The sequence below is a fragment of the Kitasatospora sp. NPDC018619 genome (assembly GCF_044391605.1).
Classification (GTDB): domain Bacteria; phylum Actinomycetota; class Actinomycetes; order Streptomycetales; family Streptomycetaceae; genus Kitasatospora.
Genome location: NZ_JBISAI010000027.1, coordinates 1 through 56,457 on the forward strand (window position 1 = coordinate 1; position 56,457 = coordinate 56,457).

Consider the following 56,457-nt stretch of genomic DNA (forward strand, 5'->3'; position numbering starts at 1 on the left):
ACCGGCACGAACCGGAAGTGGTGTTTCAGGGGATTGGCCGCCCCGGGACCGTCCGCGCAGATGCGTGTCCGGTGCTCCCTGCCAGGCAGCTCGAAGAACTGTACGCGCTTCTGCGGCCGGATGCAAACGTCGGGCAAAGACGGCCGGCCGGACCCCGCGCGAGAGGGGTCCGGCCGGTGGTGCCGTGCGGATCAGCTGTTGGTGGGGAAGCCCAGGTTGATGCCGCCGTGCGACGGGTCCAGCCAGCGCTGGGTCACGGCCTTGCCCCGGGTGAAGAACTGCACGCCGTCCGGGCCGTACGCGTGGGCATCGCCGAACAGCGAGGCCTTCCAGCCGCCGAAGGAGTAGTAGGCGACCGGGACCGGGATCGGCACGTTGATGCCGACCATGCCGACCTCCACCTCGAACTGGAAGCGCCGGGCCGCGCCGCCGTCGTTGGTGAAGAGCGCGGTGCCGTTGCCGTAGGGGTTGGCGTTGATCAGCGCCAGGCCCTCCTCGTACGAGTCGACCCGCACGACCGAGAGGATCGGGCCGAAGATCTCGTCGTTGTAGACGGACATCCCGGGCTTCACGTGGTCGAACAGCGTGGGGCCGAGCCAGAAGCCGTCCGCCGTCGGGGAGCCGTTCCTGTCCTCGGCGGTGACCGGGTGCTTGCGGCCGTCCACCGCGAGCTCGGCGCCGTCGGCGATCCCGGACTCCACGTAGGAGGTGACCTTGTCCCGGTGCTGGCCGGTGACCAGCGGGCCCATCTCGGAGTCGCCGTTGCAGCCCGGGCCGACCTTCAGGGTGGCGACCCGCTGCTTGATCTTCTCGACCAGCTCGTCGCCGATCGGGTCCACCGCGACCAGCACGGACACCGCCATGCAGCGCTCGCCGGCCGCGCCGAACCCGGCGTTGACGGCGGCGTCGGCGGCGAGGTCGAGGTCGGCGTCCGGCAGCACCAGCATGTGGTTCTTGGCGCCGCCCAGGGCCTGCACGCGCTTGCCGTAGCGCGTGCCGGTCTCGTACACGTAGCGGGCGATCGGGGTGGAGCCGACGAAGCTGACGGACTTGACGTCCGGGTGCTCCAGCAGGCGGTCGACGGCCACCTTGTCGCCGTGCACGACGTTGAAGACACCGTCCGGCAGGCCGGCCTCCTTCCACAGCTCGGCGAGGAAGTTGGCGGCGGACGGGTCCTTCTCCGAGGGCTTCACGACGACGGTGTTGCCGGCCGCGATGGCGATCGGGAAGAACCACATCGGCACCATGGCCGGGAAGTTGAACGGCGAGATGATCGCGACCGGGCCGAGCGGCTGGCGGATCGAGTAGACGTCGATGCCGGTGGAGGCCTGCTCGGTGAAGCCGCCCTTGATCAGCTGCGGGATGCCGCAGGCGTACTCCACGACCTCCAGGCCGCGGGCGATCTCGCCCAGCGCGTCGGAGTGCACCTTGCCGTGCTCCGCCACGATGATCGACGCCAGCTCGTCGCGGCGGGCGTTCAGCAGCTCCCGGAAGGCGAAGAGCACCGTCGTCCGCTTGGCGATCGAGGCGGTGCGCCACTCGGTGAACGCCGAGGCGGCGGCGGCCACGGCCTGGTCGACCTCGGCGATCCCGGCGAAGTCGACCTGACCGGCGACCTGGCCGGTGGCCGGGTCGAAGACCTCGCCACGACGGGGGGCCGCGCCGGCGGTGGCGACCGGCTTGCCGTCGATCCAGTGAATGATGTGCTTGCTCAAGGTCCGTCTGCCTCCGAAGTCCCGGGCGGCGTCCTGCCACCGGTCCGGTCTGGCGCCGCCCGCGGTGGGGCGGGCGACGGGAAACCCCGGGGCTACCGCGCTCGTCTCCCAGTCTGGTCGCCGCTCCGGCCCGGCTCAACGAACAGGCTGACGGGGATCGCGGATTCAGCCTTACAGGTTGTCCGGTCCCCCAGCCGGACGCATGGACCCCCGGTCAGGCCTCCTCGTCCTCCGGCTCCTCGAGGTACGGGTCGTGCAGCCCGTCCGCCGCCTCCTGGGTCTCCAGCAGGTCCAGCCGCAGGTCCTGCGCCCAGGCCAGCGCCCACCGCTTCCGCCCGGCCACCTCCCCGGCCGGAACACCCCGGGCGCGGAACCGTCCGTCCGGCGCCTCGGCGAGCGTCTCCAGCCGCTCGGCCAGCGCCGCGGGCTGGAAGTCCGGGTCCAGCTCCCCGGCCAGTGCCAGCAGCTCCCCCTCCCGGTAGGAGCGGGTGAGGGCGTGCACGTCGATCAGGTCGCGCGGCATGCCACGGTCCGCCAGCAGCGCGGTGGTCAGCGCGGCCGCGTCCTCCAGAGCGACGACCGGCAGCACCACCGGCGGCTCGTCCGGCCCGGGCGCACCGAGGTCGAGCCGGACCGGACGGTGGCCCAGCGGCTCCTTGCGCAGCTCCACCGCGTGCGAACGCCCGCCGAGCGCGCGCCGGACGGTGAGCTGCTCCAGCCGCGGGGTACCCGACCGCTCGACGGCCCCGCCGCCCGCCTGCCGGAAGGCCTCGCCCAGCGCGGCGGCAGCCTCCGGGAGGTCAGCCGCGCCGGTCACCAGGGTCAGCCCGTCCTGCGGGCAGGCCGCGACGCCGTGGGCCCGCAGCGCGTGCCCGCCGGCCAGGGCCAGGCCGTACCGGTCGCAGACGGGCGCGGCCACCGCGGCGAGGCGCAGCTGGGCCTGCCCGGGGCGGAGGGACGCGTCGACGGCGTGCGGGACGGTGGTCACGCCTCCAGTCTGACGCGACCGCCCGCTGCGCGCGCCACCATCGCCGGGCGCTCGGCGCACTTCGGGGCGCCCCTGCGCTCCCTGCACGCCCCGACGGCCCCGACGGCCCTGTGGACGACCGCCGACGACCGCCGACGACCGCCGACGACCGCGTGAACGGACGCCGTCCGCGCGCCCCCGGCTCACCAGCCGCTGAGCCTCGCCGCCGCCTCGTGCAGGGCGAGCTCCAGCAGCACCGGGTCGGTGAGCCGCCCCGAGCCGTCGGGCGGCACCAGCCACCGCACGCCCCGGCTGCTGCGCTCGGGGTGCGGTACGACGATCCAGGTGCCCGCCCCCGCGGTGCGCACGCCGGTGCCGACCCAGCGGGCGGCCGTGCCGACGGGCACCAGGTAGCTCACCTGCCCGCCGCCGAAGTCGGTCAGGACGGGGCCTCGGGCGCTCGGGTCCAGGACCTCCAGGGCCGGTCGCCCGAGCCGGCCCGGGACGGACAGGACGTCCCAGCCCCGGCCGGCCGGCAGCAGCACCAGGCCCAGCCCGGTGCGCTCCCACTGCTCCCGGAAGGATTCCGGGTCCGGTGCCACCCGGGCGAGCCAGTGCAGTCCGGTGCTCTCCATGTCGTGTCCCCGCTTCTTGCCGTTCGTACTGTTCGGAGACGGCGGGAAGAGCGAGACCCGCCGTCACCAAGGAGAGGCGGACGGCGGGTCCCGATTACACGACTAGGGCCACGTGACCACGGGTGTTCCCGCTTCAGCTGTCGAAGCCGAGCCCCATCCGGTCGAGGGTGCGCAGCCAGAGGTTGCGGTGGCCGCCGTTGCGGTCCGCCCGCTCCAGCGACCGGGTGGTGAGTTCGATCCCGGCCCAGCGCACCGGCTCGGGCGGGAACGGCAGCGGCTTGCTGCGCACCATGTCCAGCGAGGTGCGCTCGGTGCGCTCGCCGGCGAGCAGGTCGAGCATCACCTCGGCGCCGAAGCGGGTCGCGCCGACGCCGAGCCCGGTGTAGCCCACCGCGTAGGCGACCTTGCCCCGGTACCCGGTGTCGAAGAACGCCGAGAACCGGCTGCAGGTGTCGATCGCGCCGCCCCAGGCGTTGGTGAAGCGCAGCCCCTCCAGCTGCGGGAAGCAGCGGAAGAAGTGGTTGGCCAGGGTGCGGAAGGTCTCCGGCCGCTGGTCGTACTCGTGCCGGACGTGGCCGCCGAAGTGGTAGACCGCGTCGTAGCCGCCCCAGAGGATCCGGTTGTCGGCGGAGAGCCGGAAGTAGTGGAACTTGTTGGCGCTGTCGCCGAGGCCCTGCCGCCCGCGCCAGCCGATCGCGGCGAGCTGCTCGTCGCTGAGCGGCTCGGTCATCAGCGCGTAGTCGTACACCGGGACGATGTACGGACGGACGCGCTTGAGCAGCGACGGGAACACGTTGGTGCCGAGCGCGACCTTGCGGGCGAAGACCCGGCCGTACGGGGTGCGGACGGCCATGCCGCTGCCGTGCTCGCGCAGGTCGGTGGCCCGGGTGTGCTCGAAGATCCGCACGCCCTGGCCCAGGCAGGCGTCCTTGAGGCCCCAGGCGAGCTTGGCGGGGTGGACCATCGCCACGCCCTCCTTGTCCCAGAGGCCGCCGAGGAAGGTCGGCGAGTCCACCTCGGCGCGCAGCTGGTCGGCGTCCAGGACGGTGATGTCGAAGCCGTACCGGGCGACCGCCTCGGCGATCTCGTGCAGTTCCTCGACCTGGTGGGGCTGGGTGGCGACGTCGATCTCGCCGGTGCGCTCCCACTCGGCGTCGATGCCGTAGCGCTTGAGGGTGGCCTCGATGCCGTCGAGGTTGGCGGCACCGAGGCGCTCCAGCTGGGCCAGTTCGGACGGCCAGCGGTCCAGGCCGTTGCCGAAGCCGTGGGTCAGACTGGCCGCGCAGAACCCGCCGTTGCGCCCGGACGCGGCCCACCCGACCTCGTTGCCCTCGACCAGCACGACGTCCAGTGACGGGTCGCGCTCCTTGGCGATGAGGGCGGTCCACAGGCCGGAGTAGCCGCCGCCGACGACCAGCAGGTCGCAGGTGGTGTCGCCGACCAGGGCGGGCAGCGCCGCCGGCCGGCCGGGATCCTCCAGCCAGAAGGGGGTGGGCCTGGCGTCACTGAGCGCGCGGGCGGAGTCCATGCATTATCAGCCACTTTCCACGAATAGATGACGGTTTCTGTGCCACCGCGGCCGACCGTACGTCAGGCGGTGGCCTTCCGGCGGTTGCCCAGCCACTGGCCGACGACGGTCAGCACGACGGCGGCGAGGAACATCGCGGTGCCGATGACGTTCACCTGCACCGGGATGCCGCGCTGCGAGGCGCCCCAGACGAACATCGGGAAGGTGACCGTGGTCGGCCCCGAGTTGAACTGGGTGATGATGAAGTCGTCGAAGGAGAGCGCGAAGCTGAGCAGCGCGCCCGCCGCGATGCCGGGCGCCGCCAGCGGCAGGGTGACCCTCAGGAAGGTCTGGGTGGGGGTCGCGTAGAGGTCCTGGGCGGCCTGTTCGAGCCTCGGGTCCATGCTCATCACGCGCGCCTTGACCGCCGTCACCACGAAGCTGAGGCAGAACATGATGTGGGCGATGAGGATGGTGGTGAACCCGAACGGGATGCGCATGTTGAGGAAGAGCGTCCCGAGCGAGGCGGCCATGACCACCTCGGGCATGGCCATCGGCAGGAAGATCATCGCACTGGTGGCCGAGCGGCCGCGGAAGCGGTAGCGGGCGAGTGCGAAGGCGACCATGGTGCCGAGCACGGTGGCGCCGACGGTGGCGAGCACCGCGATCCGCAGGCTGAGCGAGAGCGACTGGCACATGTCGGCCACGCCGCAGGGGTTGGTCCAGGCGTCGGTGGAGAACTCGTTCCACTCGTAGTTGAACTTGCCCACCGGCTTGTTGAACGAGAAGGCCAGCACGACCAGGTTGGGCAGCACCAGGTAGGCGAGGGCCAGCAGGCCGGCCAGCACCACCAGGTGGGCGCGGATCCACTTGGACATCCGGGACATCAGACCAGATCCTCCGTCCCGGCCTTGCGCATGTAGACCGTCACCATGCCCAGGATCAGGGCCATCAGGATGAAGCTCAACGCGGCCGCCGTGGGGTAGTCGAGCACGTTCAGGAACTGCTTCTGGATGCCGTTGCCGACCATCTGCTCGCTCGGCGAGCCCAGCAGCTGGGCGTTGATGTAGTCGCCGGAGGCCGGGATGAAGGTCAGCAGGGTGCCCGCGACCACGCCCGGCAGCGAGATCGGGAAGGTCACCTTGCGGAAGGTGGTGAACGGCCGGGCGTAGAGGTCGCCGGCCGCCTCGTGCAGCCGCGGGTCGATCCGCTCCAGCGAGGTGTACAGCGGCAGGATCATGAACGGCAGGAAGTTGTAGGTCAGGCCGCAGACCACGGCCAGCGGCGTGGCCAGCACCCGGTCGCCGTCGGTGAGGCCGAGCAGGTTGGTGAGGTCCAGGACGTGCAGCGCGTTCAGCGCGCCGACCACCGGGCCGCCGTCGGACAGGATGGTCTTCCAGGCCAGCGTGCGGATCAGGAAGCTGGTGAAGAACGGCGCGATGACCAGGATCAGGATGACGTTGCGCCAGCGCTTGCTGGCCTTGAAGGCGATCGTGTACGCGAGCGGGTAGCCGACGGCCAGGCAGAGCACGGTGGCGACGGCCGCGTAGGAGAACGAGCGCAGGAAGTGCCACTTGTACTCGACCAGGGCGTCCCAGTAGGTCGAGAAGTGCCAGGTGACCTTGAAGCCCTCTTCGAGCGAGCCGGTCTGCAGCGAGGTCGAGCCCTGGTAGAGCATCGGGACGGCGAAGAAGACCACCAGCCAGGCGATGCCGGGCAGCAGCAGCCAGTACGGGGTGAGCCTGCGCCTGGGCTTCGCCGCCGGTTCCGCCAGCGGTATGACCTGGGGTGGCGCGGCCGGGGTGGTCGCGGTCATGCGGCCTCCTCCCCGGTGCCCGCGTCGATCGCCTGCGCGGCGTCCAGGGCGAAGGAGTGCGCCGGGTTCCAGTGCAGCCGGACGGCGGCGCCGGGGACGATCCGGGCGTCGCGCTCCATGTTCTGCTCGAAGACGGTGACCTCCTGGCCGCCCTCGGTGCGCACCACGTACTGGGTGGAGACGCCGATGAAGCTGGAGTCGAGCACCGTGCCGACCAGCTCGTTGCGGCCCTCGGCGACCGGCTCGGAGACGTGGGTGATGGTGATCTTCTCCGGGCGCACGCCCAGGTGGACGCGCTTGGCGTCGGTGGCGCAGCGCACCTTCGGCACCGTGAGGCGGGCGCCGGCCGCGCCGAGCAGCAGGTCGCCGCCCTCGCTCCCGGTGACCTCGGCGGGCAGCAGGTTGGACTGGCCGAGGAAGTTGGCCACGAAGGTGGTGGCGGGGTTCTCGTACAGCTCGGCGGGCGCGCCCAGCTGCTCGACCCGGCCGCCGTTCATCACCGCGATGGTGTCGGCCATGGTCATGGCCTCCTCCTGGTCGTGGGTGACGTGCACGAAGGTGATGCCGACCTCGGTCTGGATCCGCTTGAGCTCCAGCTGCATCTGACGGCGGAGCTTGAGGTCGAGCGCCCCGAGCGGCTCGTCCAGCAGCAGCACCTGCGGGTGGTTGATCAGCGCGCGGGCGACGGCGACGCGCTGCTGCTGGCCGCCGGAGAGCTGGTGCGGCTTGCGCCGGGCGTACTGGCCGAGTTCGACCAGCTCCAGCATCTCGTCGACCTGCTTCCTGACGTCCTTGCGGCCGCGCCGGCGCAGGCCGAAGGCCACGTTCTCGAAGATGTCCAGGTGCGGGAAGAGCGCGTAGCTCTGGAAGACGGTGTTCACCGGGCGCTTGTACGGGGGCAGGGCGGTGACGTCCTGGCCGCCGATCAGGACGGTGCCGCTGGTGGGCTCCTCCAGCCCGGCGATCATGCGCAGGGTGGTGGTCTTGCCGCAGCCGGAGGCGCCGAGCAGGGCGAAGAAGGAGCCCTGCGGGACGGTGAGGTCGAGCGGGTGGACGGCGGTGAAGGAGCCGTAGGTCTTGCCGATGCCGGTGAGCCGGACGTCGCCGCCGACGGCCGCGTCGCGCTGCTGGTCTGTCATGGGGTGGTGTCTTCCTGGGTCTGTCGGCCGGGAGGGGGTCAGGCGCCGATGAGCTTGGAGAACTTCTGCTCGAAGTCGCTCTCCTCGCTCTCGGAGAGCGTGCGGAACACGTGCGCCCTGCCCGCCATCTCGGGGGTGGGTACGACCAGCGGGTTGGCCGCGGTGTCCGGCGCGATGCCGGCGAGCTCGTCCTTCATCCCGGTGACGGCGGAGACGAAGCCGATGCCCGCGACCAGCTGCGCCGCGATCTTCGGCTGATAGTAGAAGTCGATCAGCTTCTCCGCGTTCGTCTTGTGCCGGGCCTTGGCCGGGACCAGCATGTTGTCGGTCGAGGCGATGTAGCCCTTCTCCGGGATGACGAACTCGATGTCCGGGTTGTCGGCGCGCAGTTGGATCAGGTCGCCGCCCCAGGCGACGCAGGCCGCGATGTCGCCGGCGGAGAGCTCCTGGCCGTAGTCGTTGCCGGTGAAGCGGCGGATCTGCTTGCCGTCGACGGCCTTCTGGAGGCGCGCGACCGCGGCGTCGTAGTCGTCGGCGGTGAACTTCTCGGTGCTCTTGCCCTGGTCCAGCAGCACCATCCCGATGCTGTCGCGCATCTCGGACAGGAAGGTCACCCGGCCCTTCAGGTCCGGGTCGTCCAGCAGCTGGGAGACGCTGGTGACGGCCTTCCCCCTGGTCGCCTTCCGGTTGTACGCGACGACGGTCTGGATGCCGGCCCACGGGTAGGTGTACAGCCGCCCCGGGTCCCAGTCGGGGGCGCGGAAGCGCGCCTCGACGTTGGTGATCGCGGTGGTCACGTTCGCCGGGTCGAGCTTCTGCGCCCAGCCGAGCCGGATCAGCCGGGCCGCCATCCAGTCGGTGAGCACCATCAGGTCGCGGCCGGTGTCCTGGCCGGAGGCCAGCTGCGGCTTGACCTTGCCGAAGAACTCGACGTTGTCGTTGACGTCCTCGGTGTACCTGACCCTGATGCCCGTGGCCTCGGTGAAGGCGTCGAGGGTGCCGTGCTTCTGCTTGTCCTTCTCGTCCGTGTCGACGTACAGCGGCCAGTTGGAGAAGGCCACCTCCTTCTGCGACTGCGAGAGGTCCTCGGCGGCGTTCGCGGTGGAGTCCCCGGTGGCCCGCGGGGCGGCCGGGATGCCGCAGGCGGCCAGGGTGCCCGCTCCGGCGCTCAGCGCGGCGGCGCGCAGCAGGGTGCGGCGGCCGAGCGCGGCCCGGCCGCTGGTCAGACTGCGTTCCCAGGCCCTGCGGACCGGTTCGGGCAGACCGTCGGTGAGCTCGTTGAACGCCATGGAACGGGCCTCCTGGGGGAGATGGGGTGTGGGGGCACCCGCGTGGGCCGGGGTTATCTGTCTCCGAAGACGGTGCGGTGCCAGTCCTTGCGGGCCACCGCGGTGGTGTCGAACATGACGTGCTTGACCTGGGTGTACTCGTCCAGCGAGTACTGGGACATGTCCTTGCCGTAGCCGGAGGCCTTGTAGCCGCCGTGCGGCATCTCGCTGATGATCGGGATGTGGTCGTTGACCCAGACGCAGCCGGCCGCGATCTCCCGGGTCGCCCGCAGCGAGCGGTGCACGTTGCCCGTCCAGGCCGAGGCGGCCAGGCCGTACGGGGTGTCGTTGGCCAGCCGCAGGCCCTCGTCGTCGCCGTCGAAGGGCAGCACCACCAGCACCGGCCCGAAGACCTCGCCCTGCACGACCTCGCTGTCCTGGGCCGCGCCGGTGATCAGGGTCGGCCGGTAGTACGCGCCCCGGGTGAGGTCGGTGCCGTCGTGGCCCTTCTCCGGGGCCGCGCCGCCGGTGACCACGGTGGCGTACCCGCGGGCGCGCTCCACGAAGCCGGCCACCCGGTCCCGGTGGGCGTACGAGACCAGCGGGCCGAGGTCGGTGCGCGGGTTCAGCGGGTCGCCGATCCGGACCGCCGCGTACAGCTCGGCCACCCCGGCCACGAAGGCGTCGTAGAGCGGGCGCTGGACGTAGGCGCGGGTCGCCGCGGTGCAGTCCTGGCCGCCGTTGATCAGCGAGGCGGCGACGGCTCCGTGCACCGCGGCGTCCAGGTCGGCGTCGTCGAAGACCACGAACGGGGCCTTGCCGCCGAGCTCCAGGTGGGTGCGCTTGACGCCCGCGGTGGCGATCTCGGCGACCCGCCGGCCGACGCCGGTGGAGCCGGTGAAGGAGACCATCGCGACGTCCGGGTGGCCGACCAGGTGCTCGCCCGCGGTGCGCCCGGCGCCGGTGACCACGTTGACCACGCCGTCCGGGATGCCCGCCTCGGTGCAGGCGCGGGCGAACATCACCGAGGTCAGCGGGGTCAGCTCGGCCGGCTTGAGCACGATCGTGTTGCCCGCGGCGATCGCCGGCAGGATCTTCCAGGCGGCCATCTGCAGCGGGTAGTTCCAGGGCGAGATCGAGCCGACCACGCCGACCGCCTCGCGCCGCACGTACGAGGTGTGGTCGCCGGAGTACTCGCCGGCCGCCTTGCCCTCCAGGTTGCGGGCGGCGCCGGCGAAGAACGCGGCGTTGTCGACGGTGCCGGGCACGTCGAACTCGGTGGCCAGCTTGACCGGCTTGCCGGTCTGCGCCGTCTCCACCCGGGCCAGGTCCCCGGCCGCCCCGGCCAGGACGGCGGCCAGCCGGGTGAGCGCCTCGGAGCGCGCGCCGGGGGTGGCCGAGGACCAGCCGGGCAGGGCGGCCCTGGCGGCGGCGACGGCGGTGTCCACGTCCGCGGGGGTGGCCAGCGCGACCTGCTCGACCACGCTTCCGTCGGCGGGGTTGACGACCTGGAAGGGCTCACCGCTCCCCCGGGTCTGGCGGCCCGCGACGTACTGCGCGCCCGGTCCGAAGTCGGTCAGGTCCATCTGGTTCCTCCAAGTGCCGTGGTGCGACCGCTGCGGGGTCAGGCGTCCGCGGTGGGGGTCTGCGGTCCCGCTGACCTTGCCTGCTGCGGGGTCGGGGTGACAAGGGTCACTTCGACAACCTCGGCCCGAAGGGCCTTACAGGGTGCAAGGGTCCGGTCAGGGCAACAGGTCGTCCGGGAGATGGATGATTTACCTGACACCCTGACGGTGTCGTCCCCCGCCCGCCCGCCCGGAGCCCCCGCTCCGGGCCCCGCCCCGGAGGCCCGCGATGCTCCCCACCGTCGCCCGAGTCCTCGACCTGGACGTGATGCGCCGCGGCCTGCCCCAGGTGGTGGCCGGCGCCGACCACCTGGAGCGGCCGGTCCGCTGGGTCCACGTCAGCGAGCTGCCCGACGTCGCCGGGATGCTCCGCGGCGGCGAGCTGGTGCTGACCACCGGCATCGCCCTGCCCGAGGACCGCGAGGGCCTGGCCCGCTACGTGCGCGAGCTGGACGAGGTCGGGGTGGCCGGCCTGGTCGTCGAGTTCGGCCGCCGCTACTTCGACTCGCTCCCCCGCGCCCTGGTCAACGCCGCCGAACAGCGCGGGCTGCCGCTGGTCACGCTCCGCCGCGAGCTGCGCTTCGTCGCCGTCACCGAGGCCGTGCACGCCCTGGTGGTCAACGCCCAGCTGGAGCAGCTGCGGGCCTCCGAGTCCGTCCACCAGGTCTTCAACGAGCTGGTGGTGGAGGGCGCCGAGCCGCCCGAGGTGATCCGCCAGGTGGCCCGGATGGCCGGCGCCCCGGTCGTCCTGGAGAACCTCGCCCACCAGGTGCTCGCCCACGACACCGCCGGACGCCCGGAGGCCGAGCTGCTGGAGGACTGGGAGCGCCGCTCGCGCGGGGTGCGCCCGGCCGGGCGCACCGGCCACGACCCGCGCAGCGGCTGGCTGGTCACCACCGTCGGCGCCCGCGGCCAGGACTGGGGCCGGCTGGTGCTGGTGCAGGAGCCCGGCCCGCTGCCCGAGGGCGAGGCCCACCCGCACACCATGCTGCTGGAGCGCGGCGCGTCCGCGCTGGCGCTCAACCGGCTGGTGGTGCGCGACCGCGAGAGCCTGGAGCGGCAGACCCACCGCACCCTGCTCTCCGGCATCCTCACCCATGCGCTGACCGTCTCCGAGGCGGCGCTGCGCGCCCAGGCCCTCGGCGTCCCGCTGGAGGGCCGCCGGCTGGTCGGCGTGGTGCTGCGCCAGCGGCGCGGGCCGATCCCGGCCGCGCTGGAGGCACAGGCCCGGCTGCGCGACTTCACCGAGCTGGCCGCCGGCGCCGTCCGGGCCTGCCGGCTGAGCGCCCTGGTCGGCGCGCTGGACGACGAGGCCGTCGGACTGCTGGTCGCGCTCGGCACCCAGCAGGACGAGCACGCCGCGCTGGACGCCCTCTCGGCCGCGCTGCGCCGGATGTCCGCCGAGGCCGGGCGGGAGGACGGCGACCCGGCGGGCCCGGTGGTCGCGGTCGGCTCCTCGGTCGGCTCGGTGCGCGACGCCCGGCGCACCCTGCTGGAGGCCGCCCAGGTCGCCGACGCCGCCCTGCACGACGCGCCCGGCGGCCGCAGCGCCTCCTACTACCGGCTGCCGGACGTCCGGCTGCGCGGCCTGCTCCACCTGCTGCGCGACGACGCCCGGCTGCAGACGTACGTGGAGCGGGAGTTGGGCCCGCTGCTGGCCCACGACGCCGAGCACGGCGGCCAGTTGGTGCAGATGCTGCGGATCTACCTGGAGCAGGGCCGGAACAAGTCGGCCGCGGCGGACGCCGCGCACCTGTCCCGGCCGTCCTTCTACGACCGGCTGCACAAGGTCGAGCGGGTCCTCGGTGTGGACCTCGACCAGGTGGAGTCCTGCCTCTCCCTGCACGTGGCGCTGCTCGCCCTGGACGCCGTGCGCAGGTAGCGCCGCTCAGACCCCGGTGATGCGCCCCCAGACCTTGTGCAGCTCGGGGCGCTCGGCCGAGGAGACGTCGCGCATGGTGTGCAGCCGGGCGCGCATCTCGTCGGTCGGGAACACCAGCGGGTTCTCGGCGAGTTCGGCCTTCTCCCGGTCGCCGCTGTCCGCCAGCACCTCGCGGGCGGCCGGCACCGGGCAGATGTACTGGACGAACGCGGCGAGCTCGGCGGCCACCTCGGGCTGGTAGTAGTAGTCGACCAGCCGTTCGGCGTTGCGCTTGTGGGCGGCCCGGTTGGGGATCATCAGGCTCTCCGCCCACAGCTCGCCGCCCTCCTCCGGCACCACGAACGCGATGTCCGGGTTCTCGGCGGTGAGCTGGACGGCGTCGCCCGAGTAGGCCTGGCAGGCGAGCGCCGCGCCGGAGGCGAGGTCGCTGGTGTAGTCGTTGCCGGTGAAGCGCCGGACGTGGCCGCTGTCGACCGCCTTCTGCACCAGGTCCATCGCCCGGTGCGCGTCGTCGTCGCTGAACCTCCCGATGTCCGCGCCCTGGGAGAGCATCAGCAGCCCGAGCGCCTCGTCCAGCCCGGCGAACAGCGTGACCCGGCCCTTGAGGTCGGGGGCCCAGAGGTCGGCGGTGGACCGGATCTCCCGGCCGAGCGCCCTGCGGTTGTAGGCGATGCCGGTGATCCCGGACTGCCAGGGCACGCTGCGCCGCCGCCCGGGGTCGAAGGCCGGGTCGGCGAGCTGCGGGTCCAGGTTCGCCGTGACGTTGGGCAGGTTGGCCCGGTCCATGGCCTGCACCCAGCCCAGCGAGACGTACCGTCCGGCCATCCAGTCGCTGATCACCATGAGGTCCCGGCCGGGTGCGGAGCCCTGGGTGAGCACCGGGCTGATCTTGCCGAAGAACTCGTCGTTGTCGTTGATGTCCTCGGTGTAGGTGACGGCGATCCCGGTCTTCTCGCCGAAGGCGTCCAGGGTCGGGCGCCCGCCCGCGTCGTCGGTGTCGATGTACTGCGTCCAGTTGGAGAAGACGAGCCGCCGGTCCTCCTCCGAGCGGTCCGGCGCCGAGCGGCGGTCCTCGGCCACGTAGGCGGACGGGATGCCGCAGCCGGTCAGCGCTCCGGCGCCGAGCAGCGCGGCCCCGCCGAGCAGGGAGCGCCGGCGCACGGCGGCGGAGTGGAGGGGGCGGCGGGTCAGGGTGGAGCTGCTGGGCATGAGCGGCCTTCCGGAGCGTGGGACGGCCCCGGGCACGCGGGTGCCCGGGGCCGTCCGGTAGGTACGTCAGACGGTGTGCGCGTCGGTGAGCGACAGCACCTCGTCCAGGACCGCGAGGCCGGCCTTGGCCTCCTCCTCGGTGACGGTGCACGGCGGGACGACGTGGAAGCGGTTCATGTTGACGAACGGCCAGAGCCCGCGCTGCTTGCAGGCGGCGGCCAGCTCGGCCATCGGCGCGTTGGCCGCGCCCGCGGCGTTGTACGGCACCAGCGGTTCGCGGGTCTGCCGGTCCTTCACCAGGTCGAGCGCCCAGAACACGCCCAGGCCGCGGACCTCGCCGATCGACGGGTGCCGCTCGGCCAGCTCGCGCAGGCCGGGGCCGAGCACGCTCTCGCCGATGTGCCGGGCGTTCTCGACGATGCCCTCCTGCGCCATCGTCTCGATGGTCGCCACCGCCGAGGCGCAGGCCAGCGGGTGGCCGGAGTAGGTGAGCCCGCCGGGGAACGGCCGCTCGGCGAAGGTGGCGGCGATCTCGGCGCTGATCGCCACGCCGCCCAGCGGCACGTAGCCCGAGTTGACGCCCTTGGCGAAGGTGAGCAGGTCGGGGGTGACGCCCCAGTGGTCGGCGGCGAACCACTCGCCGGTGCGGCCGAAGCCGGCCATCACCTCGTCCAAAATGAACACGATCCCGTAGCGGTCGCAGATCTCCCGCACCCCGGCCAGGTAGCCGGCCGGCGGGACCAGGATGCCGGCGGTGCCGACCACCGTCTCCAGGATGACCGCCGCGACGGTGCCGGGGCCCTCGAACGCGATCACCTGCTCCAGGTGCTCCAGCGCGCGCTCGCACTCCTGCGCCTCGTCCGCGGCGTGGAAGTTGGAGCGGTAGGGGTACGGCCCCCAGAAGTGCACCACGCCGGAGACGCCGGTCTCGTTGGGCCAGCGCCGCGGGTCGCCGGTGAGGGCGATCGCGTTGGCGGTGGCGCCGTGGTACGAGCGGTAGGTGGAGAGCACCTTCTGCCGGCCGGTGTGCAGCCGGGCCATCCGGATGGCGTTCTCGTTGGCCTCGGCGCCGCCGTTGGTGAAGAAGATCTTGTCCAGGTCGCCGGGGGTGCGCTCGGCGATCAGCCGGGCGGCCTCGCTGCGCGACTCGACCGCGAAGCCGGGCGCGAGGGTGCAGAGCTTCGCCGCCTGCTCCTGGATCGCGGCGACCACCTTCGGGTGCTGGTGCCCGATGTTGGTGTTGACCAGCTGCGAGGAGAAGTCGAGGTAGCGGTTGCCGTCGTAGTCCCAGAAGTACGAGCCCTCGGCGCCGGCCACCGCGAGGGGGTCGATCAGCGCCTGGGCGGACCACGAGTGGAAGACGTGCGCGCGGTCGGCGGCCTTGACCGCCTGGCCGGCGGCTGGGTCAGCGGTGGGGATGCTCATGCCGCCAAGGCTAGGGCGGGCGCTCCCGGATGGGCAGTTCCATCGTGTCAGCCGGTCGCGCCAACCGTCGACAGGGTGCAAAGGGGCCCCGGTCGGGAGACCGGGGCCCACCGCCTTGCGGGCGAGCGTCAGATCGCGGTCATGACGTGCTTCACCCGGGTGTAGTCCTCGAAGCCGTAGGAGGACAGGTCCTTGCCGTAGCCGGACTTCTTGAAACCGCCGTGCGGCATCTCGGCGACCAGCGGGATGTGGGTGTTGATCCAGACGCAGCCGAAGTCCAGGCGGCGCGACATCCGCATGGCCCGGGCGTGGTCCTTGGTCCACACCGAGGAGGCCAGCGCGTACTCCACGCCGTTGGCGTACTCGACCGCCTGCTCCTCGTCGGAGAACTTCTGCACGGTGATGACCGGGCCGAAGACCTCGTTCTGGATGATCTCGTCGTCCTGGTTCAGGCCGGAGACGACGGTCGGGGCGTAGAAGTAGCCGCGGTCGCCGACCCGGTGGCCGCCGGCCTCGACCTTGGCGTGGGCGGGCAGCCGCTCGATGAAGCCGGAGACCTGCTTCAGCTGGTTGGCGTTGTTCAGCGGGCCGTACAGCACGTCCTCGTCGTCCACGCCGCCGGTCTTGGTCTCGGCCGCGGCCTTGGCCAGCGCCTCGACGAAGGCGTCGTGGATCGACTCGTGCACCAGCACGCGGGTGGCGGCGGTACAGTCCTGGCCGGCGTTGAAGTAGCCCGCCATCGCGATGCCCTCGACGGCCTCGGCGATGTCGGCGTCCTCGAAGACCACGACCGGGGCCTTGCCGCCCAGCTCCAGGTGGACGCGCTTGACGTCCTTGGAGGCGGACTCGGCGACCGAGATGCCGGCCCGCACCGAACCGGTGATGGAGGCCATCGCCGGGGTGCGGTGCTCGACCATCAGCTTGCCGGTCTCGCGGTCGCCGCAGATCACGTTGAAGACGCCGGCCGGCAGCTCCAGCTCCTTGAGCACGCCGCCGATGATCTCGGCCAGCAGCACGGTGGAGGCCGGGGTGGTGTCGGAGGGCTTCAGCACGACGGTGTTGCCCGCGGCGATGGCCGGGGCGAACTTCCAGACGGCCATCATCATCGGGTAGTTCCACGGCGCGACCTGGGCGCAGACGCCGACCGGCTCACGGCGGATGATCGAGGTCAGCCCGTCCATGTACTCACCGGCGGCCTTGCCCTCCAGCAGGCGGGCGGCACCGGCGAAGAACCGGATCTGGTCCACCATCGGGCCGATCTCCTCGGAGAGGGTCATGGCACGGGGCTTGCCCGTGTTGCGCACCTCGGTGTCGACGATCTCGTCGGCCCGGGCCTCGACCGCGTCGGCGATCTTGAGCAGCAGCTTCTGCCGGGTGCTCGGGGTCGCGTCGCGCCAGATCGGGAACGCGGCCGCGGCGGAGGCCATGGCGGCGTCCACGTCAGCGGCACCGGACAGCGGCGACGTCGCGTACACCTCGCCGGTGGTCGGGTCGACGATGTCGAGCGTGCGGCCGTCGGCCGCGTCGACGAACTCACCGTTGATGTAGTTGCGCAGCGTGCGAAGGTCGCTCACGGATCACTCCTCGGTCTGGGCCTGCGGCGTTGCAGATTCCGGCGCAATGGTACGTCGGCGGATCCGGCGTACGAAGGGTTCCGGGTGGCCCGGCCCGGAGCGGCGCGGTCCACCTGGTGGCGGTACGTGCGCCGACCCCGCAGGTCGCGCGCGTACCGTGCCAGGGTAACCACAGGACTGCCGGTATCGACAGGCCGATTGCCGCTGGGCGATGAAATCCGCATGCGTTTTCCAAGATCACGACGAAATCAGCAGTTTCCACGCTTGCGAACACGGGGCCGATCAGGCACAGTGGCCGCGTGGCCAACCGCGACCGGAACGCCAGCGTTCCCCTCGACGCCGCCTCCAAGGCGATCATCGAGCAGCTCCAGGAGGACGGGCGCCGCCCGTACGCCGCCATCGGCAAGGCCGTCGGCCTGTCCGAGGCGGCCGTCCGGCAGCGCGTCCAGAAGCTGCTCGACCAGGGCGTGATGCAGATCGTCGCCGTCACGGACCCGCTCACCGTCGGCTTCACCCGCCAGGCGATGGTCGGCATCCGGGTCGAGGGTGACATCGAGCCCGTCGCCGACGCGTTGGCCGCCCTCGACGAGGTCGACTACGTGGTCTGCACCGCAGGCTCGTTCGACCTCCTGGCCGAACTGGTCTGCGAGGACGACGAGCATCTGCTCGAACTGATCAACAAGCGCATCCGCGCCCTTCCCGGCGTGCGGAGCACCGAGAGCTTCGTTTACCTGAAGCTCCGGAAACAGACCTACACCTGGGGCACCCGATGACAGCCGACCCGGCGCAGAAGGACCTTTCCAAGACCGCCTACGACCACCTGTGGATGCACTTCACCCGCATGTCGTCGTACGAGAACTCCCCCGTGCCGACGATCGTCAAGGGCGAGGGCACCTACGTCTGGGACGACAAGGGGCGCAAGTACCTCGACGGCCTCGCCGGCCTGTTCGTCGTCCAGGCCGGCCACGGCCGCGAGGAGCTCGCCGAGGCCGCCGCCAAGCAGGCCAAGGAGCTCGCCTTCTTCCCGGTGTGGAGCTACGCCCACCCGAAGGCCGTCGAGCTGGCCGAGCGCCTGGCCAACTACGCCCCGGGCGACCTGAACAAGGTCTTCTTCTCCACCGGTGGCGGCGAGGCCGTCGAGACCGCCTGGAAGCTCGCCAAGCAGTACTTCAAGCTGACCGGCAAGCCGACCAAGTACAAGGTCATCTCGCGCGCCGTCGCCTACCACGGCACCCCGCAGGGCGCCCTGTCCATCACCGGCCTGCCGGGCCTGAAGGCCCCGTTCGAGCCGCTGGTGCCGGGCACCCACAAGGCCCCGAACACCAACATCTACCGCGCCCCGGCCTTCCTCGAGGGCCCCGACGGCACGGTCGACCCCGAGGCCTACGGCCGCTGGTGCGCCGACGAGATCGAGGTGGCCATCCTCAACGAGGGTGCCGAGACCGTCGCCGCCGTCTTCGTCGAGCCGGTGCAGAACGCCGGCGGCTGCTTCCCGCCGCCGCCCGGGTACTTCCAGCGCCTGCGCGAGATCTGCGACCGCCACGACGTGCTGCTGGTCTCGGACGAGGTCATCTGCGCCTTCGGCCGCCTGGGCACCATGTTCGGCGCCGACAAGTTCGGCTACCAGCCCGACATGATCACCTGCGCCAAGGGCATGACCTCGGGCTACTCCCCGATCGGCGCCACGATCATCTCGGACCGCCTCGCCGAGCCGTTCTACAAGGGTGACAACACCTTCCTGCACGGCTACACCTTCGGCGGCCACCCGGTCTCCTCCGCGGTGGCGCTGGCCAACCTCGACATCTTCGAGCGCGAGGGCCTGAACCAGCACGTCCTCGACAACGAGGCCGCGTTCCTGGGCACCCTGGACAAGCTGCGCGACCTGCCGATCGTCGGCGACGTCCGCGGCAACGGGTACTTCTACGGCATCGAGCTCGTCAAGGACAAGGTCACCAAGGAGTCCTTCAACGACGAGGAGGTCGAGCGCGTCCTCTACGGCTTCCTGTCGAAGGCCCTCTTCGACAACGGCCTGTACTGCCGCGCCGACGACCGTGGCGACCCGGTCATCCAGCTGGCCCCGCCGCTGATCTCCGACCAGTCGACCTTCGACGAGATCGAGCAGATCCTGCGGACCAGCCTGACCGACGCGTGGGCGAAGATCTGATCCCCTGAGCCTTCCTCCCCACCCTCCGCCGAAGGGCGGCCCCGCTCCCCGCGGGGCCGCCCTTCGGCGTTCCCGGGCCGCCCGGAGGGGCCCGCAACATCACAGTCGTACGACCAAACATGCCTGAATGCGGGTGATATGCCCGTGATGGACCAGTGCGCCGCAACCGCGCCCAGCCCCGGTCGTTCTAATCTGACGACTGTCATATCCCTGCGGCCCCCAGGATGGATCCTCATGTCAGCGGCACCGCCTGACAACGACGTGCTGTGGGCCCGAGGGATCGTCAAGTCCCATGACGGCACCCCCGCCCTGCGCGGCATCTCGATCGGCGTCCGCGAGGGCGAGGTGCTCGCCGTGACCGGCGCGCGCGGCTCCGGCAAGAGCACCCTGCTCGGCTGCCTCTCCGCGCAGCTCCCGGTCGACGAGGGCGAGGTCTGGTTCAACAGCGCCCCCGTGCACACCCTCCCCCGGGCCGGCCGCGAACGGCTGCGCCGCGACCGCTTCGGCTTCGTCGGCTCCGAGCCCCACCTGGTGCCCGAACTGACCGCCCGGGAGAACGTCGCCCTGCCGCTGCTGCTCGCCGGGGCCGGCCACAAGGCCGCCTACACCGCCGCCGACGAGTGGCTCGAACGCCTCGACGTCGGCGACTGCGCCCGGCTGCGCCCCGAACGGCTGGTCCAGGCCCGGCGCCAGCGGGTCGCCGTGGCCCGCGCCCTGGCCCCGCTGCCGCCCGTCGTCTTCGCCGACGACCCCACTGCCCCGCTGCACCGCGAGGCCGCCGACCAGGTCATGCGGATACTGACCAGCGCCGCCCGGTCCCACCAGCTCACCCTCGTCCTGGCCACCCACGACCCCGAGCTCGTCCGGTTCGCGGACCGCGCCGTCGCCCTCGTCGACGGGCGGCTCACCGCCCCCGCCGCCCCCGTCCCCCGCGGCGTCACCGCCTCCGGGGCCGCCGGAGCACGGGCCGTCACGGCCACCCGCCGCTGAAGGGGGCGACGTGTTCTACCTCCGTCTGGCCCGGGGCTACCGGGTGTCCGACCTCGGCCGCTGGCTGCTCACCGCGCTGGCCGCCGCCGTCGTCGCCGCCTTCCTGCTGCGCTCCCTCGGCCGGGCGATGGGCGGGCCGACCGACGGCGACCCGCTGGCCCGCCTGCTCTGGTGCCTGCCCCCGCTCGCCGCCGTCGCCTGGTTCGCGGCCGTCGCCGCCCGCGCGGTGCCCGCCCGGCGGCCCGAGCGGATCGCCGGCCTCACCGCCGCCGGGGCCGGCGCCCAGCGGATCCGGGCGCTGATCGCCGGCGAGGTCGCGCTCGCCTGCACCCTCGGCAGCGTGCTCGCCCTGCTGGCCTTCCTGGTGCTGCGCAACGACATCGCCGGGCCCGCGCTCGCCGCCGACCTCGGCATGGGCGTGCCGCTGCCGCCCGCCGCACCGGTCGTCCTGCTCTCCCTCGTCCCGCTCACCGCCGGCACCGCCGCCGCCTGCGCGGTGCCCGTCGCCGAGACCCTGCCCGGCGGCCGCGTCCGCACCCCGACCGGCTTCCCCGTCTGGCGGATCGCCCTGGCGGTCGGGCTCGGCGTGGTCGGCGCCGCGCTCGAACTCATCGCCCTGCGGCCCGGCGCCGCCGCCGACGGCCGCCCGATCCACCTGCCCGCCGGACTCGGCAGCACCAGCACCGCCGCCCTCGGCGGCTGGGCGGCCAGCGCGCTCGGCCTCGCCCTGCTCACCGGCCCGCTGCTCGGCTGGGCCGGGCGACTGCTCGCCCTCGGCCGCCCCACCCCGCTGCGGCTGCTGGCCGGGCGCGGGCTCACCGCCCAGGCCCGCCGGCTCGGCACGCCGCTCGCCGTGCTCACCCTCGCCGTCGCGCTGGTGCTCACCACCGTCCGCTACTGGATCGGCACGCCCGACAGCGCCGACGCGCTGCCCGCCGTCGAGGCCTGCCTGGTGCTCGGCTGCGCCGGCGCCGCGGTGGCCGCCCGGCTCGCCGAGGTCCGCAGCGAGCGCCGCGAGGTCACCGACGCGCTGCTGCGCCTCGGCACCTCGCCCCGGCTGCTGTTCGGCGCGGTCGCGCTGCGCACCCTCGCGGTGGGCAGCACCCTGCTGCTGACCGGCGGGGCGACCGCCGCGCTGGCGGCCGCCGGGCTGCGCTAGCGGACAGGGCGTGCGCCCGGGGGCTGCCTAGCCGGCCGCGGCCAGCTGGCCGCAGGCGCCGTCGATCTCCTGGCCGCGGGTGTCGCGGACGGTCGTCGGCACGCCGTGCGACTGGAGGCGGCGGACGAACTCGCGCTCGTCCTCGGGGCGGGAGGCCGTCCACTTGGAACCCGGGGTCGGGTTCAGCGGGATCAGGTTGACGTGCACCCGGTGGTTCTTGATCAGTCGGCCGAGCAGGTCGGCCCGCCAGGCCTGGTCGTTGATGTCCTTGATCAGCGCGTACTCGATGGAGATCCGGCGGCCGGACTTCTCCGCGTAGTTCCAGGCGGCGTCCAGCACCTCGGCGACCTTCCACCGGGTGTTCACCGGGACCAGCTCGTCGCGCAGCTCGTCGTCGGGGGCGTGCAGCGACAGCGCGAGGCGGCAGCTGAGGCCCTCGTCCGCGAACCGGTTCATCGCCGGGACGAGGCCGACGGTGGAGACCGTGATGCCGCGCTGGGACAGGCCGAAGCCGTCCGGGGCCGGGTCGGTCAGCCGGCGGATCGCGGCCAGGACCCGGTTGTAGTTGGCCAGCGGCTCGCCCATGCCCATGAAGACCACGTTCGACAGCCGGGCCTCACCGCCGGGGATCTCCCCCGCCTTGAGCGCGCGCATCCCGGCCGCGATCTGCTCGACGATCTCGCCGGTGGACAGGTTGCGGGTCAGCCCGGCCTGGCCGGTGGCGCAGAACGGGCAGTTCATGCCGCAACCGGCCTGGGAGCTGATGCACATGGTGACCCGGTCCGGGTAGCGCATCAGCACGGACTCCACGAGCGTGCCGTCGAAGAGCTTCCAGAGCGTCTTGCGGGTCGCGTCGTCGTCGCAGGAGACGTGCCGGACCACCGACATCAGCTCGGGCAGCAGGCTCCCGGTCAGCTTCTCCCGGCTGGCGGCGGGGATGTCCGTCCAGCTCGCCGGGTCGTTCGACATCCGGCCGAAGTAGTGGTGGGAGAGCTGCTTGGCGCGGAACGGCTGCTCGCCCAGCTCGGCGACGGCCTCCTTGCGCTCGGCGGGGCTCAGGTCGGCGAGGTGTCGCGGGGGCTTGGCGCCGCGCGGCGCGACAAACGTGAGTTCTCCGGGCTTAGGCATGGTTGTTCCAGTGTCGCAGACGCGCGGGGGCCCCGGACGCCAGGCGTCCGGGGCCCCTCGTACGTCCCGTCCGCGCGGGTCAGCTGCCGACGAAGGCCGCCAGCAGCAGCCAGACCACCGGGGCGGTCGGCAGGAGCGAGTCCAGCCGGTCCATGATGCCGCCGTGGCCGGGCAGCAGCGTGCCCATGTCCTTGATCCCGAGGTCGCGCTTGATCATCGACTCGCCCAGGTCGCCCAGGGTCGCGGTGACCGCCGCGCAGCCGCCCAGGATCAGGCCCTGCCACCAGCTGCCGCCGTCGATGATCAGCTGCATCAGCAGCGCGCCCGCCAGCATCGACAGGGCGATGCCGCCGGCCAGGCCCTCGCGGGTCTTGCCCGGGCTGATCGTCGGGGCCAGCTTGGTCTTCCCGAACTTGTAGCCCACCGCGTAGGCGCCGGTGTCGCTGCAGATCGTCACGATCAGGAAGAGCACGATCCGCTGGGGGCCGTCGTCGGCCGCCAGCATCATCGCCACGAAGGTGGCCAGGAACGGCACGTAGAAGGCCGTGAACACGCCCGCCGTTATGTCCCGCAGGTAGTCCTCCGGCGGCTCGGCCATCCGCCAGACCATCACCGCCAGCCCGGTCAGCGCGAGCGAGGCCGCGGCCCACTGGATGCCGGACCAGTAGCCGGTGGCGACCATCGCGATGCCGCCCACCACCAGCGGGACCAGCGGCGCCTTGATCTGCTTGCGCTCGGCGAGCCGGCTGGTCAGCTCCCAGACGCCGACCGCGACCGCGGCCATCACGACGACCAGGAACAGTGCCTTCACCACGAACAGGGAGGCGACGATGACCGCACCGAGGCCGACGCCCACGCCTATGGCGGCCTGGAGGTTACGGCCGCCGCGCTGCTTGCGCGGCTGCGGCTGCGGAGCGGGCTGGGCGGCCACGGGTGTCTCCTGCCCTGGGTGGGACGACGGCACGAGGGGGGGCTGCCCGGCTGCCGGGTGGTTCGCCGGCGGCGCGGGGTGCACCGGTGCCCCCGGGTACGGCGCGCTGCCGTGGCCGGGGGCGGGGGCGGGGTCGCCGGGTATCGCGCGCAGCACGACCGTCTCCGTCACGCCCGGAGGCGCCGGCTCAGGCTGCTCGTCCCGGAAGAGCGGCCCCCCGCTCAGCCGGCCGGCCTCCCGGGCCTGCCCCTCGGCGGGGTCGGCCGGTGCGTCGGCGGCGGGCCGGCCGTGCGCGGACCGGCCGCGGGCGGCCGACCGACCGGGGTCGGGCGTGCCGGGAGGCGGGCCGGGCTCGGCCGGTACGGGAGGCATGACCTGAGTCTCCTCCGCGTCGCCGCCCCAGTACACCGGAGGCTGCTGCGACTGATCCGAACGGAGGCCCGGCGCGCCCTGGGGCACGCCGTGGCCGCCCGGGTGGCCGAGGTGGCCGCCCGGGTGGCCGGGGTGGCCGTGGGCCGGCGCCGGCTGCGCGCCGTACCCCGGCGCCGGGTGGGCCGGGGTACGGGCGGCCTGCGGGTGCGGCGCCGGGCGGTAGGGCTGGAACTGCTGGTCGGACGGGCCCCAGTAGCCGGGGGCGTCAGGGGCGTCGTTCATCAGACCTCGAGCAGCTCGGCTTCCTTGTGCTTCAACAGCTCGTCGATCTGGGCCACGTACTTGGCCGTGGTGTCGTCGAGCTCCTTCTCGGAACGGCGGCCGTCGTCCTCGCCGACCTCGCCGTCCTTCACCAGCTTGTCGATGGCGTCCTTGGCCTTGCGGCGCACCGAACGGATCGAGACCTTGGCGTCCTCGCCCTTGGTGCGGGCGACCTTGATGAACTCCCGGCGGCGCTCCTCGGTCAGCTCGGGCAGCACCACGCGGATGATCGACCCGTCGTTGGACGGGTTGACGCCCAGGTCGGAGTCGCGGATCGCCTGCTCGATGGCCTTCAGCGCGGTCTTGTCGAACGGCGAGACCACCGCCATCCGCGGCTCCGGCACCGAGAACGACGCCAGCTGGTTGATCGGGGTCTTGGCGCCGTAGTACTCCGCGACGATCTTGGCGAACATCGCCGGGTGCGCACGGCCGGTGCGGATGGCCGCGAAGTCGTCCTTGGCGTGCAGGACGGCCTTCTCCATCTTCTCCTCGGCCTCGAGGAGGGTCTCTTCGATCACTGTGGTCTCCCTGTCCGGTTCATCTGCTGTTGTCCCGACCGGTGTCGGCGCGCCGACCGGTCACGGTGCCGGCGCCGTCCGGTACGGCTGGTTGCTGCTCAGGCCCGGACAGAATCCTGGCTGATGAGTGTGCCGATCTTCTCACTCTTCACCGCACGTGCGATATTGCCCTCCGCCAGCAGTTCGAAGACCAGCATCGGGAGGTTGTTGTCCTTGCACAGCGTGATCGCGGTGAGGTCGGCGACCTTGAGGTCCCGCGCGATGACCTCGGAGTACTCCAGCGCGTCGAACTTGACCGCGTCCGGGTTGGTCCGGGGGTCGGAGTCGTAGACGCCGTCCACGCCGTTCTTGCCCATCAGCAGGACGTCCGCGTGGATCTCCAGCGCGCGCTGGACGGCCGTGGTGTCGGTGGAGAAGTACGGCATGCCCATACCGGCGCCGAAGATCACCACACGGCCCTTCTCCAGGTGCCGGACGGCCCGCAGCGGCAGGTACGGCTCGGCGACCTGGCCCATGGTGATGGCGGTCTGGACCCGGGTCTCGATGCCCTCCTTGACCAGGAAGTCCTGCAGCGCCAGGCAGTTCATGACGGTGCCGAGCATGCCCATGTAGTCGGAGCGGGCCCGGTCCATGCCGCGGACCTGGAGCTCGGCGCCCCGGAAGAAGTTGCCGCCGCCGATGACCACCGCGACCTCGGTACCGGCACGGACGACGGTGGCGATCTCCCGGGCGATCGCGTGCACGACGTCCGGGTCGACGCCGAGCCCGCCACCACCGGCGAAGGCTTCACCGGACAGCTTGAGCAGCACCCGGCGGCGCGAGCCTGCCTGCGGGTCCTGCGCGGTCTCCTGCGTCTCCTGCATGGACTTCTCCTTTTTGCACCTACTGGTCACAGACGCGGGTGTGCGGGTGCCCGGCCTGCGTGTACACGAGAGGAGGCCACTGCCGCGGGAACCGGTTCGGTGTCCTGCACGGCAATGGCCTCCTCGTCGTTCGTGGTGCCGACGCGAGCCCGCCCGTTGGCGGTGGGCGCGGGGTGAGCCCGTTCGGCGTTCCTCCCGCCCGGGTCAGCGGGCGGGGGCGGTTCCCAGCCTAAAGGGGGCCGGGACCAGGGGGAACGTGGCTCAGGCGCCGACGCGGAAGCGGGCGAAGCGCTTGAGGGAGACGCCGGCCTCCTCGAGGACCTTGGCGACGGTCTTCTTGTTGTCCTTCGCGAAGGCCTGCTCCAGGACGGAGTTCTCCTTCACGAAGCCGGTGACGCGACCCTCGACGATCTTCGGCAGGGCGGCCTCGGGCTTGCCCTCCTCGCGGGCGGTGGCCTCGGCGACGCGGCGCTCGTTCTCCAGGGCCTCGGCCGGGATCTCCTCGCGGGACAGGTACTTCGGCGCGAAGGCGGCGATGTGCTGCGCGACGTCCTTGGCGACCTCGGCGTTCTCCTTGTCCAGCTCGACCAGGACGCCGACGGCCGGCGGCAGGTCGGGGCTGGTCTTGTGCAGGTAGACCGCGACGAAGCCGTCACCGTCGAACTGGGCGAAGCGACGGAAGACGATCTTCTCGCCCAGGGTCGCGTTGGCCTCGTCCACGAACTGCTGGACGGTCTTGCCGGGCTCGATCTCGGAGGCCAGGGCGGCGTCCAGGTCGGCCGGGGCGCTCTTGGCGACGTGGGCGGCGATCGCGTCGGCGACCTTGACGAAGTTGTCACCCTTGGCGACGAAGTCGGTCTCGCAGTTCAGCTCGACCAGAACGCCGGACTTCTTGTCCTCGGCGATCAGCGCGGCGACGGCGCCGTTGGAGGCGTCACGGCCCTCGCGCTTGGCAACGCCCTTCTGGCCCTTGATGCGCAGGAGCTCGACGGCCTTCTCGACGTTGCCCTCAGCCTCGTCCAGAGCCTTCTTGCAGTCCATCATGCCGGCGCCGGTGAGCTCACGGAGCTTCTTGACGTCCGCGGCGGTGAAGTTCGCCATGGTGTGAATCTCTTCTCGCGTCTCGCGTGTCTGCGTGGAGTGGCGCCGGGGCCGGTGGTTCGGCCCCGGCGCGGGAGAGAGGGGCACCCGCCGGCTTCACGCCGGCGGCTGCCCCTCACCCTTGGTGCGTCAGGCCTGCTCGGCCGGAGCCTCGGCAGCGGGAGCCTCGGCAGCGGGGGCCTCGGCAGCGGCGGCCTCGGCGGCGGCGGGGGCCTCCTCGGCCTTCTTCTCGCCCTCGAGGAGGTCCTTCTCCCAGTCGGCCAGCGGCTGGTCGGCGCCCGGCTCGGCCTTGGCGTCGCCCTTGGCGACACCGGCGCGGGACTTCAGGCCCTCGGCCACGGCGTCGGCGATCACGCGGGTCAGCAGGGTGACGGAGCGGATGGCGTCGTCGTTGCCCGGGATCTTGTAGTCGACCTCGTCCGGGTCACAGTTGGTGTCGAGGATGGCGACGACCGGGATGTTGAGCTTCCGGGCCTCGCCGACCGCGATGTGCTCCTTCTTGGTGTCCACGATCCAGACGGCGCTGGGAACGCGCTGCATGTCGCGGATACCGCCGAGGGTCTTCTCCAGCTTGTCGTGCTCGCGCTGGAGGACCAGGAGCTCCTTCTTGGTGAGGCCGGAGCCGGCCACGTCCGAGAAGTCCAGCTCGCCGAGCTCCTTCAGGCGCTGGAGGCGCTTGTAGACGGTCGAGAAGTTGGTCAGCATGCCGCCGAGCCAGCGCTGGTTCACGTAGGGCATGCCCACGCGGGTGGCCTGCTCGGCGATGGCCTCCTGGGCCTGCTTCTTCGTGCCGACGAAGAGGACGCTGCCGCCGTGGGCAACGGTCTCCTTGATGAACTCGAAGGCGCGGTCGATGTAGTTCAGCGACTGCAGGAGGTCGATGATGTAGATGCCGTTGCGCTCGGTGATGATGAAGCGCTTCATCTTCGGGTTCCAGCGGCGGGTCTGGTGACCGAAGTGGACGCCGCTCTCCAGCAGCTCCCGCATCGTGACGACGGCCATTGCCGTACTCCTTGGTGTTACGGCCCGGCAGCGGCACTGCGTCGCAGCGATCGCCCACAGCCGGGTCAGTCTCGGTTGTCCGTGGCGGCCAGGTGACAGCCACGCCTGACGCCCCGAACGTGCCGAGCCGCTTGCGCCCTTCCGGCCAAGGGCCGGTCGGGCTCGGCGGACCGAGCGGCACTCGCACCTGGCGGGGCTGCGGACGAACCGCGTCCGACCGCCGGTGGCGGGGCGTGCGAAGTCGACCCGGCGGACCGGGTCGCGTGTGAAGTGTACGGGAAGCGCCGAGGCGCGAGCGACTCCGCGCGTGGCCAGGGGGCCGCCGGAGGCTCGGAAGGAGCCCGGGAACCGGCCGGGGCGGGCGGGTTCCCGCGGGGCGGGAGGCCGGGCCGGCGGCGGGCCGGGGTCGGCGCCGACGGCGGGCCGGGGTCGGCGCCGACGGCGGTGCGCTGGCGGGGTCGGGCGGCGGGGTCGGTCGGCGGGGTCGGGCCGGACGGGCACCTGCCCGGGGCGGTCGCCGCTATGCCGTTTGTACACCGGATGGCGGCATCCGTACACCCGTCCGGGGGATGGCGCTCGGGCATGGGGGCGGTTTGTCCACAGGAATCCGGATGTGGGTGGTGCGGGAGCCGCGCGGGGGCGAGCCTGCGGGCATGAGTGGTCGCGGGTGGTTCGGCGGGGTGGTCGGGGTGGGTGTGGCGGTCGGGGTGGCCGGGGTGGGCGTGGCGGTCGGGGTGGCCGGCCTGGGTCGGCGGGGGCGCGGGGTGCCGAGCACGGCGCTGTCGGCGGTGGTGGCGGCGGTGCTCGTGGTCGTGCTCGCGGTGCCGGGGGCTTCGGGTTCGGCTTCGGCGGCTTCGGGAGTTCCTGCTGCCTCGGTCAGCGGCGGAGCCGACGGGTGGGGTGCCGCGCGGGCCTGGCCGGTGGGCGGGGCCGGCGGGGTGCTGGGCCGGTTCGACCCACCGGCGAAGGCCTGGGCCGCCGGGCACCGCGGGGTGGACCTCGCCGCCGCCCCCGGGGTGGAGGTCCGGACCGCGGCGGCCGGAGTGGTCACCTTCTCCGGGCCGGTGGCCGGCCGGCCGGTGGTGACCGTCTCCCATCCCGGATCGGGCTCGCCCCCGCTCCGGACCACCTACCTGCCCGTCACCGGCACCCTCCCGGTCGGCACCCCGGTGGCCGCCGGACAGACGATCGGACTGATCGCACCGGACGGGCGGCACTGCGCCGGGCACGACTGCCTGCACTGGGGGCTGCTGCGCGGGAACCGCTACCTCGACCCGCTCGCCCTGTTCGGGGCGGGCACGGCACGGCTGCTGCCGCTGGGCGGCGGAGGCGGGTAGGGAACGGGCGGGGATCGAGCAGGCGGGGGGCGAGCGGGCAGCCTCAGTGGCGGACGAGTCCGTGCAGCACCAGTGCGACGGCGGCGTCGGCGATCTCCTCGGGGCTCTCGGTGGCGCAGCCGGTGCGGCCCCCGGCCGCAGCCTGCTCGGCCCTGCGGGTCGCCGCCTCCACGACGCCCTGGACCAGGGCCGCGGCCAGCCGGGGCTGCTCGTGGCCGAGGTCCTCCAGCGTGCGGCCGACCAGGCCGGCCAGCCTGCCGTGCGCCGCCCTGATCCGCTCGCGGGCGGCCTCGTCGAGTTCCAATGCCGAGATCGCCACCACCGCCCGGTGCCGGGGGTCGGCGGCCAGCGCCAGCTGGCCGCGGACGTAGGCCTCGATCCGCTCGACGGCGCTGTCGCAGCTCTCCATCCCGGCCTCGATCTCGGCGGCCCAGAGCGGGAGGTCCACCTCGCAGAGCGCCTCGACCACGGCGGCGCGGGAGCGGAAGTACTCGTAGACCGAGGAGCGCGCGAGCCCGGTGCGGGCCGCGAGCGCGGGGAAGGTCAGGGCCTCCATACCGCCCTCGCTGAGCAGGAAGCGGGCAGCGTCGAGGAGGGCTGCGCGCTGGAGCTGGCGATGCTCGGCCACCGTGGCCGCTCGGATCTTCGGCACCCTTCCACTGTACGGAGCCCTACCTCCGGCCGGTACGGCGCCGCGCACCGGGAGGGGCCGCGGGCCCGGCCGGCGGCGTTCGACGCCCTACCGGATGTCCGACAGTTTGGCGCGCAGCTGGAGGACGGACTTGGTGTGGATCTGGCTCACCCGGCTCTCCGTCACCCCCAGCACCTGGCCGATCTCGGCGAGGGTGAGCCCCTCGTAGTAGTAGAGCGTCACCACCGTCTTCTCCCGCTCGGGGAGGGTGTTGACGGCCTGGGCCAGCAGCCTGCGCAGCTCGCGGTCCTCGGCCACCTCGACCGGGTTGTCCGCGCCGTGGTCGACCAGGGTGTCCATCAGGCTCAGCCGGTCGCCGCCCTCCCCCACCGGGTGGAGCAGTTCGTCCAGCGCCACCACGTTGGCGAGCGACAGCTGGCTGAAGATCGCGTGCAGGTCCTCGATCGCGATGCCCATCTCGGCCGCGACCTCGGGCTCGTGCGGCGTCCGGCGCAGCCGGGCCTCCAGCGTCGCGTACGTCCGCTCGACCGCCTTCGCCTTCTGCCGCACCGAGCGCGGGATCCAGTCCAGGGCGCGCAGCTCGTCGATGATCGCGCCGCGGATGCGGCTGATCGCGTAGGTCTCGAACTTGATGGCGCGGTCGATGTCGAACTTCTCGATCGCGTCGATCAGCCCGAAGACGCCCGAGGAGACGAAGTCCGCCTGTTCGACGTTGGACGGCAGACCGACCCCGACCCGCCCCGCCACGTACTTGACCAGCGGTGAGTAGTGCAGGATCAGCTGCTCCCTCAGCCGCTGGTCGCCGGTCTCCTTGTAGGAGCGCCAGAGCTCCTCCAGTGCGGTACGCCCCCGGGCCGCACCCTCCCGGGCGTCCTGCCCCTGGCCGCCGTCCGCCGGCCCCTCCCGACGGGGCCGGGAGACCGCCGAGGCGAACGCCTGGGTCGCCTCGGCCGGCAGCGGCGCATCGCCGTGCGCCAAGGGCGCGCCCGCCCCGCCCGCGCCGGGGGGCACGCCGGCGGACTCGGCGGCGCCGGCGCCCTGGGCCGGCTCGGCCCCCCGGGCCGCATCCGCAGGCTGCGGCACCACCGTCGGCCGGCCGCCCTGGCGGGACAGGCCCCCCATCGTCCCCGCCGCCTTGGACGGGAAGTCGGGCACGGGGCGCCGCTCGGTCCGCGGCCCTCCCGAGGACCGGGCGCCGCCGGTCAATCTGTGTCCGGGAATGTGTGTGGGCATGCGTGGGTCTGCGCCGTTCTGCCGAGTCATGTGCTGATAGGGAAGGCATGTGGAGCGTAGCGTGACCGACTCACTGCGAAGCGCTACCGCCGCTCGGTCGTCCCCCGATCCGGTGGCGGTCGAACACCGGATCCAGGTGACGAACAGACGAGCCGGATCGGGAGGCCGGCCAGGCGCCCCGGCGCGCGTTCCGTGGACGAGAGGTGCTCGTGGCTCCGGCGCTCACCTCCTGCGCACCACGCGCCAGTGCGCGCCGTGCCGCTCCACGTAGCCGAGCGAGCCCAGCTCGTAGAGCCGTTGCAGGACTTCGTCGGGCGGCAGGCCGGACTGCCGGGCCAGTCGCTCGACCGGTGCGCCCTCCGCCGTCGCCGGCACGGCCTCCAGCACCCGGGCCACCGGGGGCTCCAGCAGGTCCCGCGGGAGCACCGGGCCGCTGCGCTGCGGCGCCAGGTCGTCCCCGATCGCCCCGATCAGCTCGGCGATCTCGGCCGCGTCGGTGACCAGGGTGGCGCCGCCGCTGCGGATCAGGGCGTGCACCCCGGCGGAGAGCTCCGAGGTCACCGGGCCGGCCACTCCCATGGTGTGGCGGTTCAGGTCCCGTGCCCGTCGGGCCGTGCTCAGGGCGCCGCTGCGCACCGCCGCCTCGACCACCACCGTCCCCCGGGTGAGCGCCGCGATGACCCGGTTGCGCAGGACGAAGCGGAAGCGGTTCGGGTGCTCCCCCGGCGGCAGTTCGCTGACCAGCAGCCCTTGGAGGCCGATGCGCCGGATCAGTTCGGCGTTGCCCTTGGGGTAGGCCACGTCGACACCGCAGGCGAGCACCGCGGCCGTCGTCCCACCGACCGCGAGCGCCCCGCGGTGCGCCGCCGCGTCGACCCCGTAGGCGGCTCCGGAGACCACCACCCAGCCGCGCTCGGCCAGTTGGGCCGCGAGCTCGCCCGCGACGTGGGCGCCGTAGGCCGTGCACGCACGGGAGCCCACCATCGCCACCGAGCGGAGCGCGAGCAGCCGCAGTGAGCCACTGCCCGTCACCCAGAGTCCGATCGGGCGCCCGTCTCCCAGGTCGTCGAGTTGGCTGGGCCATTCCGTGTCCCCCGGAATGATGAACCGTCCGCCGACGTCCCTGACCCGTTCGAGGTCCGTTCGCGGGTCCGGCCCCGGGAGCCGCGCCTGGTACCCGGCCAGCCGGGCGGCGTCCAGTGCGGGATGGTCGGGCACCGTACCGTCCCGGATCGCCCGCACCACGTCGACGGCGGGGATCTGGCCGAGCCACCGGCCGATCACCGCGTCCCCCGGCTCGCTGAGCCGGCCGAGCAGCACCCGGGCGAGGCGCTCGGGCTCGGCTGCCGTTCCCTCGGGCGCCGCGGCCCCGGCCGCACCGGGGATCCACACGTGCTCCGACAGCTGGTTCATGACTCACCCTTCTGCTTGCGCGGTTGCTCCCCGCCCGGCTCGGTACCCCCGGAGCGGCCGCCGCCCGGGCCGCGGCGCTGCGCCGGGATGCCGCCGAGCCGGCCGAAGACCCGCTCGGTCAGCGGCAGCCCGTGCTCCACCCCGGTGCGCAGGACCAGGGCGGTGCGCACGTCCCGCTGGTCCGGCCGGTCGCGCCCGGCGAGGTCGGCGACCGTCCAGGCCACCCTGAGCACCCGGTCCAGGCCCCGGGCGGTCAGCAGGCCGCGCTCCAACTGCCGCGCGGCGTCGTTGAGCGCGCCGCCCGCCAGCTGCCAGCGGGTGCGCAGTTCGTGGCCGGGGACCTCCGCGTTGGTCCGCCACGGGGTGTCCGCCAGCCGGGCGGCCGCCCGCTCCCGCGCGGCCAGCACCCGGGCCGCGACGGTCTCGGTCGTCTCCGCCGTGCTGTCCCGCTCCATGAGCTCGACCCTGGTCACCGGGGCCACCTGGACCTGGAGGTCGACCCGGTCCAGCAGCGGCCCGGAGAGCCGCCCCTGGTAGCGGCTGACCATCGCCGGGGTGCACTCGCAGCCCTCGCCCCGCCGCGAGAACCGCCCGCACGGGCAGGGATTGGCCGCCAGGCAGAGCAGGAACCGGGCCGGGAGCCGCATCGATCCGGCCGAGCGGGCGATCACCACCTCGCCCGACTCCAGCGGCTGGCGCAGGGCGTCGAGCACCCGGACCGGGAACTCCGGTGCCTCGTCCAGGAAGAGCACGCCCCGGTGGGCCAGCGAGACCGCCCCCGGCCTCGGCAGACCGCTGCCACCGCCGACGATGGCCGGCATCGTCGTGGAGTGGTGCGGGGCGCAGTAGGGCGCGGTGTCGATCAGCGGGCGGCCGGCCGGAAGCAGCCCCGCCACCGAGTGGACGGCGGTGACCTCCAGCGCCTCCTTCTGGGTCAGCGGCGGGAGCAGCGCGGGCAACCGCTCCGCCAGCATCGTCTTGCCCGCGCCCGGCGGGCCCTTCAGGTAGAGGTGGTGTCCTCCGGCGGCGGCGATCTCCAGGGCGCGCCGGGCCTCGTACTGGCCCGCCACGTCGGCCATGTCGAGCCGGGCCGCCTTGTCGTCGGGCAGGCCCCGCACGCCGGCGGTGGGCAGCATCAGGCCGGCCATCAGCGGATCCGGCCGGCCTCCGATCGGGTCGGGCGGCTCCTCCGGTTCCGGCGTGCCGGTCAGCACGGCGACGAGCTGGCGCAGGCTGCGGACGCCGATCACCGTCACCCCGGGGACGAGCGAGGCCTCGGGCGCCGTCTGCTCGGCGACCACGACCCGCTCGTACCCGGCGTCGGCGGCGGCCAGCACCGACGGCAGCACCCCTCGGACCGGCCGCACCCGGCCGTCCAGCCCCAGCTCGCCGATGATCAGCAGGTCGGCGATGGCGGAGGGGTCGAGCCGTTCGGCGGCGGCCAGCACGGCGCAGGCCACCGCGAGGTCGAAGCCGCTGCCGCTCTTGGGCACCGAGGCGGGGCTGAGGCCGACCGTCAGCTTGCGCTGCGGCCAGGCCTCCCCGCTGTTCACGACCGCGGCACGGACCCGGTCGCGGGCTTCGGTGAGCGCCTTGTCCGGCAGGCCGACCAGGGTGAACGCGGCCACCCCGGGCTCCAGATCGGCCTGGACCTCGACGATCACGCCGTCGACGCCGACCAGCGCGACGGAACAGGTGCGGGCGAAGGCCATCTCAGACCACCCCCCGCAGGTGGTCGACCAGGGCCGCACCCCGCGCCCGGTTGACCACCGCGACCAGGTCGATCCGCACCCCGCCCGGTGGGGCGGGCGGCCACTGCGGGTCGGTGGGCCCCGGATCGTAGCCGGGCCCCGCCAGCCGGGCGAAGTGCTCCGGCCAGCGCTCGGCCATCCACCGCTCGGCGAGGCGTTGCAGCCGGGCGGCCTTCGTCCGGTCGATGGCCTCGGCGGGCTGCTGGAAGCCCCGCTCGGAGCGGGTCTTCACCTCGCAGACCGCCACGGTGTCGCCGTCGAGGGCGACGATGTCCAGCTCGCCCTCGACGCAGCGCCAGTTGAGGTCCAGGATGCGGAGCCCGGCCTCCGCGAGGCGGCGGGCGGCGACCCGCTCCCCGTACCGGCCGAGCCCGTTCCTGGTGGTGCGGCCCGGGACGGCCTGCGGGGCCCTCCCGGCTGCGGCCGTGTCCGGTACGGCCTGGTCCTGCACGACGGTGTGCTGCATGGTGACCACCTCCGCCGAGGAGGCTGCACCAATGCGCGCGCCGGGGCCCGGGAATTCCCGTTCCCTGTGGATAACTCGGGTTTCCGGCCCGCTCCTGTCACCCGCAGGGGTGAGAAGACCCGCTGCCGCCGAATTCGGCTGGACACCGCGGGCCGGAGTCGTTCAACGTCAGTTCCCGAAGCCGGACTCGTCCGAGGGCAGCTCCAGATCGCTCTTCGCGAGTTCCTCGATGTTCACGTCCTTGAAGGTCAGCACCCGGACCTTCCGGACGAACCGGGCCGGCCGGTACATGTCCCAGACCCACGCATCCGCCATCGACACCTCGAAGAACACCTCTCCCTGGACCGAGTGCACCTGCAGCTCGTAGTCGTTGGTGAGGTAGAACCGTCGCTCGGTCTCGATCACGTACTTGAACAGGCCGACGACGTCCCGGTACTCCCGGTAGAGCTTGAGCTCCATCTCGGTCTCGTACTTCTCGAGATCTTCGGCACTCATCCAGGCGTCCCCTCAACTTGTCACGTCCACCCATTGTGGACCACCGCACCCACGGTCAGAGCCGTACCGGATCCACCGGCGGGCCCTCGACCAGCAGCCGTTCCAGGAAGTCCGCCAGTCCGGCCGGATAGACCGTCTCGGCGGTCCCCCTCAGTTCCTCGACCGTCCACCAGCGCGCCCCGAGCAGCTGGGCGTGCTCGTCCGCACCCATACCCGAGTGGTCCAGCCCGGTCTCCGTGGTCCGGGCCAGGTGGAACCATTGCTCCTGCTCGTAGCGCTGTCCCCGAAAGGAGAACGACACCGTGCCGTACGCCACCAAGGGCCCCAGGGGCACACCCCGCAGGCCGGTCTCCTCCGCGAGCTCCCGCTCGGCGGCCCCGCGCACGTCCTCCCCCGCCTCCAAGCCGCCGCCGGGCGTGAACCACCACGTCTCCCCCGGGGTGGCCGGGTCGGCCCCCAGGAAGAGGAGGATGCGGTCCTGCCCGTCCAGCAGCAGGATCCGCGCCGCCCTGCGGCGCCGTGCGGTCATGGCCGGGCTCCCCACTCCTTCCGTTCGCGTCGGTGGCGCTACCGATCCTGCCACCCGGCGCCGCCGTCCGGGGCGATGTTCGGCAGAGCGGCCCGCCGGGCGACGCGCCCGCTCAGGAGCTGCGCCCCCGCAGCCGGCGGACCAGGCCGGCCACCCCGCCCACCGCCGAAGTCACCAGGATCAGCGCGGCGCCCCCGGCGGCGGCGTAGGTGGCGGGCCCCAGCGGCCCCGGCCGGGAGGCCTTCGGGCCCGCGAAGCCGTCGAAGTCCGTGGCCCGGTCGAGCAGGCCCGTCCGGCCGAAGGGCAGCACGGTGGCCTCGACCCTGGCCTCGACGGCCTCGGCCGGGACGGTCCCGCCGTCGACCTCCAGGTGGGTGCGGGAGTCGAGCGAGCCCACCCGGTTGTCGCCGAGCAGGAACAGCCGGCCCTGCGGCACCGTCGCGCTGAACGACTCGCCCTGGCGGCCCTGCGTCGCGAGGTAGGGCTCGTCCACCGGCTGCCCGTTGACCGTCAGCCGGTGCTCGGCCCCGGTGGTGGCGACGGTGTCACCGCCGACCGCGACCACCCGCTTGACCATGAGCTCGCCGCCCCAGGCCTCGTCCCGGAAGACGACCACGTCGCCCCGCCCGATGTCGCCGCCGCCGACCTTGCGGGCGAGCACGGTGTCCCCGGCACGCAGCGTCGGGTGCATCGAGGCGGTGGGGATCTTGTACGGCCGGTAGTCGACGGCGATCAGGGCGAAGCCGCCGACCATCAGCACGAGCCCGAGCGCCAGGGCGACGCCCTGCAGCACCGCGGCGGGCCGGCGGGGCGCTCGGCCGGGCGGGGCCGGGTGGTCGGCCGGCTGCTCCACGACACTGCTCATCGACACCGTCCACGTCTGGCCGACCGGAGAACACCACTGGCACGCCGGGGGCTCGGGCGCGAACGCCGACGGGCCGTGGCACGTCCGAGCAGACTACTCGTCGGTACCACGGCCCGCGCAAGGGCCGGAGCCGACCCGGTGGGTCAGGATCCGGCGGAGCTCAGGACTCCGTGCGGCGCTCCGCCCGACCCCGTACCCGACGCACCAGCGGCAGCAGGGCGACGGCCCCCACCGCACCGGCCACCGGGGGCGCCAGCGGCGCGGCCGCCGCCAGCCCCTTCTGGTCGAAGGTGTCCGGCACCGGCAGCGTCGACCAGTGGTTGACCGGCCAGGCCACCACGAAGGCGCGCCCGATCACGTTGTCCACCGGAACGGTGCCGCCGCCCGGCTGGTCCATGTGGAAGCGGGAGTCCAGCGAGTTGGCGCGGTGGTCGCCCATCACCCAGATCCGGTCCTTGGGCACCTTGACCGGGCCGAAGGGGTGGTCGCCGCAGGGGGTGTTGCCCTGGTAGACGTACGGCTCGTCGAGCGCGGCGCCGTTGACCTTGACCGGCCCGTCGCCCTCGCACTCGACGGTGTCCCCGCCGACCGCGATGACCCGCTTGATCAGGTCCTTCTCGTTGGCGGAGGGCATCAGGCCGACGAAGCTCAGCACGTCCTGCACACCGCGGAGGAAGGAGTTGCTGCTCTGCTGGGTCGGCTCGTCGTTCAGCCAGCCGCCCGGGTCGTGGAACACCACGACCTCACCGCGCTCGGGTTCGGCTCCGAACCACGGCGTGAGCTTGTCCACCAGGACGCGGTCGCCGACCTGCAGCGTGTTCTGCATCGACTCCGAGGGAATGGAGAACGCCTGGACGAAGAAGGTCTTGATCACCAGCGCGAGTACGAGCGCGATGCCGACCAGGATCGGCAGTTCCTTCCAGAACGAGCGCTGCTTGCGCGGCTTGGACGGAGCCTCCGAGTCCGACCCGTCCGCGGGCTCGGCCCCCGCGTGCGGGGAGTCCGGGGGGTCCTCCGGCCCGGAGCCGCTCTGCCCGTCGGCGGTCTGCGCCGCCGCGTCCTCGACCGAGGCCGAGGAGGCCGCGGACTCGGCGGACCGGTCCGCCCGACGGCCCGTGCCCTCGGGCTCTCCGGCGCCTGATCGGGCGCCGATCACCAAATCCCCCACAACGTCTCCTCCCTGCTGTGCGGACGCCCGCGCGCCCGCGCTCAGAGTGCCGCACAGCGGGCACCACGCTCACCACGACCGTGAACTCCTCAGGGCTGCCCACCGCGGACTCCCCTGACACCAGCACGGCCTCGGCACACGGCCGGAACCACTCCCGGCCGCACCTGCACTTCTCTATCACTCCAGGGCATCCGGCTCGCGGTCCCACACGCGAGGCCCGCCGGTCCGCGGCCGGTTCGGCTCACTCCGGAGGCCGCCTCGGCCGACGGCCGACGAACGGAAGGATGCCCAACACACCCATAACGAGCGGAGGTTCCACAGGAACCGGCCCAACATCCACCGAATCCGCGGCAGTTCCGCCGGCCTGCGGCATCCGGGCGAGAGAGGAGAGTGAACCGGGCGCATCGAGTTGATGGAAGCGGTCCAGCGGCCAGGCGATCACGAACGCGCGACCGACCACGCCGCTCAGCGGGATCGTCCCCTGGCCCGGACCGCCCATGTGGAAACGGGAGTCGGCGGAGACATCCCGGTGGTCGCCCATGACCCAGAGCCGCCCCTGCGGCACCTGGATCCTGAAGGCCTGCCGGGACGCCGGGTTGCCGGGTGCGAGGTAGGCCTCCTCCACCGGATGGCCGTTGACGCTGAGGCGCCCCTGCGCGTCGCAGCACTCGACGGTGTCCCCGCCGACGCCGACCACGCGCTTGATCAGGTCCTGCTCGTCGTCGGAGGGCAGCAGACCGACGAAGGCCAGCACCTGCTTGGCCGCAGCCGGCACCGGGCCGTCGTGGGACGGCTTGCGGTCGTGCTCCAGCCAGCCGCCCGGGTCCTTGAACACCACGACGTCGCCGCGCTGCGGCTCACTGCCGAACCAGGGGGTCAGCTTGTCCACCAGTACCCGGTCCCCGACCAGGATGGTCTGCTCCATCGAGCCCGAGGGGATCACGAACACCTGCACCAGGAAGGTCTTCATCACCAGCGCCACCAACAGGGCCGCCAGGACGATCAGCGGCACCTCGCGCACCAGCGGGCGCCTGCGCCGGCGGGCCGCCCTGCGGGCGCTGCGACGGCGCTCGGCCCGGCCGCGCGGCGGCGGGGCCCCAGCCGGGCCGCGGTCCGCCTCGCCGTCCTCCTCCGCGCCCGCGCCGACGGCACCGTCACCGGCCGCGCCGGCGGCGCCGTCACCGGCCGCGCCTGCGGCACTGCGGCGGCCGGCCGCCGGGGCCTCGGCCGTCCGCCCCCTACCTCTGGCCCCCATGACCGCCCGTCCCCGCCGTCGCGGCGAAGGCCGGGGGCCGGTCCAGGCCGGTCCAGCGCGAGAACGGGTAGACCACCCAGTCCGCCCGGCCGATCACCTTCTCCTCGGGGACGAAGCCGCCACCGGGCTCGCCGAGGTGGTCGCGGGAGTCCCGGGAGGCGCTGCGGTGGTCACCCATCACCCACAGCTCACCGGCCGGCACCACGATGTCGAAGGCCACGGCGGACGGGTCGTCGCCCGGGGCCAGGTAGGAGGTCTCGTCGACCGGCACGCCGTTGACGGTGATCGGCGCGCCCGGCCCGGTGCTGGTCACCCGGTCACCGCCGACGCCGATCACGCGCTTCACGTAGACGGTGTCCCCGGCCGGGGCCAGCCCGAGGTCCCGGGCGAAGGAGCGCAGGCCGTCCCAGAAGCCGGAGGGCTTCGCCGACTCGCGCAGGAAGGAGCCCGTCCCGTCGAACACCACGACGTCGCCGCGCTGGGGGTGGCCGCCGAAGGCGTAGGCCAGTTGGTTCGCCACCAGCCGGTCGCCCGGGCGCAGGGTCTCCTCCATCGATCCGGAGGGCACCGAGAACGGCCGGGCGACGAAGGCGTTCACCAGCAGCAGCGCCGTCAGGCAGATCCCGACCAACAGCAGCAGGTCGCGCGAACGCGAGTGCCCGGGCTCCTCGTCCTGGTCGGGCTCCTGCTCCGGGCCGTCACCCCCGGCACCGTCGCGCTGCTCCGGGCCCTCCACCGTCTCCTCGGCGGATCCCGCGGCGGCTTCCCCGGCGGCCTGGCCGACGGCTTCCGCAACGGCTTCCCCGGCGGGACCCTCAGCGGCTTCCGCCACGGTTTCCGCGACGGGCCCGTCGGCGGCACCGCCGGCAGCCCGCCCGGCGCCGCCGCCGGAAACGACCGCGGACCGCGACAGCGAGTCCGCACCGGAGGGTGCGGGACTGCCGTCGCGGTCCGCGGGTGGTTCGTGCGTGCTCATCGGGGGGTGAGCATACCGTGCGGCCGTTCGGCCCCCTCAGAGCGTTCCGATCCCCCGGCCGGGCCGGGGGCCGGTGGATCAGCGGTCGCGCTTCTCCTTGATCTTCGCGGCCTTGCCGCGGAGGTCACGCAGGTAGTACAGCTTGGCGCGGCGAACCGCACCGCGGGTCACGACCTCGATCTTCTCGACGACCGGGGTGTGCACCGGGAAGGTGCGCTCCACGCCGACGTTGAAGCTGACCTTGCGGACGGTGAAGGTCTCACCGATACCGGCGCCGTGGCGACGGATGACGACGCCCTGGAAGACCTGGACACGGGAGCGGTTGCCCTCGATGACCCGGACGTGGACCTTCAGGGTGTCACCGGCGCGGAAGGCCGGAATGTCGCTACGCAGCGAGGCCGCGTCGACAGCAGCGAGCTTGTTGCTCATGTTGCTCTCCATCGCAGGCGCCACGGGCCGCCCACGGAAAATCGTCACAATGGGGTGTGCTGCGGGCCGCATCGGCTGACGACGATCCCCCCGTGGCGGGGGCGCCGGTCCACGTGCCCCCAAGGAAGGGAACCAGCGACAGACAGCAGCCGCCTATTCTTCCACACCTTCGGCCACGGGCCGAAATCGGCCGAGCCGCTCGTCCCAGGCCAGGCCGAGGATGCTCAGCGCCTCGCGCTCCTTCTTGTCGAAAGCGCCGTACTGCCAGCGCTCGACCAGGTCGGGCCGGTTCGCCAGGGTCCGGGCGAAGGCCTGCTCACGGCGCCAGCGGGCGATCCTGCCGTGGTTGCCGCTGAGCAGCACGTCCGGCACCGTGCGGCCGCGCCACTCGGCGGGCTTGGTGTAGACCGGGCCCTCCAGCAGGTCGGCCATCGCGCCCGGCGCGAAGGAGTCGTCGCGGTGGGACTCGGCGTTGCCGAGCACCCCGGGCAGCAGTCGGGCGATCGCCTCCACCATCACCAGCACGGCGACCTCGCCGCCGGCCAGCACGTAGTCACCGATCGAGGCCTCGACCACCGGCATCCGGGTGGCCGCCTCCTCGATCACCCGACGGTCGATGCCCTCGTACCGCGCGGGGGTGAAGGCCAGCCAGGGGCGCCCGGCCAGCTCCTGGGCGAGCTCCTGGGTGAACGGGCGGCCGCTCGGGGTGGGCACCACCAGGGTGGGCACCTGGCCCTCGGGGCCGTCGGCGACCACCGCGTCCAGCGCCTCGCCCCACGGCTCGGGCTTCATCACCATGCCGGGGCCGCCGCCGTACGGGCTGTCGTCGACCGTGCGGTGCACGTCGTGGGTCCAGTCACGCAGGTCGTGGATGTGCACGTCGAGCTGGCCGCGGGCGCGGGCCTTGCCGACCAGCGAGACGTCCAGCGGCTCCAGGTACTCGGGGAAGATCGTGACGACGTCGATCCGCATGCCGTCCCGCACCTCCCGCACCTCCCGCACACCGCCCGACGCGGCTCCGGCAGTCGCCTCGGCACCCGCCGCGGCGCGCTCCTCCGCGCTCACTGCGACTCCTCCGAGCCCTCGATGCCCTCCGCGCCCTCGCCGTGCCCCGAGCCCTGCGCGTCCTCGGAGCCCTCCGCGCCCTCGGCGCGCCCGGCCGAGGAGGTCCCCGCGACCTCGGCCTGCTCCGGGTCGATCAGCCCGGCCGGCGGGGTGATCACCGCGCGCTGGTTCTCCAGGTCGATGGTCGGCACGATCTGGCTGACGAAGGGCACCAGGACCTCCGTCCCGTCGGCCTTCTTCACCGTGAGGAGGTCCTGGTACGGCAGGTGGACGACCTCGGTCAGCTCGCCGACCGGGGTGCCGTCCAGCAGCACCACGTCCAGGCCGATCAGCTGGTGGTCGTAGTACTCCTCCGGGTCCTCGGGGCGCTCCTCCGGGTCGACCTCGGAGATGAGCAGGGTGCCGCGGAGGGCCTCGGCCGCGTTGCGGTCCTTGACGCCGACGAAGCGCAGCAGCAGCCGGCCGCTGTGCACCCGGCCGGACTCGATGGTCAGCGGTCCGGTCGACGCGGGGTCGGTGAGCAGGACGGCACCGGGGCCGAGCCGGAGTTCCGGCTCGTCGGTGCGGACCTCGACACTGACGTCCCCCCTGATGCCGTGGGCACGGCCGATCCTGCCGACGACGAGCTGCACGGTGATCGTTCTCCTGGAAGTCCTGAGCCGCAGCGGAAGGCGACGGGCTGCGAAGCGGTGATGCGACGGAAAGCGGAAGCGGATGGGAATGCGAAAAAGGCCGACCGGGACGACATGCGTCCCGGTCGGCCTCACAAGCCCTGACGGCTGAACGAGCAGCAGCGTCAGCGAATGTTGTCCACGTCGACCAGGTCGACCCGGACGTTGCGACCGCCGAGGGCGCCGACCACGGTGCGCAGAGCACGCGCCGTGCGGCCGCCCCGGCCGATCACCTTGCCGAGGTCATCGGGGTGCACCCGCACCTCGATGGTGTTACCCCGACGCAGGTTGCGCGAGCGCACCTGCACCTCGTCGGGGTGCTCGACGATGCCCTTCACCAGGTGGTCGAGGGCGTCCTCGATCACGATCAGGCCTCGGCGGCGGCGTCGGCCTCAGCCTCGGCCTTGTCCGACTTCTTGGCCTTCGGGGTGATGGCGACGCCGGTGGTGGCGTCCTCGAAGCCGGCGACGGCCTTCGCGAACAGGTGCGAGAAGTCCTCGACCTTGGGCTCGGCGACCTTCAGCGGCTCCGGAGCCGGCAGGCCCTTGAACTTCTGCCAGTCGCCGGTCAGCTTCAGGATGGCGAGCACCGGCTCGGTCGGCTGGGCGCCGACGGACAGCCAGTACTGGGCGCGGTCGCTGTCGACCTCGATCTTCGAGGGGTTGTAGGTCGGCTGGTAGATGCCGATCTCCTCGATCGCACGGCCGTCACGCTTGGTGCGGGCGTCGGCGACGACGATGCGGTAGTGCGGGGAGCGAATCTTGCCGAGACGCTTCAGCTTGATCTTGACTGCCACGGGAGTGGATTCTCCTGGTGTTGACGTGGGTGAGCGGGCTCGCCGACCGCGTGGGGTTGCGGGGCGGACCGTTCAAGGGACACGCCAGCCGTAGGAGAGAGGGGTCCTGCCCGGCTGCCGAGTACTCAGCTGTCCATTCTGCCACACCGGCGGAAACCGCCAGCACGCGGGACCGGGCCCCCCGGTCAGGGCTCGACCGGGAGCCCCCGCTCCCGGTCCAACCCGAAGACGTCACCGCCGTGCTGCACGTCCGCTCGTTGCGACGCTCATTCCGGCCGGACCGCCGCCCGCACAGCAGCCCGCCGGGACGTCGGCAACTAAGCGATCTTGAAGGGCTGCTGGCACGCGCCGCAGACGATGGACGCCTGGGCGAGCACCGAGGGAACGACCCGGACGTTGCGCCCGCAGCCGCAGACCGCCTTGACCCGCACACCGCCCCCGGAGGAGCCGTGCCGGGCCGCGGGGCCGCGGAAGGCGCGCGTGACGCCGTCGCCGGCCACCGCCTCCTGGTGCGCCCCGAGCGCGCGGTCCAGGCGCTCGATGGTCTCGGCGTACCGCTCCTGGGTCTCCTTGAGCATGGTCACCTGGGAGAAGCCGCTGCTCGCGTGCGGCTCGACCGGGTGCGCCAGGCCCAGCTCGGAAGCGAGCATCAGGAAGCGCCGGTTGTGGTAGCGGCCGGCCCGCGAGGTGTCCCGGATGTCCCGGGCCGCGGCCAGACCGTGGGCGGCCTCGTGCAGGAGGCGCTCGAAACCGAGCCGCGTCCCGCAGGCCGAGGAGGACTCTCCGATCAGCGCCTCGGGCGAGGCGAGGTCCGGAAGGTCCTGGTGGTGGGCCTGGATGTCGCTCCAGGCGGCGGCCAGTTCGGCCGCGAGAACGAGGGGCTGTGTCGTGCTCACGCTAGACCAACGATGGAGTGCGAGCCGATGTTCCGCATGTTCTCGTTCCCGGGGAATTCACAGGGAACTCCCAGGAATGCGAGGCCGCGCGCGAATTGCGCGTTCCGGATCTGACGCAAGACCAACCCCCTGCCGGTTTCGGTCCGTCGTGACGTCGACGGGCCTGGTGAGAATTCCGTCCGGGGAGCGGGCTGTCGCCACCCAGGACGTACGGCCCGTGGGTCTGCCGGATTGACAGGGCCACGGGCCGTACACCGTACCGCTATTCGGTTAATACCGGGAGTTGACCGGCCAGTAGGGATGTCCGTCGCACGGACGCACCGGAACGGTTACCGGATTCTTACCCATCCGCATTCCGGGCAAATGTCGCCGGTGCCGGTCATTGCCCACGGGCGGTCGGCGACCGGCGACCGGCGACCGGCTCCCGGCTCCCGGCTCCCGGCTCCCGGCTCCCGGCTCCCGGCTCCCGGCTCCCGGCTCCCGGCCGAGGGTCAGTAGGCCCGGGCGACGAGCGCCACGTTGCCCTCCTGGTCGTCCGCCTGCGGCACCGAGCCGTCGGCCGCGACGATGCAGCGGACCGTGACGCCCTGCTCGGCCAGCTTGGCCTCGCCCTCCGCGCCGAGCTCGGCCCAGGAGATCCGGCCCCAGCCGGTCGCGGCGGCCTCGACGGCCTCGTCGATGGTCTTGACGTCGACCGTGCGGGACTCGCGGCGCTCGCGGGACTGGCGCAGCAGCAGCGCCTGGTCCTCCTCCAGCACGCCCGGGACCAGCGCGGCCAGGCCGTCGACGGACACCGGCTCCTTGCCGCCGGGGATGCGGCGGGCCAGCATCGCGGTGCCGTTCTCCAGGTCGCGCGGGCCGACCTCGATGCGCAGCGGGACGCCCTTGAGCTCCCAGTCCACGGCGCGGCGGCCGAACGGGGTGTCGGTGCGGTCGTCGACCACGACCCGGACGCCGGCGGCCTCCAGCTGGGCGCCGATCTCACGGACCTTGGCGATGACCGCGTCGTCGCCCTTGATCGCGAGCACGACGGCCTGGACGGCGGCCAGGCGCGGGGGCACCCGCAGGCCGTTGTCGTCGCCGTGGGACATGATCAGGCCGCCGACCATGCGGGTCGAGACGCCCCAGGAGGTCTGCCAGACGTGCTCGCGCTCGGCGCCCTGCAGCTGGTAGGTGGTGTTGAACGCCTTGGCGAAGTTCTGGCCCAGCTCGTGGCTGGTGCCCATCTGCAGCGCCTTGCCGTCGCCCATCATGCCTTCGAGGGTGAGGGTGTTGATGGCGCCGGCGAAGCGCTCCTTGGCGGTCTTGCGGCCGAGCACGACGTCGATGCCGAGCACGTTCGTCATGAAGTCGCCGTAGACCTGGGTGTGGATCATCGACGCGTAGTCGCGGGCGTCCTCGTAGGTGGCGTGGGCGGTGTGGCCCTCCTGCCAGAGGAACTCGGTGGTGCGCAGGAAGACGCGCGGACGCAGCTCCCAGCGGACCACGTTGGCCCACTGGTTGATCAGCAGGGGCAGGTCGCGGTGGCTCTGCACCCACTTCGAGAAGTACTCGTTGATGATCGTCTCGGAGGTCGGCCGGACGACGACCGGCTCCTCCAGCTGCTTGCCGCCGCCGTGGGTGACCACCGCGAGCTCGGGGGCGAAGCCCTCGACGTGCTCGGCCTCCCTGGTCAGGTAGGACTGCGGGATGAACATCGGGAAGTAGGCGTTCTGCGCGCCGGCCTTCTTGATCCGCGCGTCCATCTCCTGCTGCATCCGCTCCCACAGGCCGTAGCCGTACGGTCGGATGACCATGGTGCCGCGCACCGGACCGTTGTCGGCCAGCTCGGCCTTGTTGATGAGGTCCTGGTACCAGCGCGGGAAGTCTTCCGCCTGAGGGGTGAGAACGGGTGCCTTAGCCATGGGGCGAATGGTACGGGGCCCGGGGCCCCGGTTTCGAATCGGTATCGCCGGACGGGGGCGCACCACCGCGACGCGCGCGCACCACCCTGCACCCCTCTGGACTCCGGGCCCGACCCGCTGTTCGCTGGTGTGGGGCGGGACTTTGGGGGAGCCGTAGCAGCACACCGAAGGACCGGATGGGAGGCCGCCATGGCTTCAGCTCGGACGACCGGCGCGACCGCACGACCGACGGGCGCACGACCGCACCACCCGCGGACCGGGGCAGCCCGCCCCGCGCGGGCGCGCGACTGGGCGGAGATCCAGGAACGCATGCTGGTACCGCTCTACGAGGCGGTCTACGACCGGCTGGAGGTCGGCCCGGCGAGCAGCGTGCTGGGCCTGGGCTGCCGGTCCGGACTGGCCCTGCTGCTCGCGGCCGGCCGGGGCGCCCAGGTCGCCGGGCAGGAGCCGGCGGACGAGCTGCGCGAGCTGGCCCGCGACCGTCGGCTGCGGGTGTGCGCGGGGCCCCGGCCGGCGGCCGCCGTCCCCCGGTCGGCCCATTCTCTGGTGACGGTCTTCGAGCAGCTGCCGGGGGCCGCCGACCCCGCTCCGGTGGTCGCCGCGGCGGCCCGGCTCACCCTCCCGGGCGGGCACGTGGTGCTGGCCGCCTGGGGGCCGCCGGAGCGCTGCGAGAGCGCCGCGGTGCTGGACCTGGCCCGGCGGATGGCGGGCCGGACCACGGCGCGCGACCCGTTCGAGCTGAGCGCGCCCGGGGCGCTGGAGGACCTGCTCGCCCCAGCCGGACTGCGGCCGGCCGGCAGCGGGCGGGTGAGCTGCCCGTTCGCCTACGCCGACCTCGACAGCGCGGTGCGCGGGCTGCTCTCCACCGGCCTGTTCGAGCCGGCCGAGGAGTTCTCCGGGGCCTCGCTGGTGGCCAAGGAGCTGGAGGAGGCGCTCCAGCCGTACCTGCGCGCGGACGGATCGGTACGGATGGAGAACCTCTTCCGCTACCTGGTCGCCGAACGCCCGCGCTGACCCCGCCGGCCGGCCACGCACCCACCGGCGCGCGGACGGACGAACCGGACAGACGGGTGAACCGACCGACGGACGGAAAAACCGGGGGCGCCCGCCATCATGGCGAGCGCCCCTGGCCCCGGCTTCACGCCCGGTCGATCGACTTCCCCTCGCCTCCGTCGGAGCCCTCGCCCCCGTCCGCCCCGCCCGTCCCGTCGGAGCCCTCGCCCCCGTCGGCCCCGTCGGCCCCCTCCCGCGGCACCCCCGCCGCCCGGTACGCCGCCGCCTCGTCCAGCGTCTCCGCCTCCAGCAGCGCCGCCGCCAGCGCGTCCAGCCGGTGCCGCTGCTCGGTCAGGATCCGCACCGCGTCGTCGTAGCACTCCGAGACGATCCGCCGGGCCTCCTCGTCCACCGCGTCCAGGGTGGTCGGCGCGGCGGAGAGCCCGTACGCGCCCTGCGGGTCGGAGGGCACCGCGGTGAGCCGGCCGACCCGCTCGCTCATCCCCCAGCGCCCGGCCATCCCGCGGGCGATGTTGGTGACCTGCTCCAGGTCGCTCTCCGCGCCGGTGGTGATCACCCCGTAGACCACCTGCTCGGCCGCCATGCCGCCGAGCGCACCGATGATCCGGCCGCGCAGGTAGGGCTCGGTGTACGAGTAGCGGTCGTTCTCCGGGGTGGAGAGGGTGACGCCGAGCGCCCGGCCGCGCGGCACGATGGTGATCTTGCGGACCGGGTCCGCGCCGGGCTGGAGCATGCCCAGCAGCGCGTGCCCGCTCTCGTGGTACGCCGTCCGCTCGCGCTCCTCCTGCGGCATCACCAGCGGCCGCACGGCGCCGAGCTGGACCTTCTCCAGCGCGTCCGAGAGGTCCCGCTCGTTGACGGCGTCCTGCCGGCGCTTGACAGCCAGCAGCGCGGCCTCGTTGACCAGGTTGGCGAGCTCGGCGCCGGTCATCCCCGGGGTGGCCTTGGCCAGCTGGTTGAGGTCGGCGTCGCCGGCCAGCGGGACGCTGCGGCTGTGGATGCGCAGGATCGCCGCGCGGCCCTCCCGGTCGGGCGGGCTGACGGTGATCCGCCGGTCGAAGCGGCCCGGGCGCAGCAGCGCCGGGTCGAGCACGTCCGCCCGGTTGGTCGCGGCGATCACGATGACGCCCTCGGAGCCGGTGAAGCCGTCCATCTCGGTGAGGATCTGGTTGAGCGTCTGCTCGCGCTCGTCGTGCCCGCCCATGCCGCCGCCGGCGCCGCGCTGGCGGCCGATGGTGTCGATCTCGTCGATGAAGATGATCGCCGGGGCGACCTTGCGGGCCTCGGCGAACAGCTCGCGGACCCGGCTGGCGCCGACGCCGACGATCATCTCGATGAACTCGGAGGCGGAGGCGGAGAAGAACGGCACGTCGGCCTCGCCCGCCACGGCCCGGGCCAGCAGGGTCTTGCCGGTTCCGGGCGGGCCGCTCAGCAGCACCCCGCGCGGCATCTTGGCGCCGAGCCTGCGGTAGCGCTCGGGGTTCTTCAAGTAGTCGACGACCTCGGTGAGTTCGGCCTCGACCTCGTCGATGCCGGCCACGTCCGCGAAGGTGGTGCGCCTGCCCTCCTCGGCGGTGACCGGCTTCGGCGGGGCCTTGCGCCCGAGCGGCCCGCCGCCGAGCCCGCCGGCCATCCGGCGGGCGAGCAGCACCCAGATGAAGATCAGCAGCAGCATCGGGGCGAGCGAGATCAGCAGGTTGGTGAGGAAGCTGCGCTGCTGGACGGGCGAGGTGGCGGTGACCTCGACGCCCTTCTGCTGGAGGGTGCTCCAGAGGTTGTCGCCCGCGAAGGACGGCCGCTGGGTGTCGAACTCGGTGTAGTCGCCCTTGCCGCCGTCCGGCTTGGGCTGGGCGCTCTTGAGGGTGCCCTCGATCGCGTCGCCCTTGGCGTAGATCTTGGTGATGTTGCCCTTGTTCAGCTGGTTGTTGAACTCGGTGTACGAGATCGTGGTGGCACCGGCGGGGCCGAAGAAGGACAGCAGCAGGTCCGAGATCAGGAACACCACGAGGGCGGTGAGGGCGAGGCCCACCCAGCCGCCGGGCATCCGGCGCTTGGGCGGCGGCGGGGGCGGGGCGCCCTCCGAGCGCCAGGGCTGGTCGGGGGTCTGACGCGGCGGCACGGGTTCGGTCACTCATCGGACGATACGGACAGGTGCTCGGGCGGGCCAATCGCAACGCCGCGCCCGGGCCGCCGGACGGCCGCGCCGCCCCCTCCCACCAGCGGCTATGCCGCGGCGCCCGGCCACTCCTCGGCGGTCAGCGCGAACCGCTCGTGGTCGCGCCAGTCCCCCTGGAGGAACAGCATCCGCGGCGAGAAGCCCTCGTGCCGGAAGCCCAGCCGCTCGGCCATCGCGATCGAGCGCTCGTTGTCCGGCTGCACGTTGATCTCCAGTCGGTGCAGCCCGAGCCCGCCGGACGGCTGCGGGGCGAAGCAGCGGTCCACGACCAGCCGCATGCCCTCGGTCATCCGCCCGGTGCCGTTGAACGGCAGGTACGAGTCGTAGCCCAGCGTGGCGTTGCAGAACCGGCCGAGCACGATGTTGGCCACGTTGACCTTGCCGACCAGCCCGCCGGTCTCCCTGTCGACGATCAGGAAGGTGCGCAGCCCGGAACCCTGGCGCTTCAGCAGGTCGGGCAGTCCGTCCGGCTCGACCGGGTTCCACTGTCCGATGTGTTCTGCGGACCGCCGGACCGCCTCGGCGTACCCGGCCGCGTCCTCGGACCTCGGGGCCCTGATCATCACTCGCATGCCCCCATCATCGGACACGCGATCGGCCCGCCGCCCGGAAACACCGGACGACGGGCCGATCGGAGTCGATCAGGGCCGGTCGGGGACCGACCGGCACCGCCCAGGGACTACAGCATGTCCCTGAACTCCTTCGGCAGCTCGAAGTCGGCCGGGCCCTTGCCCGCGCCGAGGCCGAAGGCGCCGCCGTCCGCCGGGGCCTGGCCGGCGCCCGGGCCGAGCGCACGGCGCTGGGCGGCCGCGGCCTCCTCCTGCGCGCGCTTCAGCGGGTTGCCGCTCTTGCGCTTGCCCTTGGCCTGCGGGGCCTTCTTGCCGGACTTCTTCGCGCCGCCGCCCATCCCGGGGATGCCCGGCATGCCGGGCACGCCCTTGCCGGAGGCCATCGCGGACATCATCTTGCGGGCCTCGAAGAACCGCTCGACCAGGTTCTTCACCTCGCCGACCTGGACACCGGAGCCCTTGGCGATGCGGGCCCGGCGGGAGCCGTTGATCAGCTCCGGCTCGGCGCGCTCGGCCGGGGTCATCGACTTGATGATCGCGCCGACCCGGTTGACGTCCTTGTCGTCGATGTTGTTGATCTGCTCCCGGATCTGGCCCATCCCGGGCAGCATGCCGAGCAGCTTGGAGATCGAGCCCATCTTCTGGACCTGCTCCAGCTGGGACAGGAAGTCGTCCAGGGTGAACTGCTTCGGGCCGCCGCGCAGCTTGGCGGCGATCTTCTCCGCCTCGGCCTGCGAGAAGGTCTGCTCGGCCTTCTCGATCAGCGAGAGGACGTCGCCCATGCCGAGGATGCGCGAGGCCATCCGGTCCGGGTGGAAGGCGTCGAAGTCGTCGACCTTCTCGCCGTTGGAGGCGAACATGATCTGGCGGCCGGTGACGTGCGCGACCGACAGGGCGGCACCGCCCCGGGCGTCGCCGTCGAGCTTGGAGAGCACCACCCCGGTGAAGTCGACGCCGTCGAGGAAGGCCTGCGCGGTGGTGACGGCGTCCTGGCCGATCATCGCGTCGACGACGAACAGGACCTCGTCCGGGTTCACCGCGGCACGGATGTCGGCGGCCTGCTGCATCAGCTCGGCGTCGATGCCCAGGCGGCCGGCGGTGTCGACGATGACGACGTCGTACTGCTTCTGCTTGGCGTACTCGATCGAGTCCTTGGCCACCTGCACCGGGTCGCCGACGCCGTTGCCCGGCTGCGGGCCGTAGAAGGCCACGCCGGCGCGCTCGGCGACGACCTGGAGCTGGTTGACGGCGTTGGGGCGCTGGAGGTCGCAGGCGACCAGCAGCGGGGTGTGCTTCTGCTTCTTCAGCCAGTGGCCGAGCTTGCCCGCGAGGGTGGTCTTGCCCGCGCCCTGGAGGCCCGCGAGCATGATCACCGTCGGGCCGCTCTTGGCGAACCGCACCCGGCGGGTCTCGCCACCGAGGATCGCGATGAGCTCCTCGTTGACGATCTTGATGATCTGCTGCGCCGGGTTCAGCGCGCCGGAGACCTCGACGCCGAGCGCCCGCTCCTTGACCTGCCGGATGAAGGCCCGCACGACCGGCAGCGCGACGTCCGCCTCCAGCAGCGCGATGCGGATCTCGCGGGCGGTGGCGTCGATGTCCGCCTCGCTCAGGCGGCCCTTGCCCCGGAGGTTCTTGAACGTCGCTGCGAGGCGATCGGAAAGGGTGTCGAACACGTCGTCGCGGGTCCTCTGCGGCATCGGTATCGGTACGGTCGTCGCCCCCCAGGGTATCCGGCCGCCCCGGGTAAGGTCTCCACCCCCGGGTGGTAGCCGTTCTCAGCCGAGCGCGGCCCGCACCGCCGCCGCCACCTCGCCGGCCCGGTCGGCGGCCAGCGGACGGCCCGCCGGGTCGGTCAGGTAGAACGAGTCGACGGCCTCCGCGCCCAGCGTGCAGACGTGCGCGGTGCGCACCCGCACGCCCGCCCCGTCCAGCGCCCGGCCGATCCGGTGCAGCAGCCCGGGGGCGTCGTGCGCGCGGACCTCCAGCACCGTCGCGGTCGCCGAGGCCGCCGCGGGGGCGACCGCGACGACCGGCGGCGGGGTGGGGACGCCCCGGCGGCGCGGGGCCGCGGCGTCCCGCTCGGCGAGCCGCCGGGCGACGTCCAGCGAGCCGTCCAGCGCCCGGCGCAGGTCGGCCCGCAGCCGGGCGGCCTCCGGCAGCTCGCCGTACTCGGCCGCCACCCGCCAGGACAGCAGCAGCACCGGGCCCGCGCCGACCGGGTCCAGCTCGCGCAGCCCGGCCGAGCGGACGGCCAGCCGGTGCAGCGCGAGCACCCCGGCGGCGGTGCCGAGCAGCCCGGGGCGGTCCGGGACCGCCAGGTTCAGCTCGACGCCCATCGGCTCGACGCCGGGCTCCGCCCCCTCGGAGCGGGCCCGCAGCGACAGGGCCGGCCGGCCGGTGCGGGCGGCCTCGACCGCGAGCCGCTCCTGCTCGGCGGTCGGCGCCGCCTCCACCCGTGGAGCGGCCGCTCCGGCCAGCCGGTCCGCCACCCGGGCCACCAGCGCGTCCACCAGCGAGGCCCGCCAGCCGCTCCAGGCCGCCGGGCCGGTCGCCAGCGCGTCCGCCTCGGTGAGCGCGCGCAGCAGCTCCAGCTCGGGAAGGGTGGTGACCGCCTTGGCGACCGCCTCGGCGGTGGCCGGGTCGTCCGGATCGCGCCGGGTCGCGGTGTCCACCAGCGTCAGGTGGTGGCGGACCAGCACCGCCAGGGTCTCGGTGTCCTCGGGGCCGAAGCCCATCCGGGCGCCCAGGTCGCGGACGATCACCTCGCCGGCCTCGCAGTGGTCCCCCGGCCAGCCCTTGCCGATGTCGTGCAGCAGCGCGGCGACCAGCAGCAGGTCCGGCCGGGCCACCCGGCGGGTCATCGCGGCGGCCCGCACCGCCGTCTCCACCAGGTGCCGGTCGACCGTCCAGCGGTGCACCGCGTTGCGCTGCGGACGGCAGCGCACCCGCTCCCAGTCCGGGAGCAGCCGGTGGACCAGCCCCTGCGCCTCCAGCGCCTCCCACACCGGGACGGCCGCCTCCCCGGCGCCCAGCAGGGTGACCAGCTGCTCGCGCGCCTCGTCCGGCCAGGGCACCGGCAGCGGGCGGCACTCGGCGGCCAGCCGGCGCACGGTGGCGTGCGAGACGGTCAGCCCGTTCTGCGCGGCGGCGGCCGCGGCGCGCAGCGGCAGCACCGGGTCGGCGGCCGGGCGGGCGCCCCGGGCGAGCACCGCCTCGCCGTCCTGCTCGACCACGCCCTCGGCGAGCGGCCGCCGCTCGACCGCGCCCCGGGCCACCGCGCCGCCGCCCCGGCCCGCGCCGGCGAACGGGATGCGCGGCCGGCGGCCGCCCCGGGGCGCGAGCACCCGCTCCACCGCCCGCCAGGTGACGTCGCCCGCGTACGCGACGGTGCGGGCCGCCTCGTAGACCCGGCGCAGCAGGGTGTCGGCGTCCAGCAGCCCGAGCCGCTCGGCGACCTGGTCCTGGTCCTGGAGGGCGAGCCGGTCGGTGGCCCGGCCGGTGGCCAGGTGCAGCGCGTCGCGCACGTCGGCCAGCCACCGCGCGGCGGCGTCCAGGCCGTCCCGGGGCGCGTCGGCCAGCCAGGTGGCGGCGATCGCGTCCAGCACCACGACGTCGCGCAGCCCGCCGCGGGCCTCCTTGAGGTCGGGCTCCAGCAGGAAGGACAGCTCCCCCTGCCGTTCGGCCCGCTCGCGGACCAGCTCGCGCAGCTCGGGCAGGCGCGTACGGGCACGCGCGCGCCAGTCGGTGAGCACCGCGGCGCGCAGCCCGTCGGTGAGCGCCCGGTCCCCGGCGAGGTGCCGGGCGTCCAGCAGGCCCAGCTGGGCCTTGAGGTCGCCGGCGGCGACCGAGCGGGCCTGTGCGACGGTGCGCACCGCGTGGTCGAGCCGCAGGCCCGCGTCCCAGACCGGGTACCAGATCCGCTCGGGCACCTCCTGGGCGACCGGGCCCTCGTGCAGCAGCAGGACGTCCAGGTCGCTGCGCGGGGACAGCTCGCCGCGCCCGTAGCCGCCCACCGCGACCAGTGCGACGCCGGGCGGGGCGCCGGCGGCCGCCAGCAGCCCGGCCAGCCAGTCGTCGGTGAGCCGGGCGAGCGCCCGGCGGCGGGGCCGGCCGCCGGGGCCGGGGCCGGCGAGCAGGGCGGCCCGGGCGGCGGCGTGGCCGGCCGGGTCGCGGGGGTCGGCGGGGCCGAAGGGGCCGGTCTCGGTGGTCATGCGCGTGGATCCCGTCCGTCGTGCCGGTGGACCGTCCTGCTGGGAAACGCCCTACGCGGGGGTGGGCCGACCGGCTGCCGGGGCCGGGGCCGGAGGACCCGGGGTCCTACAGCGCGTCCGGGCCGCGCTCGCCGGTGCGGACCCGTACGGCGGTGTCGACCGGGACGCTCCACACCTTCCCGTCGCCGATCTTCCCCGTCCGGGCGGCCTTCACCAGGACGTCGATCAGGTCCTCGGCGTCCTCGTCCTCGACCAGGACCTCGATCCTGACCTTCGGGACCAGGTCCACGGTGTACTCGGCGCCCCGGTACACCTCGGTGTGGCCGCGCTGGCGGCCGTAGCCGCTGGCCTCGGTGACGGTCAGGCCGTGGACCCCGAAGGCCTGGAGGGCGGCCTTCACCTCGTCCAGTCGGTACGGCTTGATCACGGCGGTGATGAGCTTCATCGGGCGTCGACCTCGGTCCTCTTCTCGGCGGGCTTCACGGCGGGCTCGGCAACGGTCCTGGCGGCGGGCTCCGCCGCACGCTCCGCGGCGGGCTCCGCACCGGCGGGCCGCTCGGCAGCGGCGGAGCCCGCGGCAGCGGCGGCCAGGCCCGGCAGGGCCCGGGCCAGACCCGCCCCCACCGCGCTGAAATCGTAGGCGGACTCGGCGTGTTCGGCCTGGTCGATGCCGGCCACCTCGACCTCCGCGGGGACCCGGAAGCCGATCAGCCGGTCGACCGCCTTGGCGAGCAGCCAGGACAGCGCGAAGGAGTACGCCGCGACCACCGCCACGCCCAGCGCCTGCTTGCCCAGCTGCCCGAACCCGCCCCCGTAGAACAGGCCCTTGACCTCCTGGCCGACCCCGCCGGTGGCGAACAGGCCGACCAGCAGGGAGCCGACCGCCCCGCCGACCGCGTGCACGCCCACCACGTCCAGCGAGTCGTCGAAGCCCCACCGGTACTTGAGCGAGACGGCGGCGCAGCAGACCGCGCCCGCGACCAGCCCGATCGCCACCGCGCCCAGCGGGCTGACCGAGCCGCAGGCCGGGGTGATCGCGACCAGCCCGGCCACCGCGCCGGAGGCCGCGCCCAGCGTGGTGCAGGCGCCGTGCCTGAACCGCTCGTAGACCAGCCAGCCGACCAGCGCCGCGCCGGTGGCGACCTGGGTGTTGACCATCGCCATCGCGGCGACGCCGTTGGCGGCCAGCGCCGAGCCCGCGTTGAAGCCGAACCAGCCGAACCAGAGCAGCCCGGAGCCGAGCATCACCAGCGGCAGGCTGTGCGGGCGCATCGGGTCCTTCCGGAAGCCGACCCGCCTGCCCAGCACCAGGCAGAGCGCGAGGCCGGCGACGCCCGCGTTGATGTGCACGGCGGTCCCGCCGGCGAAGTCGATCACACCGTTGCGGTCGCCCAGCCAGCCGCCGTGGCCGCCGTCGAAGAAGAACACCCAGTGCGCGACGGGGAAGTAGACGACCGTCACCCAGAGCGCGATGAACAGGCCCCAGGCGGTGAACCTCGCACGGTCCGCGACGGCGCCGCTGATCAGCGCCGGGGTGATGACCGCGAACATCAGCTGGAAGAGCGCGAAGGCGGTGACCGGGATGGTGCCGGTCAGCTCGTTCAGGCCGAGGCCGCGCATCCCGAGGTGGTCCAGGTTGCCGATCAGTCCGGCGAAGGAGTCGGACCCGAAGGAGAGGGAGTAGCCGTAGAGGACCCACAGCACGCTGACGACGCCGAGCGACAGGAAGCTCATCGCCAGCATGTTCAGCGTGCTCTTGGCCCTGACCATGCCCCCGTAGAAGAAGGCCAGCCCTGGGGTCATCAGCATGACCAGGGCCGCACTGATGAGTACGAAGGCGGTGTCGCCCGCGCTGAAGCCGTCCGGCATCGGCGTCTCCTCTGCGTCCAGGCCGATCCGCGCCCGGGGGCCCGTCCCGTGGTGCCGCCCGGGGTGTCGGCGTTGAGAGGAGCGTGCCGAAGGCTGGTTTCGGCCGGTGTGGCCGGTTGTTTCACCGCCGTGACGCGTGCGACGCGCGGGTTACGGCTGCGTGAACCGCGACCGCCCACCGGCCACCGGACGCCGGACATGCCACCGACCGTGGCGGCGGCGGCCGCCACGGTCGGTGGAGCTGGGGGGACGGGCCCGGCGCTCCCGGGCCCGGTCCGGCCGGTGCAGCCGGACCGCCGGAGGCCCCGGTCAGACCACCGAGACGTACTCCGGGATGTCCTGGACCACCCGCTCCTTGAGCCGGCTCACCGCGTCCACGCCCTTGAACCGGGCCGCCGCGGCCTCCGTGGTCTTGCGCACCCGGGAGTTCAGCCGCTCCGAGCGCACCTTGGTGGCGATGTCCACCGCCTGCTCGGCCATCACCACCGCCTGCTCGGCCTCCTTCTGCAGCAGGTGGACGCTGGCCATGCCGATCAGGTTGAAGGCGTACGAGCGCACGTGGTCGGCGTCCTGCCGGAAGAGGTCGACCGCGGTCTCCATCACCGGAGCGGACAGCGAGGCGTAGAGCTCGGCGTTGTCCGAGTGGTAGGCGAGGTCGCGGAAGGAGTGCGCGTTCTCGGCGTTCAGCTCGGCCGGCGAGAAGAACTTCAGCCAGTCCGGGTCCTGGTCCCCCTCCCGGATGTCGGTGAAGGTGTCCTCGGCCAGCCGGATCGCCCGGGCGCAGCGGTTGACCTCGCCGATGGTGGCGTAGGCGCGCGCCTCCATCGCGTACAGCAGGGACTGCTGGCGCGGGGTGGCGGTGTCCCGGCTGCCGTACTGGGCCAGGTGGATGAGCTCCAGGGCGTCCTCGCCCCGGTTGAGGTGGATCATCTGGCGGCTCATGTCGGTGAGGATCAGCGCACCGAACGGGCGGTCGCCGGCCTCCTTGGCCGCGTGCAGGGCGAGCACGTAGTACTTCTGCGCGCTGGGGTGCATCCCGACGTCGTAGGACATCCACCCGGCCAGGTGGGCGAGTTCGGCGGTGAGCCGGAACAGCCGCTTGGTGGTGTCCTCGCTGTACGTCTCCTGGAGCAGGTCGGTGACCTCGTGCAGCTGGCCGACGACGGCCTTGCGGCGCAGCCCGCCGCCGTTCTGCGCGTCCCACTGCCGGAACATGACCGTGGTCTGCTCCAGCAGTTCGAGCTCGGGCTCGGAGAGCCGGCCGGTGAAGGCCTCGCCGCCGTTGGCCGCGGTGAGGATCGGGGTGGGCACGCCGGTCGGGCCGGGGGTCAGCCAGCGCTGCATCGGCTCGATCAGCGCGGCGCCCGCGGTCAGCGCCAGCGAGGTGCCGAGGAAGCCCCGGC

General features: G+C 73.2%; 50 protein-coding genes (1 of these 50 only partly in view). 7 read left to right on the top strand and 43 right to left on the bottom strand.

Going from position 1 to position 56,457, the window contains the following annotated elements; genetic code table 11:
- Positions 1 to 191: 191 nt before the first annotated feature.
- The 9 genes from ACH5AR_RS30435 to ACH5AR_RS30475 all read right to left on the bottom strand — a co-directional run bounded on the left by ACH5AR_RS30435 (position 192) and on the right by ACH5AR_RS30475 (position 10,633).
- Positions 192 to 1,715, bottom strand: coding sequence for a CoA-acylating methylmalonate-semialdehyde dehydrogenase (locus tag ACH5AR_RS30435; RefSeq protein ID WP_396304756.1), 1,524 nt, complete (start codon positions 1,713 to 1,715; stop codon positions 192 to 194).
- Positions 1,716 to 1,929: 214 nt separating this feature from the next.
- On the bottom strand, positions 1,930 to 2,703 hold the full coding sequence (locus ACH5AR_RS30440; RefSeq protein ID WP_396304757.1) for a nucleotidyl transferase AbiEii/AbiGii toxin family protein: 774 nt from the start codon (positions 2,701 to 2,703) through the stop codon (positions 1,930 to 1,932).
- Positions 2,704 to 2,885: 182 nt separating this feature from the next.
- Complete coding sequence (locus tag ACH5AR_RS30445) at positions 2,886 to 3,317, bottom strand: hypothetical protein (protein ID WP_396304758.1); 432 nt, start codon at positions 3,315 to 3,317, stop codon at positions 2,886 to 2,888.
- Between the two features lie 133 nt (positions 3,318 to 3,450).
- The gene (locus tag ACH5AR_RS30450) at positions 3,451 to 4,845 is read right to left on the bottom strand and encodes an NAD(P)/FAD-dependent oxidoreductase (RefSeq protein WP_396304759.1); all 1,395 of its coding nucleotides are present in this window, start codon (positions 4,843 to 4,845) and stop codon (positions 3,451 to 3,453) included.
- A gap of 62 nt (positions 4,846 to 4,907) precedes the next feature.
- Entirely contained in the window at positions 4,908 to 5,711 is an 804-nt protein-coding gene (locus ACH5AR_RS30455; protein WP_396304760.1) for an ABC transporter permease, read from the bottom strand.
- Complete coding sequence (locus ACH5AR_RS30460; RefSeq protein WP_396304761.1) at positions 5,711 to 6,640, bottom strand: ABC transporter permease; 930 nt, start codon at positions 6,638 to 6,640, stop codon at positions 5,711 to 5,713. The genes ACH5AR_RS30455 and ACH5AR_RS30460 overlap by 1 nt, the downstream gene beginning before the upstream one ends.
- A complete protein-coding gene (locus tag ACH5AR_RS30465) occupies positions 6,637 to 7,779 on the bottom strand; it encodes an ABC transporter ATP-binding protein (RefSeq protein ID WP_396304762.1) in 1,143 nt (380 codons plus the stop codon). The genes ACH5AR_RS30460 and ACH5AR_RS30465 overlap by 4 nt, the downstream gene beginning before the upstream one ends.
- Before the next feature lie 38 nt (positions 7,780 to 7,817).
- A complete protein-coding gene (locus ACH5AR_RS30470; RefSeq protein WP_396304763.1) occupies positions 7,818 to 9,068 on the bottom strand; it encodes an extracellular solute-binding protein in 1,251 nt (416 codons plus the stop codon).
- A gap of 53 nt (positions 9,069 to 9,121) precedes the next feature.
- Positions 9,122 to 10,633 (bottom strand): gamma-aminobutyraldehyde dehydrogenase, encoded by a 1,512-nt coding sequence (locus ACH5AR_RS30475; protein ID WP_396304764.1) that lies wholly within the window; start codon positions 10,631 to 10,633, stop codon positions 9,122 to 9,124.
- A gap of 268 nt (positions 10,634 to 10,901) precedes the next feature.
- Between ACH5AR_RS30475 and ACH5AR_RS30480 the strand changes: the two genes are divergently transcribed.
- Entirely contained in the window at positions 10,902 to 12,554 is a 1,653-nt protein-coding gene (locus tag ACH5AR_RS30480; protein ID WP_396304765.1) for a PucR family transcriptional regulator, read from the top strand.
- A gap of 6 nt (positions 12,555 to 12,560) precedes the next feature.
- Here ACH5AR_RS30480 and ACH5AR_RS30485 read toward each other — a convergent pair whose 3' ends face one another.
- From ACH5AR_RS30485 to ACH5AR_RS30495, 3 genes are all read right to left on the bottom strand, one after another.
- Positions 12,561 to 13,763 carry a spermidine/putrescine ABC transporter substrate-binding protein gene (locus ACH5AR_RS30485; protein ID WP_396304766.1) on the bottom strand — a complete coding sequence of 401 codons (1,203 nt, stop codon included), beginning with the start codon at positions 13,761 to 13,763 and terminating at the stop codon, positions 12,561 to 12,563.
- 66 nt (positions 13,764 to 13,829) lie between these two features.
- The gene (locus tag ACH5AR_RS30490; RefSeq protein ID WP_396304767.1) at positions 13,830 to 15,188 is read right to left on the bottom strand and encodes an aspartate aminotransferase family protein; all 1,359 of its coding nucleotides are present in this window, start codon (positions 15,186 to 15,188) and stop codon (positions 13,830 to 13,832) included.
- A 128-nt stretch (positions 15,189 to 15,316) separates the two neighbouring features.
- Complete coding sequence (locus ACH5AR_RS30495; RefSeq protein ID WP_396304768.1) at positions 15,317 to 16,762, bottom strand: gamma-aminobutyraldehyde dehydrogenase; 1,446 nt, start codon at positions 16,760 to 16,762, stop codon at positions 15,317 to 15,319.
- A gap of 299 nt (positions 16,763 to 17,061) precedes the next feature.
- Between ACH5AR_RS30495 and ACH5AR_RS30500 the strand changes: the two genes are divergently transcribed.
- The 4 genes from ACH5AR_RS30500 (at position 17,062) to ACH5AR_RS30515 (ending at position 21,075) form a co-directional block, all read left to right on the top strand.
- Entirely contained in the window at positions 17,062 to 17,535 is a 474-nt protein-coding gene (locus ACH5AR_RS30500; protein WP_030243538.1) for an Lrp/AsnC family transcriptional regulator, read from the top strand.
- Positions 17,532 to 18,926 (top strand): aspartate aminotransferase family protein, encoded by a 1,395-nt coding sequence (locus ACH5AR_RS30505; protein WP_196946910.1) that lies wholly within the window; start codon positions 17,532 to 17,534, stop codon positions 18,924 to 18,926. The genes ACH5AR_RS30500 and ACH5AR_RS30505 overlap by 4 nt, the downstream gene beginning before the upstream one ends.
- A gap of 234 nt (positions 18,927 to 19,160) precedes the next feature.
- Complete coding sequence (locus tag ACH5AR_RS30510; RefSeq protein WP_396304769.1) at positions 19,161 to 19,916, top strand: ABC transporter ATP-binding protein; 756 nt, start codon at positions 19,161 to 19,163, stop codon at positions 19,914 to 19,916.
- A gap of 10 nt (positions 19,917 to 19,926) precedes the next feature.
- Positions 19,927 to 21,075 (top strand): hypothetical protein, encoded by a 1,149-nt coding sequence (locus ACH5AR_RS30515; RefSeq protein WP_396304770.1) that lies wholly within the window; start codon positions 19,927 to 19,929, stop codon positions 21,073 to 21,075.
- Between the two features lie 27 nt (positions 21,076 to 21,102).
- Here ACH5AR_RS30515 and rlmN read toward each other — a convergent pair whose 3' ends face one another.
- The 6 genes from rlmN to rpsB all read right to left on the bottom strand — a co-directional run bounded on the left by rlmN (position 21,103) and on the right by rpsB (position 27,311).
- On the bottom strand, positions 21,103 to 22,203 hold the full coding sequence (rlmN, locus tag ACH5AR_RS30520; RefSeq protein WP_396304771.1) for a 23S rRNA (adenine(2503)-C(2))-methyltransferase RlmN: 1,101 nt from the start codon (positions 22,201 to 22,203) through the stop codon (positions 21,103 to 21,105).
- A 79-nt stretch (positions 22,204 to 22,282) separates the two neighbouring features.
- Entirely contained in the window at positions 22,283 to 23,506 is a 1,224-nt protein-coding gene (locus tag ACH5AR_RS30525; RefSeq protein WP_396304819.1) for a phosphatidate cytidylyltransferase, read from the bottom strand.
- A 281-nt stretch (positions 23,507 to 23,787) separates the two neighbouring features.
- Positions 23,788 to 24,345: a ribosome recycling factor gene (gene frr, locus ACH5AR_RS30530; RefSeq protein ID WP_387759399.1), complete on the bottom strand. Its 558-nt coding sequence runs from the start codon at positions 24,343 to 24,345 to the stop codon at positions 23,788 to 23,790.
- A gap of 98 nt (positions 24,346 to 24,443) precedes the next feature.
- The gene (gene pyrH / locus ACH5AR_RS30535; RefSeq protein WP_148642763.1) at positions 24,444 to 25,208 is read right to left on the bottom strand and encodes a UMP kinase; all 765 of its coding nucleotides are present in this window, start codon (positions 25,206 to 25,208) and stop codon (positions 24,444 to 24,446) included.
- Between the two features lie 261 nt (positions 25,209 to 25,469).
- Positions 25,470 to 26,309, bottom strand: coding sequence for a translation elongation factor Ts (gene tsf / locus ACH5AR_RS30540; RefSeq protein ID WP_396304772.1), 840 nt, complete (start codon positions 26,307 to 26,309; stop codon positions 25,470 to 25,472).
- Between the two features lie 129 nt (positions 26,310 to 26,438).
- Positions 26,439 to 27,311 carry a 30S ribosomal protein S2 gene (rpsB, locus tag ACH5AR_RS30545; protein ID WP_396304773.1) on the bottom strand — a complete coding sequence of 291 codons (873 nt, stop codon included), beginning with the start codon at positions 27,309 to 27,311 and terminating at the stop codon, positions 26,439 to 26,441.
- A gap of 653 nt (positions 27,312 to 27,964) precedes the next feature.
- On the opposite strand from rpsB, the gene ACH5AR_RS30550 reads away from it, so the two are divergent.
- Positions 27,965 to 28,648, top strand: coding sequence for a murein hydrolase activator EnvC family protein (locus tag ACH5AR_RS30550; RefSeq protein WP_396304774.1), 684 nt, complete (start codon positions 27,965 to 27,967; stop codon positions 28,646 to 28,648).
- A 43-nt stretch (positions 28,649 to 28,691) separates the two neighbouring features.
- Here the strand turns inward: ACH5AR_RS30550 and ACH5AR_RS30555 are convergent, their stop codons facing one another.
- The 18 genes from ACH5AR_RS30555 to proS form a co-directional block, all read right to left on the bottom strand.
- Positions 28,692 to 29,276, bottom strand: a complete 585-nt coding sequence (locus ACH5AR_RS30555; RefSeq protein ID WP_396304820.1) for a TetR/AcrR family transcriptional regulator — start codon at positions 29,274 to 29,276, stop codon at positions 28,692 to 28,694.
- A gap of 111 nt (positions 29,277 to 29,387) precedes the next feature.
- A complete protein-coding gene (gene whiG / locus ACH5AR_RS30560; RefSeq protein ID WP_396304821.1) occupies positions 29,388 to 30,257 on the bottom strand; it encodes an RNA polymerase sigma factor WhiG in 870 nt (289 codons plus the stop codon).
- A 498-nt stretch (positions 30,258 to 30,755) separates the two neighbouring features.
- Positions 30,756 to 31,946: a DNA-processing protein DprA gene (gene dprA / locus ACH5AR_RS30565; protein ID WP_396304775.1), complete on the bottom strand. Its 1,191-nt coding sequence runs from the start codon at positions 31,944 to 31,946 to the stop codon at positions 30,756 to 30,758.
- Complete coding sequence (locus ACH5AR_RS30570; protein ID WP_396304776.1) at positions 31,943 to 33,658, bottom strand: YifB family Mg chelatase-like AAA ATPase; 1,716 nt, start codon at positions 33,656 to 33,658, stop codon at positions 31,943 to 31,945. The genes dprA and ACH5AR_RS30570 overlap by 4 nt, the downstream gene beginning before the upstream one ends.
- Position 33,659: 1 nt before the next feature.
- Positions 33,660 to 34,163, bottom strand: coding sequence for a YraN family protein (locus tag ACH5AR_RS30575; RefSeq protein WP_396304777.1), 504 nt, complete (start codon positions 34,161 to 34,163; stop codon positions 33,660 to 33,662).
- 168 nt (positions 34,164 to 34,331) lie between these two features.
- On the bottom strand, positions 34,332 to 34,658 hold the full coding sequence (locus tag ACH5AR_RS30580) for a DUF2469 domain-containing protein (protein ID WP_030056781.1): 327 nt from the start codon (positions 34,656 to 34,658) through the stop codon (positions 34,332 to 34,334).
- 55 nt (positions 34,659 to 34,713) lie between these two features.
- Positions 34,714 to 35,187: an NUDIX hydrolase gene (locus ACH5AR_RS30585; protein WP_396304778.1), complete on the bottom strand. Its 474-nt coding sequence runs from the start codon at positions 35,185 to 35,187 to the stop codon at positions 34,714 to 34,716.
- A gap of 112 nt (positions 35,188 to 35,299) precedes the next feature.
- The gene (gene lepB / locus ACH5AR_RS30590) at positions 35,300 to 36,052 is read right to left on the bottom strand and encodes a signal peptidase I (RefSeq protein ID WP_396304779.1); all 753 of its coding nucleotides are present in this window, start codon (positions 36,050 to 36,052) and stop codon (positions 35,300 to 35,302) included.
- A gap of 160 nt (positions 36,053 to 36,212) precedes the next feature.
- Entirely contained in the window at positions 36,213 to 37,220 is a 1,008-nt protein-coding gene (gene lepB, locus ACH5AR_RS30595) for a signal peptidase I (RefSeq protein WP_396304780.1), read from the bottom strand.
- Positions 37,221 to 37,461: 241 nt separating this feature from the next.
- Entirely contained in the window at positions 37,462 to 38,475 is a 1,014-nt protein-coding gene (gene lepB, locus ACH5AR_RS30600; protein ID WP_396304781.1) for a signal peptidase I, read from the bottom strand.
- Entirely contained in the window at positions 38,459 to 39,211 is a 753-nt protein-coding gene (gene lepB / locus ACH5AR_RS30605) for a signal peptidase I (RefSeq protein WP_396304782.1), read from the bottom strand. Before lepB (ACH5AR_RS30605) ends, lepB (ACH5AR_RS30600) begins: the two co-directional genes overlap by 17 nt.
- 318 nt (positions 39,212 to 39,529) lie before the next feature.
- The gene (gene rplS / locus ACH5AR_RS30610; protein ID WP_030306736.1) at positions 39,530 to 39,880 is read right to left on the bottom strand and encodes a 50S ribosomal protein L19; all 351 of its coding nucleotides are present in this window, start codon (positions 39,878 to 39,880) and stop codon (positions 39,530 to 39,532) included.
- 153 nt (positions 39,881 to 40,033) lie between these two features.
- The gene (trmD, locus tag ACH5AR_RS30615) at positions 40,034 to 40,852 is read right to left on the bottom strand and encodes a tRNA (guanosine(37)-N1)-methyltransferase TrmD (RefSeq protein WP_396304822.1); all 819 of its coding nucleotides are present in this window, start codon (positions 40,850 to 40,852) and stop codon (positions 40,034 to 40,036) included.
- An 89-nt stretch (positions 40,853 to 40,941) separates the two neighbouring features.
- A complete protein-coding gene (gene rimM / locus ACH5AR_RS30620; RefSeq protein ID WP_396304783.1) occupies positions 40,942 to 41,577 on the bottom strand; it encodes a ribosome maturation factor RimM in 636 nt (211 codons plus the stop codon).
- 164 nt (positions 41,578 to 41,741) lie between these two features.
- Positions 41,742 to 41,981 (bottom strand): RNA-binding protein, encoded by a 240-nt coding sequence (locus ACH5AR_RS30625; protein ID WP_030056773.1) that lies wholly within the window; start codon positions 41,979 to 41,981, stop codon positions 41,742 to 41,744.
- A 2-nt stretch (positions 41,982 to 41,983) separates the two neighbouring features.
- Positions 41,984 to 42,412: a 30S ribosomal protein S16 gene (rpsP, locus tag ACH5AR_RS30630; RefSeq protein ID WP_196946892.1), complete on the bottom strand. Its 429-nt coding sequence runs from the start codon at positions 42,410 to 42,412 to the stop codon at positions 41,984 to 41,986.
- 317 nt (positions 42,413 to 42,729) lie between these two features.
- Entirely contained in the window at positions 42,730 to 43,308 is a 579-nt protein-coding gene (locus ACH5AR_RS30635) for a hypothetical protein (RefSeq protein ID WP_396304784.1), read from the bottom strand.
- Between the two features lie 491 nt (positions 43,309 to 43,799).
- Positions 43,800 to 45,212 carry a proline--tRNA ligase gene (gene proS, locus ACH5AR_RS30640; protein WP_396304785.1) on the bottom strand — a complete coding sequence of 471 codons (1,413 nt, stop codon included), beginning with the start codon at positions 45,210 to 45,212 and terminating at the stop codon, positions 43,800 to 43,802.
- A 309-nt stretch (positions 45,213 to 45,521) separates the two neighbouring features.
- Here proS and ACH5AR_RS30645 point away from each other — a divergent pair, with 309 nt between their 5' ends.
- Positions 45,522 to 46,226 (top strand): SAM-dependent methyltransferase, encoded by a 705-nt coding sequence (locus ACH5AR_RS30645; protein WP_396304786.1) that lies wholly within the window; start codon positions 45,522 to 45,524, stop codon positions 46,224 to 46,226.
- Between the two features lie 124 nt (positions 46,227 to 46,350).
- Here the strand turns inward: ACH5AR_RS30645 and ftsH are convergent, their stop codons facing one another.
- The 7 genes from ftsH to ACH5AR_RS30680 all read right to left on the bottom strand — a co-directional run.
- A complete protein-coding gene (ftsH, locus tag ACH5AR_RS30650; RefSeq protein ID WP_396304787.1) occupies positions 46,351 to 48,357 on the bottom strand; it encodes an ATP-dependent zinc metalloprotease FtsH in 2,007 nt (668 codons plus the stop codon).
- A gap of 92 nt (positions 48,358 to 48,449) precedes the next feature.
- The gene (locus tag ACH5AR_RS30655; RefSeq protein ID WP_396304788.1) at positions 48,450 to 48,974 is read right to left on the bottom strand and encodes a GNAT family N-acetyltransferase; all 525 of its coding nucleotides are present in this window, start codon (positions 48,972 to 48,974) and stop codon (positions 48,450 to 48,452) included.
- A gap of 107 nt (positions 48,975 to 49,081) precedes the next feature.
- Positions 49,082 to 50,647: a signal recognition particle protein gene (ffh, locus tag ACH5AR_RS30660; RefSeq protein WP_396304823.1), complete on the bottom strand. Its 1,566-nt coding sequence runs from the start codon at positions 50,645 to 50,647 to the stop codon at positions 49,082 to 49,084.
- A gap of 102 nt (positions 50,648 to 50,749) precedes the next feature.
- Entirely contained in the window at positions 50,750 to 53,185 is a 2,436-nt protein-coding gene (locus ACH5AR_RS30665; RefSeq protein WP_396304789.1) for a [protein-PII] uridylyltransferase, read from the bottom strand.
- 106 nt (positions 53,186 to 53,291) lie between these two features.
- The gene (locus ACH5AR_RS30670; RefSeq protein ID WP_359829808.1) at positions 53,292 to 53,630 is read right to left on the bottom strand and encodes a P-II family nitrogen regulator; all 339 of its coding nucleotides are present in this window, start codon (positions 53,628 to 53,630) and stop codon (positions 53,292 to 53,294) included.
- Complete coding sequence (locus ACH5AR_RS30675) at positions 53,627 to 55,054, bottom strand: ammonium transporter (RefSeq protein ID WP_396304790.1); 1,428 nt, start codon at positions 55,052 to 55,054, stop codon at positions 53,627 to 53,629. Before ACH5AR_RS30675 ends, ACH5AR_RS30670 begins: the two co-directional genes overlap by 4 nt.
- A gap of 309 nt (positions 55,055 to 55,363) precedes the next feature.
- Positions 55,364 to 56,457 carry the 3' portion of a hypothetical protein gene (locus tag ACH5AR_RS30680; RefSeq protein ID WP_396304791.1) on the bottom strand. It continues 361 nt past the right edge of the window, so the window shows 1,094 of its 1,455 coding nt (coding positions 362-1,455); its start codon lies beyond the right edge, outside the window; its stop codon occupies positions 55,364 to 55,366.

What these genes read in the sequence shown, in the direction of transcription:
- ACH5AR_RS30525 (WP_396304819.1), bottom strand. Translation starts at nt 23,506, where the DNA reads ATGCCTCCCGTACCGGCCGAGCCCGGCCCGCCTCCCGGCACGCCCGAC.
- ACH5AR_RS30445 (WP_396304758.1), bottom strand. Translation starts at nt 3,317, where the DNA reads ATGGAGAGCACCGGACTGCACTGGCTCGCCCGGGTGGCACCGGACCCG.
- ACH5AR_RS30655 (WP_396304788.1), bottom strand. Translation starts at nt 48,974, where the DNA reads ATGCGAGTGATGATCAGGGCCCCGAGGTCCGAGGACGCGGCCGGGTAC.
- ACH5AR_RS30470 (WP_396304763.1), bottom strand. Translation starts at nt 9,068, where the DNA reads ATGGCGTTCAACGAGCTCACCGACGGTCTGCCCGAACCGGTCCGCAGG.
- dprA (WP_396304775.1), bottom strand. Translation starts at nt 31,946, where the DNA reads ATGAACCAGCTGTCGGAGCACGTGTGGATCCCCGGTGCGGCCGGGGCC.
- rplS (WP_030306736.1), bottom strand. Translation starts at nt 39,880, where the DNA reads ATGAGCAACAAGCTCGCTGCTGTCGACGCGGCCTCGCTGCGTAGCGAC.
- ACH5AR_RS30450 (WP_396304759.1), bottom strand. Translation starts at nt 4,845, where the DNA reads ATGGACTCCGCCCGCGCGCTCAGTGACGCCAGGCCCACCCCCTTCTGG.
- ACH5AR_RS30665 (WP_396304789.1), bottom strand. Translation starts at nt 53,185, where the DNA reads ATGACCACCGAGACCGGCCCCTTCGGCCCCGCCGACCCCCGCGACCCG.
- ACH5AR_RS30460 (WP_396304761.1), bottom strand. Translation starts at nt 6,640, where the DNA reads ATGACCGCGACCACCCCGGCCGCGCCACCCCAGGTCATACCGCTGGCG.
- ACH5AR_RS30485 (WP_396304766.1), bottom strand. Translation starts at nt 13,763, where the DNA reads ATGCCCAGCAGCTCCACCCTGACCCGCCGCCCCCTCCACTCCGCCGCC.
- tsf (WP_396304772.1), bottom strand. Translation starts at nt 26,309, where the DNA reads ATGGCGAACTTCACCGCCGCGGACGTCAAGAAGCTCCGTGAGCTCACC.
- ACH5AR_RS30475 (WP_396304764.1), bottom strand. Translation starts at nt 10,633, where the DNA reads ATGGACCTGACCGACTTCGGACCGGGCGCGCAGTACGTCGCGGGCCGC.
- ACH5AR_RS30465 (WP_396304762.1), bottom strand. Translation starts at nt 7,779, where the DNA reads ATGACAGACCAGCAGCGCGACGCGGCCGTCGGCGGCGACGTCCGGCTC.
- ACH5AR_RS30490 (WP_396304767.1), bottom strand. Translation starts at nt 15,188, where the DNA reads ATGAGCATCCCCACCGCTGACCCAGCCGCCGGCCAGGCGGTCAAGGCC.
- ACH5AR_RS30585 (WP_396304778.1), bottom strand. Translation starts at nt 35,187, where the DNA reads ATGACCGCACGGCGCCGCAGGGCGGCGCGGATCCTGCTGCTGGACGGG.
- rpsB (WP_396304773.1), bottom strand. Translation starts at nt 27,311, where the DNA reads ATGGCCGTCGTCACGATGCGGGAGCTGCTGGAGAGCGGCGTCCACTTC.
- ACH5AR_RS30570 (WP_396304776.1), bottom strand. Translation starts at nt 33,658, where the DNA reads ATGGCCTTCGCCCGCACCTGTTCCGTCGCGCTGGTCGGCGTCGACGGC.
- ACH5AR_RS30505 (WP_196946910.1), top strand. Translation starts at nt 17,532, where the DNA reads ATGACAGCCGACCCGGCGCAGAAGGACCTTTCCAAGACCGCCTACGAC.
- ACH5AR_RS30575 (WP_396304777.1), bottom strand. Translation starts at nt 34,163, where the DNA reads ATGCAGCACACCGTCGTGCAGGACCAGGCCGTACCGGACACGGCCGCA.
- ACH5AR_RS30480 (WP_396304765.1), top strand. Translation starts at nt 10,902, where the DNA reads ATGCTCCCCACCGTCGCCCGAGTCCTCGACCTGGACGTGATGCGCCGC.
- ACH5AR_RS30670 (WP_359829808.1), bottom strand. Translation starts at nt 53,630, where the DNA reads ATGAAGCTCATCACCGCCGTGATCAAGCCGTACCGACTGGACGAGGTG.
- rlmN (WP_396304771.1), bottom strand. Translation starts at nt 22,203, where the DNA reads ATGCCTAAGCCCGGAGAACTCACGTTTGTCGCGCCGCGCGGCGCCAAG.
- ACH5AR_RS30675 (WP_396304790.1), bottom strand. Translation starts at nt 55,054, where the DNA reads ATGCCGGACGGCTTCAGCGCGGGCGACACCGCCTTCGTACTCATCAGT.
- lepB (WP_396304779.1), bottom strand. Translation starts at nt 36,052, where the DNA reads ATGAGCAGTGTCGTGGAGCAGCCGGCCGACCACCCGGCCCCGCCCGGC.
- ACH5AR_RS30645 (WP_396304786.1), top strand. Translation starts at nt 45,522, where the DNA reads ATGCTGGTACCGCTCTACGAGGCGGTCTACGACCGGCTGGAGGTCGGC.
- ACH5AR_RS30455 (WP_396304760.1), bottom strand. Translation starts at nt 5,711, where the DNA reads ATGTCCCGGATGTCCAAGTGGATCCGCGCCCACCTGGTGGTGCTGGCC.
- trmD (WP_396304822.1), bottom strand. Translation starts at nt 40,852, where the DNA reads ATGCGGATCGACGTCGTCACGATCTTCCCCGAGTACCTGGAGCCGCTG.
- ACH5AR_RS30510 (WP_396304769.1), top strand. Translation starts at nt 19,161, where the DNA reads ATGTCAGCGGCACCGCCTGACAACGACGTGCTGTGGGCCCGAGGGATC.
- proS (WP_396304785.1), bottom strand. Translation starts at nt 45,212, where the DNA reads ATGGCTAAGGCACCCGTTCTCACCCCTCAGGCGGAAGACTTCCCGCGC.
- pyrH (WP_148642763.1), bottom strand. Translation starts at nt 25,208, where the DNA reads ATGCAGGAGACGCAGGAGACCGCGCAGGACCCGCAGGCAGGCTCGCGC.
- ACH5AR_RS30580 (WP_030056781.1), bottom strand. Translation starts at nt 34,658, where the DNA reads ATGAGTGCCGAAGATCTCGAGAAGTACGAGACCGAGATGGAGCTCAAG.
- ACH5AR_RS30550 (WP_396304774.1), top strand. Translation starts at nt 27,965, where the DNA reads ATGAGTGGTCGCGGGTGGTTCGGCGGGGTGGTCGGGGTGGGTGTGGCG.
- lepB (WP_396304781.1), bottom strand. Translation starts at nt 38,475, where the DNA reads ATGGGGGCCAGAGGTAGGGGGCGGACGGCCGAGGCCCCGGCGGCCGGC.